Source organism: Nakamurella multipartita DSM 44233 (assembly GCF_000024365.1).
Lineage (GTDB): Bacteria > Actinomycetota > Actinomycetes > Mycobacteriales > Nakamurellaceae > Nakamurella > Nakamurella multipartita.
Window position 1 is genome coordinate 4,007,340 of record NC_013235.1, and the last position, 57,671, is coordinate 4,065,010.

Consider the following 57,671-nt stretch of genomic DNA (forward strand, 5'->3'; position numbering starts at 1 on the left):
ACCGACGACGTGGTCACGTTCCGGGTCAAGCGGATTGACGACCGGCTGGTCAAGACCTCGCTGCCGGGTCAGTACGTCACAGTCCGGATGCTCATGCCGGACGGAGTGCACCAGCCGCGGCAGTACAGCCTGACCCGCGCCGACGACGGCAAGCACCGGCAGTTCGCCGTCAAGCGGGTGCACGGCGGCGGCAAACCCGACGGGGAGGTGTCCAACCTGCTGTATCACTCGGTGGCGGTGGGCGACCGCATCACCATGTCGCCGCCGTTCGGTGACGTGGTCCTGGACGACTCCGGCCGCCCGGTCGTCTTCGTCAGCGCCGGCATCGGCATCACCCCCATGGCCGGCATGCTGTCCCATCTTGTTGCCGCCGGGTCCGGTTTGAACGTCACCGTGCTGCATGCGGACGTCGACGAGGCGTCCTGGCCGCTGCGGCAGCAGATCCTGGCCGACATCCGCGCCCTGCCCAACGGTTCGATCCACGTCTGGTTCGAACGCGGGCCCAACTGCAGCCTGCCCGTCGACGGCGTTCGTCAAGGCCTCATGGACCTGGCCGCTGTAAGCCTGGCCGAAAACGCCACCTATTACCTGTGCGGGCCGGTGCCGTTCATGCAGGCAGTGCGCAGCTCGCTGATCGACCGCGACGTCGCGGCCCACGACATCAAGTACGAGGTGTTCGGCCCGGACCTGTGGCAGGGCGACCTGGCCACCGAGCCGATACCAGGAGCCGCCACGAGATGACAAAACGTACCCGCCCCCCGGCAGGGGGTCGGCTTAGCAGCGGAACGATTCCGGGTGCTTTCGTGATCATGTGACCCGGGCACAGCCGGCTCGGCGTGGATTGGCTTCGGTGGTTGATGGTCAGCTCGCAGGCGCTCGACGGGCTCGGACCTGTTTCGGCTTGCCCTTCACCGGCGGCGACGTTTGCGCATCGGCGCGTGCGACTGCTCGGTAGATCGTGGAACGGGTGACAGGGAACAGTTCCTCGAGTTCGCCAATGGTGTGCTCGCCGCCGCGGTACAGCTCGACCAAATGGGCTTCCTGCTTCGGGCTGAGCTTGGGCTGCTTGCCGCGCAGCCGGCCCTTGGCGCGGGCGACGGCCATGCCCTCGCGTGTTCGAGCACGGGCCAGATCGGCCTCGAACTCGGCGATCATGGACAGGGTCGTGAACAGGAGCCGCCCGACCGGATCGGTGGGATCGTGCAGCGAGCCGCCGATGTTCAGCCGCACTCCGCCGGCGGTGAGCTCGTCGACGATGTCGCGGGCGTCGGGCACGGAGCGGGCTAGCCGGTCGAGCTTGGTGACGACAAGCGTGTCGCCGCGGCGGCAGGCCACGAGGGCTTGGCGCAGGCCGGGTCGATCGCGGTTGGTGCCGGTCAGGCCGTGGTCGACGTAGATGCGTTTCGGGTCGACATCCAACGCGACGAGCGCGTCGTGCTGTGCGGTGAGGTCTTGATCGACGGTGGAGACCCGGGCGTAGCCGATCTTGACTTCGGTCACGGGACCAGTGTGCCGGTTGGCCTCCCTGCACCGGGACGATTCACCGAACCAGTCTTACGGGACGCCGGCGGCGCGGCCCGCTCGGTCGGCGTCGTCGCGTCGTCGGTGTGCCGTAGAAGGTTCGGCTAACGGAACAGAATCGATGGCGTTCCACGGGGTATCCGGGGTTCTGGTGGTGATCAGGCAGCGTCTCCCCGATGTGGGGTAATCCGTTGGCGTCGAGAGCGTTTCTTGCTGATGGTGGGTGGAGGTAGGTCGTTGGTGGCCAGCACGTGGTCGGCGATGTGACGCATTTTGCGGTTGCTGTGCTGGCTGGCGGCCCGCAGGGCGCGTAACGCTTGCTCTGGGGTCCAGCGGTGGCGGTGCATGAGGATGCCTTGAGCGGCGGCGATGGTCCGGTTGCTGGCCAGGGCGGTCGCCAGGTTGGCGGCCCGCCGGGCCTGGCTGATCGCGGTGAGAGCCAACGCCAGCCCGGCGACGGCCAGGTGGATGTCGTCCTCGGCTGCTGCCGGGAAGGCTGGTTGTGTCAGGTTTGAGTGGCCCCGCCGGAGCAGGGAATCGCAGGTTTGAGTGGCCCCACCTGCGACTCTCCGGGCAGGTTCTGTCAGGTTTGGGTGGCCCCACCTGATCGTCGTCGGAGGCGACGACGTCAGGAGGAGACGTGAGGTCCAAGGTCATGCTGTTCGAACAGATCCGGCGGGATTCCCGGGTGGAGGGCTTGTCGGTGCGGGCGTTGGCCAAGCGCCACCATGTGCACCGTCGAACGGTGCGGCAAGCGTTGGCGTCGGCGGCGCCGCCGGAGCCGGCCCGGCGCAGGTGGCAGTCCCGCAAGATCGACCCGTTCGTGACCGCGATCGACGCAATGTTGCGGTCGGATCTGACGGCCCCGCGCAAGCAGCGACACACCACGGTGCGGATCCTGGACCGGTTGGTCGAGGAGCATCAGGCGACCGGGTTGTCGTATTCGACGCTGCGGGCCTATGTCGCCCAGCGGCGGCGGGAGATCTGGGCTGAGGCGGGGGGCCGGCCGTTGGCGGAGGTGTTCGTCCCGCAGACGCATCAGCCGGCCGCCGAGGGTGAGGTCGACTTCGCCGAACTGTGGGTGGATCTGCCCGCCGGTCGGACGAAGTGCTACCTGTTCACGATGTGGTTGTGCTTCTCGGGTCGGTCGGTGCATCGGGTGTTCCCGACTCAGTCGCAGGAGGCGTTCCTCGAGGGTCATATCGCCGCGTTCACCGAGCTGGGTGGTGTTCCAACGGTGCACGTGAAGTACGACAACCTCAAGTCCGCGGTCTCGGCCGTGCTGTTCGGCACCGACCGGCGGCGGACCGAGAACGAGCGGTGGGTGCTGTTCCGTTCGCACTACCAATTCGATGGGTTCTATTGCCTGCCCGGCGTCCACGGAGCCCACGAAAAGGGCGGTGTGGAGGGCGAAGGCGGCCGGTTCCGGCGCAACCATCTGGTCCCGGTGCCGAAGGTGAAATCGTTGGCCGAGCTGAATGTTCGGCTGGCCAAGGCGGACCGGGCCGATGACCACCGGCGGATCAACGGCCGGGTGCGCACCGTGGGCGAGATGTTCGCCATCGAGCAGCCCCTGCTCCGGCCGTTGCCGACCGAGGTGTTCGAACCGGGCCTGTCGTTGAACCCGCGGGTCGACCGGCACGCCCGGATCATGGTGCGTAACTGTCAGTACTCGGTGCCAGCCAAGTTCATCGGACGCCGGGTCCGGGTCCACCTCCGGGCGGGTGAGGTGATCGTGTTGGATGGCCGGACCGTCATCGCCACCCACGAGCGGTCGGGCCGTAAGGGCGCCCAGGTGTTGGACCTGGATCACTACCTGGAGGTGCTCAAGTACAAACCCGGCGCCCTGCCCGGGGCGACCGCCCTGGTCCAGGCTCGCGCCTGCGGGGCGTTCACCAGTGCGCACGAGGCGTTCTGGGCGGCGGCCCGCAAGGCTCACGGCGACGCCGCCGGCACCCGGGAACTGATCGACGTGCTGCTGCTGCATCGGCACATGCCGGCGGTCGACGTCGTCGCCGGGTTGACCGCCGCCCTGCGAGTCGGCGCGACCCAGGCCGATGTGGTGGCCGTGGAAGCCCGCAAACAGCAGCGTGGGGCCACGCAACCCGAGCATCCCGTCGGTCAGGACGACAGTGCCGGGCAGCGGGTGGTCAGTCTGACCGAGCGGCGGCTGTCCGACCCGACCGCGGTGATCGCCGGGCTGCCGCCGGATTCCCGGCCGTTGCCGTCGGTCGACCGTTACGACGAGCTGCTCACCCGCCGCAAGACCGCGCCGCCGGCGGCGGACCTGTCGAAAGGCAACGTGTCATGACCGCACCGATTCGCCGCCGCCGCGGCCTGACCGAGCAGGCCGCGTCCGCGGCGATCGACACGGCCTGCCGGCAACTACGCCTGCCGACCGTCCGCGGGCTGGTCACCGACATGGTCACCGTCGCGGAGAAGGAACAACTCACCTACCAGGGATTCCTCGCCGAGCTACTCCTGGCCGAATGCGACGACCGGGCCCGTCGCCGCTCTGTCCGCCGGGTCAAGGCGGCCGGCTTTCCACGAGAGAAGTGGCTGGCCGATTTCGACTTCGACGCGAACCCGAACATCAACTCGGCGACCATCCACACCCTGGCCGGATGCGGCTGGATCCGCGCCGGGCAACCGTTATGCCTGATCGGAGACTCCGGCACCGGCAAGTCGCATCTGCTGATCGGGTTGGGCACCGCCGCCGCGGAGAACGGGTTCCGGGTGAAATACACCCTGGCCACCAAGCTGGTGAACGAACTCGTGGAGGCCGCCGACGACAAGATCCTGGCCAAGACCATTGCCCGATACGGACGGGTTGATCTTCTCTGCATCGATGAACTCGGCTATATGGAACTCGACAAACGCGGCGCGGAGCTACTTTTCCAGGTTCTCACCGAACGGGAAGAGAAGAACTCCGTGGCCATCGCCTCCAACGATTCCTTCTCCGGCTGGACAAAAACGTTCACCGACGCCCGCCTCTGCGCCGCGATCGTCGACCGGCTCACCTTCGGCGGGAACATCATCGAGACCGGAACCGACTCCTACCGGCTGGCCCGGACCAAGGCCCAACAAGCCGCCAGCTAAGACCCATCAACGTCAAGCTCCAGGCGGGGATCCGCTAAACCAACCTCGCCCACGGGTGGAGCCAACCAAACCTGACATGGTGGGGCCAACCAACGTTGACAAACCCAGAAGGCGGTGGGGCTGGTGGAGTAGAGGTTCAGCGTGGTGTCCGGGTGTCCGGCGCGGGTGAGTGGGTAGCTCAGGACGGCCCGCACCGGGCCCGCGATCAGGGCGCGGCTGAGGTATGCCGGCCATCGGGTCTCGGTGGTGAGGTCGCTGACGATGATGGTGCTGTCGGCGATGGCGGCCAGGGCCGGTCCTTGCCCGGTCTGGTACTCGATGGCATCGAGGGCGGCGGCCGTCACGGCGGTGGCCGCGACCGTCCGCGGGCGGCGCGGGTCGGCGTCGGTGAGCTGGGTCAGCGACGCGCACACCGCCCCGGGCACCATCGTGCACGCCAGGGCCAGCGCCTCGGTCAGCGGGTCCTGGCCGTGGACCGGCTGACCGATCTGGCCGGATAGACGGATCAGCTGTGCGGCTGCGCCGGCCGGCGTGTCCACAGCCGCCGACCGGCGCCACGGCACGGATGTCGGGGCCACCAGGATCCTCCCCATCGACTCAGACCAGGCTCACCACCCGTGGGCCGGGGTCTGCCCGGCGGGAGGTGCGATGCCGCCACAGCAGCAGAGACCGGTGAGCCTCGCGGGTTTCGGTATCGGCGGTGTTCCTCCCGGGTGGGCAGACCCAGGCCCGCGGTCGGCGGTCAGCCGCCCGAGGCGGCCGCGTCCACGGTCTCCCGGGTCTTCTCGCCACCGCCGGCGGTGATGGCCTGGTCCGCGGCGCCGTCTTCATGGCTAATGCTGATCTTGCGGGGCTTGGCCCTCTCGGCGACCGGGATCACCAACCGCAGCACCCCGTCCCGGTAGGTCGCCGCGATGCGGTCCAGGTCCAGGTTGTCGCCCAGCACCAGCTGCCGGCTGAACACTCCCCGGGGTCGTTCCGCGGCCAGGAACTCGGATGCTTCGTCCACGGCCGGCCGTTGCGCGGTCACCGTCAACACGTTGCGTTCCACGTCCAGGTCGACCGAGCCCGGGTCCACCCCCGGCAGGTCGAACTCGACCAGGAACCGATCGTCGGCCCGCCAGGCGTCCATCAACATCGCCGACGGTCGGGCGTTGGTCCCCAGCAGTTGCTGGGTGATCCGGTCGAAATCCCGGAACGGATCGGTCCGCATGAGCATCACCAGCCACCTCCCATTGGTCTGTTCGTTCGTGTGCCCAACCCGCCCGATACCTCACACGAGCGGTATAGATTTGTTGTAGCACTCGCGGAGCGTTCCCGCAAGCGGGATGGTGATGACGATGAGCCAAGCGAACGAGATCGGGTGGACCGGGGCAAGCGGCTGGTCGGCCGCCGGTGCGCCCGATGACGGCAGTCCGGGCCAGGGGCGGGTCGCCCTGCGGCGGGTGTTGGCCGGGCTGCGCCATCTGGAGGCCTCGCCCGAGCCGGTCCGGGTGTTCACCGAGCTGGCTGCGGTGTGTGTGCCCGCCCTGTGCGACGAGTGTCTGATCCAGATCGCCGAGCACGGCCGCCGCCCCTACCGGATCCGGCGGAGGTGGCCGGACACGACCGGCACCGCCCCGTCGGTGACCGACGAGGCGTTCAGCGTGGTGACCCAGGGCCGGGGAACACCGCTGGACGGGGGCAGAACCGGCGGCGCCATCGTGGAGACCGTCGCCCGAGACGTGCTGGCTCGCTTCACCAATCCGCCCGGCGGTGGGCCGGACTACCACGGTGTGCTGGTGTGCCGGTGGACCGGGGGGCATGGCCCCGACGCGAGCGACGCCGCTCTGGTCGGGGTGTTCACCGACCATGCCGTCGCGCTTGTCCACCGTGAACGCACCACCGGTAGGGCCCACCCCCGCGACATGGTCCCGCACGTCGCGTCCGCGCTGACCGCCGCGCAGCGGGTGGCCGCCGCATCCGGCATCCTGACCGCCCTGCACCACCTGACCCCGGCCCAGGCCCGCCAGCTGCTGCACCGAGCCAGCGAGCACACCCATCGTCCGATCCTGGACATCGCCGACATGGTGCTGCGCACCGGCGCTCTGCCCGGCGCCCGGCAACCACCGCCCGTCCACCCACCGAACGGATCGATGACCGCACCCTCGGCCGGCGCGCCGACACCCCCCAGCTGATCAGTCACCGACCGCCCGTGACGCACCGGGCCGAACACCAACACGCACAGCGGGCACCCACACGCACAGCGGGGCGGCCACCGAACGGTGGCCGCCCCGTGTTGCACGCCCTCATGGGTGGACCGGACCGGTGGAACCGCATCGTCCGTCGACGCGCATGCGGTTGGCCCGAGTCCATACCACCGGGTTGTCCGCATCCCTACTTGAAACCGGTTCCCTTGGCCCAGCACCGCCCGCCGGGCGTGCAGACGACTCAACTCACTCAGACGCAAATCCCTTCATCCACCTGCGATCGCACCGACCTCCCCTCATCGCTTGCCACGGAACTCGACCGGACACCTGCCGGAGGAGAACGCTGCCGCCGCAGCCCGCCCGGTGGCCACCACCCGCCCAGAGCCCACCGGCGCCCCCGGCCCCGCGCATCAGCGCGGCCCCGGCGCCCGCTCGACCGGGCCCGGTCCACCACCAGTCCCAGCCACCGACACACCACCCGTACCCGGGATTCCGCCGGCTCGCTCACGATCCCGGCGAACTCCAGCTCCAGCCACTCCTCGTCCTCGCAGACCAACGCCCAGAACTGCGCGTCGACTGCCCCGGCACTGAGCGCCGTCCCCGTGTCCACCCGACCGGCCATCGCGGAATCACCACCTGCCACCTACTCGCTCAACCACACGGATCTGTGTCTGCTGGTGTAGATTTGTTATAGCATTGTCGGCAGCCAGGGGCAAGGGATGACAACGTGAATGACAGTCCGAGCCCTCCCCCGCCAGCCAGCGACGGCACCACCGGCGTCTACAGCATCGCCGTGGCCGCCGAACTGTCCGGAATGAGCGTGCAGGCCCTACGCCTGTACGAACGCAAAGGACTCCTGCAACCCCAGCGCACCGCCGGCGGCACCCGCCGCTACAGCGACACCGACATCGTCCGGCTGCGCCGCATCCACAAACTCATCGACGACGGCATCAACCTGACCGGCATCGCCCGAGTCCTCGGCCTGGAAGACGACAACACCACCATCCGCGGCCATAACCACAACCTCCGGGCCGACAACCGCACCCTGCGGGCCCAGAACAGCCAGTTGACCACCGAAAACGCCGACCTCCGCGCCGCCTCGACCAACGCCCTGCAGACCACCACCGACGCCCTCACCGCTGACCCTTCATCGGCCAAACCAGCAACCCCGAGGAGCTGACACACAGCCGCGCCTGCACCCGCCGCAACGGCACGCCGCCACCCACATTCACGACGCGGGCCCAGCGAGCCACCGCAAGGCACGGTCGGGTGCATGCTGACGCCCGTCCATCGTCGTGCCGCTGAACGATCCCCATACGGGCACCTTGCCCGTGCCGGTGGCCGCTGGCTAGCGTGCGTGCGGTGACGGCCATCCGAGCCGGCTGGAGGCGAGATGCCGGTTCGCTACCTGTCCGACCCTGAGCTTGCCCGGCTGAGCAGTTGGCCGGACGAGATCGACGTCGCCGACGTGGTCACCTACTTCACGTTGTCCAGCGATGACCTGTCCTGGGTCGCGGGCTTCAACCGGGTCGAGAACCGGTTGGGTGTGATGGTGCAGCTGTGCGCTTTGCCGTGGCTGGGCTGGGTCCCGGACGACCTGAGCGCGTGCCCGGTGGCGGCCCTGGACCGCTTGGCCGCCGCATTGGCGGTCGCCCCTGATCAGGCGGCCGGCTTGCTGGTGGCCTATGGCGGCTGGCGGGGAGAGACCCGCCGCACCCACCGGGCCCAGGTGCTGGCACGGCTCGGCTGGCGGTGGTGTGCCGCCGGCGAGCGCAAGCAGCTAGAGCGTAATCGATTTCGTGGACACCGCTTAAGCGGCGAGTTCGTGAATGTTCCTATAGCCTAGCTCGTATTCTGAAGGTGTCAAGTAGTCGAGCGTGGAATGTCTCCGGGTGCGGTTATGGTAGGCTTCGATCCAGCTAAATGTCTCCGTTTTCAATTGGTTGATTGTCGGCCATGGACGATTGTGGATGAGTTCTTTCTTGTAGGTCGCGAAGAATGATTCCGCTACGGCGTTGTCCCAGCACACCCCGGTTCGACCCAGGGAACGCCGGATGTCGTTCTTCCTGCAGAAGTCAGCGAATTCCTGACTCGTATACTGGGTTCCGCGGTCGCTGTGGAAGATCACCCCGGCCGGCGGCCGACGGCGGTCCAGGGCCATCTGGAGGGCATCGAGGACCAGACTGGTACGCATGTGGTCGGCGACCGCCCAGCCGACGACCATCCGGGAGTGCAGGTCGATCACGGTGGCGACGTACGCCCAACCGGTCCACGTCTTGACGTAGGTGATGTCGCCGCACCAGGCCTTGTCCGGCGCCGGCGCGGTGAAGTTGCGACCGATCAGGTCGGGCGCCGACACCGGTTTGGCCCCAGCGATCGTGGTTCGCCGCCACGCCTTGGGATGGCGTCCCTGCAGACCAGCGGCCTGCATCAGGCGGTGGATGCGGGCCAGGCCGCAGCGGATGCCCTCCGCGGCCAGGCCGGCCCGGACACGGCGCACGCCGGGGTTGCCCCGGCCCTGCTGGTGGATCCGGCGGATCCGGCTGGTCAGGTCGATGTCGGTCAGCTTCCGGTGACTGACCGGCCGGGTCCGCCACGCGTAGTACCCGGAACGGGACACGCCCAGCTGCTGGCACATGAACTCGACGGGGAACTCGCCGGCATCGGCCCAGTCCGCGATAGCAGCGAAGATCACTGCTGGTCTTTCGCGAACCAGGCCGCCACTTTTTTTGCGAACTCAGCCTCCATGCGCAGTCGAGGTACTTCTTTGCGGAGTCGTTCGAGTTCGGCGCGCTCGTCCTCGTCGAGCGGCCGCTGCGATTCCTCGCCGTCGTCGCGGGCCTTCTTCACCCATTTCCCTAACGTCATTTCGTGGACACCGATGCTCCGGGCGATCTCAGCGATCGAATCGCCCGAATCGAGCACCAACCTTACGGCGTGGCCCTTGTATTCATCGGTGAATCGGCGACGTGTCGAACCCACTCATTCTCCTCAGGTCCCATGACCCGGGCAAGCCATCTGCCTGTCTACGAAACCCGATACGGTCTACAGCTCGATGAGTTCCTGCTCGCCCGCGCGTTGGAGCACGACGCGCCCACGCTGCTGCTGCAGATGGCCTGCGACTGGCTACGCGGGGAACACATCGTCCGGCCGGCGGTCGACGCGCTGGCCCGGCGGGTCGCGTCCGCGCGTGATGCCGCCCGCGCGGAGACCTATCACCGTCTCCGGCCGTTGCTGTCCCCGCCTCGGCCGCGACAGCTCGACGGGCTGCTCGACGTCGACCCGGATCTGGGGATCACCCGGCTGACCTGGCTGCGCCGCGGCGCGACGGCCGCGACCCCGGAGGTGCTCAAGGCCGAGATCGACAAGCTGGAATTCCTGCGTGGGCACGGCGCCGACACCCTGGACCTTTCCCGGCTGCCGGCCGGCCGGCGCCGGCTGCTGGCCGAGATCGGCCGGCGTTCCACCAACCAAGCCCTGCAGCGTGCCGATGTCGACCGCCGGCATCCGGTGCTGCTGGCCACGCTCGCCGAGACCTACGTCGAGGTGCTCGACGAGCTGGTCCAACTGCTCGACCAGGCCCTGGCCGGCGCGGAGTCCCGCGCCCGGCACGAGCTGTCGCAGCGGCTGGTCGACCGCGCGAAGGCCGAAGCCGACCGCGCCCGGCTGCTCGATGAGATCCTCGACGTGCTGGCCGATCCGAGCGTCGCCGACGCCGCCGCCGGCCGCCTGGTGCGCCAACGGGTCGGTATGCCGCGTCTGGTCGCTGCGCGCCGGCCCGCCGGGGAACGCGAGCAGCGCGACCACGGCCACTTCGATCTGCTCGCCGCCCGCTACAAATACCTGCGCACCTTCACCCCAGCCGTGATTGCGTCGCTGCCGCTGACCGGCAACACCGCCAGCCCGGCCGTCAGGTCCCTGCTCGACGCAGTCGCCGTGCTGCGGGAGCTGAACACGGCCGGACGAAGCATGGTGCCCGACGACGCGGCCACGGCGGAGGCGACGTCATTCGTCCCGGCCCGCTGGCGCGACTACCTGGACGCGACCCGCGGACAGGGCCGCGGCGCGGCCTACCGGCACTACTGGGAACTCGCCGTGCTGTACGGGGTGCAGGCCGGGCTGCGTTCGGGTGACCTGTGGGTGCCCGGCTCACGCCGGTACACCGACCCCGCCGCCCTGCTGTTGCCGGTCGAGCGGTGGGCCGTCCAACGCGACGACTTCTGCACCCTCACCGGAGCCGACGCGAACCCGCACCGGCAACTCGACCGACTCGACGGCGAACTGCACTCGGCGATCGCCTCTCTGGAGGCCGTGCTGGCCGACCCCTCGGCCGAAGGCCTGGCCCGCCTCGGCGACGACGGTGATCTGATCGTGTCGCCGCTCGCCGCTGAGCAGGTCCCGGCCGCAGCGGACGAACTCGCCGCGGCGTGTGCCACCCGGCTACCGCGCGTGCAGCTGCCGGCACTGCTGATCGAGGTCGACCAGATGACCGGGTTCAGCCAGGAGTTCACCCATGCCGGCGGCGCCCAGCCCCGCAACCCTGATCTGCGCCGCAACCTGTACGCGGCGTTGATCACCTACGCCTGCAACCTCGGCTACGCCGGGATGGCCGACGCCTCCGGCATCTCCGAAGACCAACTGGCCTGGACCTCCCAGTGGTACCTGCGGCAAGACACGCTGCGCGCAGCAAACACCCGGCTGGTCAACGCCCACCACGCGAATCCACTCGCTGCCCTGTGGGGCGGCGGCACCCTGTCCTCGTCCGACGGGCAACGGTTCCCGCAGCGCGGCCGCAGCCTCACCGCCCGCGCCCTGTCCCGGTACTTCCTCGACGAGGGCACCACCACTTACACCCACGTCTCCGATCAACACTCCACGTACGGCACCAAGGTCATCCCGACGACCTGGCGCGAAGCCGTCGCCGTGCTGGACGAGATCTTCGGCAACCCCACCGATCTGCCGCTCGGCGAGCACACCGTCGACACCGCCGGCCAAACGCTGGCGACGTTCGCGATCTTCCACCTCGCCGGGTTGCAGTTCTCCCCACGCATCCGCGACATCGGCCGCCTACAGCTCTACCGCCTCGGCGCAGCATCGACCTGGCGCGCCCGCTACCCGCACGCCGGACCGCTGCTCGGCCAACCGATCCAGACCCAGCTGATCGCCGAGCACTGGAACGACATGCTCCGCCTGGTGGGCTCGATGAAGTTCGGGCACACCACCGCCAGCCTGCTCATCGCCAAGCTGCACGCCAGCAGTCGGCAATCCAGCCTGGCCAGGGCGCTGCACGAGTACGGCCGGCTGATCCGCACGATCTACGTCTGCCGTTACGTCGCCGACGAAGAACTCCGTCGCCGGGTGCGGCGTCAGCTGAACAAGGGCGAGAGCCTGCACGCGCTGCGCCGCGACCTGTTCTTCGCCCACCAAGGCCACGTCCGCCGACGGCACCTCGACGACCAGATCGACCAGGCCCTGTGCCTGACCCTGGTGACCAACGCCTGCGTGCTGTGGACCACCACCTACCTCGCCGACGCGCTCGATGCCCTCCGCATGGAAGGACATGACGTCGACGACGAGATCGCCGCCCACCTCACCCCGCGCAGCACGACCACATCAACTTCTACGGCACGTATTCCTTCGATCTCGACGCCGAACTACGCCGCGAAGGACACCGGCCAGGGACTGTCCAACAAACGGTGTTTCTGGCCTGACACGCTGGGCGTTGCTCGGCGGGGAAGGTGCCGTGATGACCGCGACACTCAATGGTGTGCCTAGGAAGAAGCCGGTCGAGGAGTCGGCCGAACAGCGGGCGGCTGCGGAGCTGGTGCGGCTGGCCAAGGAACAGGGCTTGTCGTTGACGGGCCCGGACGGGTTGCTCAAGCAGCTGACCAAGGCGGTCCTGCAGACCGCTCTGAACGAGGAGATGACCGAGCACCTCGGGTATGAAAAGCACGACCCGGCCGGTGCCGGGTCGGGCAACATCCGCAACGGCACCCGGGCCAAGACGGTCCTGACCGAGGCTGCCGGCACGGTTGAGATCGACGTGCCGCGCGATCGGGCCGGCACGTTCGAGCCGCAGATCGTGCGCAAGCGGCAGCGCCGGTTGTCCGGTGTCGATGAGGTGGTGTTGTCGTTGTACGCCAAGGGTTTGACCACCGGGGAGATCAGCGCCCACTTCGCCGAGATCTACGGGGCGTCGGTGTCCAAAGAGACCATCAGCCGGATCACCGACAAGGTCATCGAGGAGATGAACGAATGGGCGGTGCGGCCCCTGGACGAGATCTACGCCGCGGTGTTCATCGACGCCATCGTGGTCAAGGTTCGGGACGGGCAGGTCGGGAACCGCCCGTTCTACGCCGCGATCGGGGTCAGCCTGGACGGGGAACGGGACATCCTGGGGTTGTGGGCCGGGACCGGCGGTGAGGGCGCCAAGTTCTGGATGAGCGTGCTCACCGACCTGCGGAACCGGGGTGTGAAAGACACCTTCTTCGTAGTCTGCGACGGGCTCAAGGGACTGCCCGAGGTGGTGACCAACGTCTGGCCCCAGGCCATCGTGCAGACGTGCATCATCCATCTGATCCGCAACACGTTCCGGCTGACTTCCCGCAGGTACTGGGATGAGCTCAAACGCGACGTCAAACCGATCTACACCGCGGTGAATGCCACGGCGGCGCGGGCTGCGTTCGATGACCTGACCGAAAAATGGGGTGCCCGGTACCCGGCGGTGATCCGGCTGTGGGACAACGCCTGGGCCGAGTTCATCCCGTTCTTGGACTACGACGTCGAGATCCGCAAGGTGCTGTGCAGCACCAACGCGATCGAGAGCTTGAACGCCCGCTACCGGCGAGCGATCAAGGCCCGCGGACACTTCCCGTCCGAACAAGCAGCGATGAAGTGCCTGTACCTGGTCACCAGATCACTGGACCCCACCGGCGCCGGCCGGGCACGATGGACGATGCGATGGAAACCGGCCCTGAACGCCTTCGCGATCACCTTCAGCGACCGATTCCCAGCAGCAGAGACCTACTAATGGAAACCGCCGGAAACACCGTTCATGCGATAGACCCACCGGCCACTCCACGTGACCGCCTGACCAACCCAGCAAGATCACCTGAGTGTGTGAGGTTTGGGTGGCCCCACTTGTCCGGGGAATGTCGTTGTTGAGTGGCCCCACCTGCGACTCGCCGGGCAGCTTGTGTCAGGTTTGAGTGGCCCCACCTGATCGTGATCGGCATCTGCGGATGCCGACCGGTCAGGAGGACTGGGATGAGGTCCAGAGTGGTGCTGTTCGAGCAGATCCGACGTGATTCCCGGATCGAGGGCCTGTCGGTGCGGGCGCTGGCCAAACGTCACCATGTTCATCGGCGCACGGTGCGCCAAGCGTTGGCGTCCGCGACTCCACCGCCGCCGGCCCGCCGGGTGTGGAAGCGAACGAAGATCACCCCGTTCGCGGCGGCGATCGATGACATGTTGCGGGCGGATCTGACGGCCCCACGGAAGCAGCGCCACACGGTGGTACGGATCCTGGACCGGTTGGTCGACGAACACGGCGCGACGGATCTGACCTATGGGACGGTCCGGGCGTATGTGGCGCAGCGGCGCCCGGAGATCAACGCCGAGGCCGGGCGGCCGGTCGCTGAGGTCTTCATCGCACAAACGCATCAGCCCGGGGCGGAGGCCGAGGTCGACTTCGCCGAGTTGTGGGTGGACCTGCCGGCCGGGCGGACCAAGTGCTACTTGTTCACGCTGCGGCTGTGTTTCTCCGGTCGGGCGGTCCACCGGGTGTTCGCGACCCAGTCGCAGGAGGCGTTCCTGGAAGGTCACATCGACGCGTTCACCGAGCTGGGCGGGATCCCGGTCAAGCACATCAAGTACGACAACTTGAAGTCCGCAGTCACGACGGTGCTGTTTGGGAACAACCGACGGCGGACCGAGAACGACCGATGGGTGCTGTTCCGGTCCCATTACCAGTTCGACTCGTTCTACTGCATGCCCGGCGTGGACGGCGCCCACGAGAAGGGTGGAGTCGAGGGTGAGGGTGGCCGATTCCGCCGCAACCACCTCGTCCCGGTCCCGAAAGTGGCCTCGTTGGCCGAGCTGAACGTCCGGCTCGCGAAGGCGGACCGGGCCGATGATCACCGCCGAATCAGCGGACAGGTCCGCACCGTCGGTGACATGTTCGCCATCGAGCAACAGATGCTGCACCCGTTGCCCGTGGAGGTGTTCGAACCGGGCCTGACGATGAACCCGCGGGTCGATCGGCACGCCCGGATCATGGTCCGCAACGTGCAGTACTCGGTCCCGGCCCGGTTCATCAACCGGCGGGTCCGGGTCATCTTGCGGTCCAACGAGGTGATCGTGTTCGACGGTCGCACCCAGCTCGTCCGGCACGAACGGTCCAGCCGGAAAGGCTCCCAGGTGCTGGTCCTGGATCACTACCTGGAGGTGCTGCGGTTCAAGCCCGGCGCCCTGCCCGGGGCGACGGCATTGGTCCCGGCCCGGGCGAACGGGTCGTTCACCACCGTGCACGAGGCGTTCTGGGCGGCCGCCCGGAAAGCTCACGGCGACGCGGCGGGCACCCGGGAACTGATCGAGGTGTTGTTGTTGCACCGGCACATGACCCATGCCGATGTCGTCGCCGGTCTGCAGGCCGCCCTCACGGTCGGCGCGAGCAACGCCGACGTCGTCGCTGTCGAGGCCCGCAAACACCAGACCGCAGCGGGTGGGGCCGGCCAACGGCACCATCCCGTCGATCAGAACGCGGGCGTTGAGCAACGTGTTGTCAGCCTGACCGAACGCCGGCTCGCCGATCCGGCTGCGGTCATCGCCGGGCTACCGACAGACTCCAGGCCGTTGCCGTCCGTCGCTGAGTACGACGAGCTGCTGATCCGGCGCCGCATCACACCGACCGAGACCACCACCACCATTGATGTCGCCGCGCAGAAGGGGAACGTGTCATGAATCAGCCACTACGTCGACGTCGGGGACTGACCGAGCAGGCCGCCGCCGCGGCGATCGATCAGGCTTGCCGGCAACTCCGGCTACCGACGGTCCGCGGCCTGGTCCCGGACCTGGCCGTCGTCGCGGAGAAGGAACAACTCACCTACCAAGGTTTCCTGGCCGAGCTGTTGTTGTCCGAGTGCGACGACCGGAACCGGCGCCGCTCGATCCGCCGGGTCAAAGCCGCCGGGTTTCCCCGTGAGAAGTGGCTGGCCGATTTTGATTTCGAGGCGAACCCGAACATCAACCCGGCCACGATCCACACCCTGGCGAACTGCAACTGGATCCACACCGGGCAACCGCTGTGCCTGATCGGTGACTCCGGCACCGGCAAGAGCCACCTGTTGATCGCATTGGGCACCATCGCCGCGGAGAACGAGTACCGGGTGAAATACACGCTCGCGACCAAGCTGGTCAACGAGCTCGTCGAGGCCGCCGACGACAGGGTCCTGGCCAAGACGATCGCCCGCTACGGCCGTGTCGACCTGCTTTGCATCGACGAACTCGGCTATATGGAACTCGACAAGCGAGGCGCCGAACTCCTGTTCCAAGTGCTGACCGAACGCGAGGAGAAGAACTCCGTCGCCATCGCCTCCAACGAGTCCTTCTCCGGTTGGACGAAGACGTTCACCGACCCGCGGCTCTGCGCCGCGATCGTGGACCGGCTCACCTTCGGTGGCAACATCATTGAGACCGGCACCCAATCCTTCCGGCTCGCCCACACCAAAGCCGCCCAACTCGCCAGCTGACCCACTGCTGCCGGGTCACCGGCAGCAATCGCACCCGCCGCCACAGCCGGCCACCTCACCGGCGGCCGCGATCGGAGCGGAAACGGCTCGATCAGCCGGTGTCGGGGCGCAGCAGGCGTCGCCCTTCCACGCATCCCGGCCTTCTTTGACGGCCACCGCGGCGATGACCAGCGCGGCGATCGGGTCCGCCCAGGACCAGCCCAGCAGCGAGTTCAACGCCAAACCGACCAGCAGCACCCCCGACAGGTAGGTGCACAACAGTGTCTGCTTGGAGTCCGCCACCGCGGACCGTGAGTTGAGCTGCCGGCCGGCGCGGCGCTGCCCCCAGGACAGCCAGGGCATCACCAATAGGCTCACCGCGGCAAGTATCAGCCCGACCGTGGAATGGCGAGCCTGCGTGTCACCGAACAGCGAGGTGACCGCGTCAAAGGCGACATAGGCGGCGAGCGCGAAGAACGACCAGGCGATGATCCGCAGCGCGGTCCGTTCCCGGGCCTGCGGGTCTTTCGCGGCGAACTGCCACGCCACCGCGGCCGCCGATGTCACTTCGATGACCGAGTCCAGACCGAACCCGATCAGCGCCGACGACGACGCGACCGTGCCGGCGCTGATCGCAACGACCGCCTCGATCACGTTGTAGGCGATCGTGGCCGTCACGAACCACCGGATCCGCCGCGACAACACCGCTCGACGAGCCGCATCCGGACCCGCCGACGGCAACGACAACGGCACCGTGGCCATCAGCAGCACCCATCAGAGTCGACCGCGCAATGCGCCGGGTCGACCGCGAGGACCACCCCAAGCAGGTCCGTCAACGCGTGCCCAAGCCTGCCGTCAGCCAGCTCATACCGGGTGCGCCGGCCCTCCGGCACCGCGACCACCAACCCGCAACCACGCAGACACCCAAGATGGTTCGACAGACTTTGACGCGAAACCCCGAGAAGCTCAGCCAGTTCCGCCGGATAACCCGGCGTTTCCCGCAACGCCAACAACACCCGCACCCGCGTCGGATCCGACAGCGCGTGCCCGAACCGGGCCAACACCGGGGCATGCGAGAGAAGTTCCACGCATCAGACAGTACATCACGCGATGGATTCATCCAACGATTGACAGCCCCCGGCCGGCATCCGCCTGGGGCCATCCCAACCTGACGAGCTGGGGCCACCCAGCCTTGACAAACTCAATCACCAAAACACCCAGATCCGTTCCGTTGCTACGGCGACCCGGGCAGTGGCTGCGGCCCTGGACCGGCAGGAAGGTACCCGTCGACCGTTGGTCCGATGCGGCTCAGTCCTGCATCAGGGTAGGGCTGTGAATGCTTTCCCACTGGTCATCGGACAAGTAGGCCAACGCGGACGGGAAGAGACCATTTTCTTCTCGATCGATATGACTCTTGAGAAGCAACACAAGATGGGGCACGTGCGACAAATCACCGGCCACGATCGCATCGATGTGCCGGTCGAGTTCGTCATGCTCGGCGCACAGTTCCTCGATGTGCTCAGTGAATAGGTCGTCCTTTTTCATTTCGGCGAACACACCGTTTTCCTCCCGCCGGGCGTGCGGGTGCAGCTTGCCGGCGAGCTCGTGGGCGGCGGCCCGGCCGGCCTCGACGTCACCGTCTCGGTGGGCAGCGGTCAGCCGGTAAGCACAGGCGGCGATGTCCTCATGTTCCTTGCTGAGCTTGGCGATCATCGGGATGTTGCGGCAGCCGCAGTAACTGCACATTGGGTGTCACCATCCTCGACGTTTGGGCCGGGAGCCGACCGGGTTGCCGGGGCGGCCGGCGTCCCGGGACCGGTAGACGATGTAGGGGCGGAACAGGTACGCGACCGGCGCGCTGAACGCGTGGACCAGCCGGGTGAACGGCCAGAGAGCGAACAGCGCCAGGCCGATGATCGCGTGCAGCTGGTAGCTCAGCGGGGCACCGGCCATCGCCGCGCCGTCCGGCCGCAGGAGGAAGATCGACCGGAACCAGACCGACACCGTCTCGCGGTAGTTGTACGGCTCCCCGACGATGCCCGAGCCGACCATGGTGGTGGCCAGGCCGGCGACGATCGCCAGAACCAGCACCAGGTACATCAGCTTGTCGTTGCGGGTGGTGGCCATGAACACCGGACCCTTCGTGCGCCGCCGGTACACCAGGATGATCACCCCGGCCAGCGTGCAGACGCCGGCGATCGTGCCGAGCAGTACCGCCTGCACGTGGTAGGCCGTCTCACTCAGACCGACCGCGTGGGTCCAGCTCTCGGGAATCACCAGGCCGATGACGTGGCCGACGATGACCACCAGGATGCCGAAGTGGAACAGCGGGCTGCCGATCCGCAACAGCTTGCTCTCGTACAGCTGGGAGGAGCGGGTGGTCCAGCCGAACTTGTCGTAGCGGTAGCGCCACCAGAGCCCGACCGCCAGGATCGCGATCGTCACGTACGGCACGATCGACCAGAACAGCGCCCCGGCGCTCATCACAGTGCCTTCCCAGCGGCAAATCTCGGGTTCGGGCCGAGCAGCAGGTCGACCGGGCCGGACCGGGGACCGGCCGGGGCGGCCGGCCCGGCCAGCGGGTACGGGTCGAGGCCGACCGCCTCCGCCGGCGGACCCTGCATGATCAACCGGCGGGCCAGCAGCAGGTCCTGCTCGCCGGGCGGCGGTAGCGTCGCGGCCACCGCCTGCACGACGTCCGCGTACGCGGAGTCCATGGCCTGCAACCCCTCGTGCAGCAGGTCGATCGACGTCCGGTGGTCGGCGAGCAGCCGGTACCCGGCGTCCTCGTCGACGGTGGCGGCGAACTCGAGCACCACCGCCAGATGGTCGGGCAGCTCACCGGCCGGCGGGACCGCCCCGACCGCCCGGTAGGCCGACGCGAACTCCAGCAGGGCCACGCCGCGGCCGCGGGTGTCACCGGCCGTGTAGTACGTCAGGAACAGCGTGCGCCGGCGGCGCCAGTCGAACGTGTCGACGTACCGGATGGCGGCGTCGACCGTCGGCTGCTCGGCGAGCCGGTCCACGCTGCGACGCAACGGCTCTCCGGCGGCCGGCGGCAGCGCCCGGATCGCCGCGCGAACCAGGGCCAACCGGTCGACCCAGGCCTCGTCGGGGTAGGCCAGCAGCAGGGACGCGGACTGCCAGATCACCCGGCGGTCGGCGGTTCGGTCGGTCTCTCGGCGGCGCAGTCTCATGCCTGCTCCTCGCGTCCGGTCGCCCGGGGCGAGCCGGGCCGCGGGGTGAACATCGACTCCGGGGTCCCCTTGCCGTCCCAGTTGAGCAGGTTGACCCGGGACCGGTGGCCCCCGCGCACGCCGAGCTCCTCGGTGGTCTGCCGTTCCCGCAACGCCTGGAACGTCTCCACCGCGACCGGTACCGGTGACCCGCTGGCCTCGCCGAACGGGCCGGAGTCGTACATGCCCGGCCCCCCGTCGAAGTCCAGCGCGCAATCGGTCACCGACTCCTCCAGCCGATGGCCCTGGGCCGCGTAGGCGGTCGGGATGACGTACCGCTGCTCGTACTTGGCGATCGCCAGCAGCCGGTACATCTCGTACATCGATTCCTCGCTCATCCCCACCGAGGCCGGGATCGAGGGGTCCGGCTCGCGTTCCAGGTTGTGGTCACGCATGTAGGCGCGCATGGCCGCCAGCGTGCGCAGCACCCGGTCGACCGGCGCGGTGTCGCCGGCGGTGAACAACCCGGCCAGGTACTCGATCGGGATGCGCAACGCCGAGATCGCACCGAACAGGTTGTCCACGTCCTCGCCGTCGTGCGCCTCCCGGCTGATCGCGTCGACGACCGGCGACAGCGGCGGCACGTACCAGACCATCGGCATGGTGCGGTATTCCGGATGCAGCGGCAGCGCCACCTGGTACTGCTTGATCAACGCGTACACCGGCGATCGGCGCGCGGCCTCCAACCACTCGTCGGTGACGCCGTTCTCCCGGGCGGCGGCGGCCACGGCCGGGTCGGACGGGTCCAGCAGCAGGTCCAACTGGGCCTGGTACAGGTCCTGCTCGCGTTCGGTCGAGGCGGCGGCCAGCACCTTGTCGGCGTCGTACAGCAGCAGCCCGAGGTAGCGCAGCCGGCCCACACAGGTCTCGGAACACACGGTGGGTAAACCCACCTCGATCCGCGGGTAGCAGAACGTGCACTTCTCGGCCTTGCCGGTCCGGTGGTTGAAGTACACCTTCTTGTAGGGGCAGCCGGACACGCACATCCGCCAGCCGCGGCACTTGTCCTGGTCGACCAGCACGATGCCGTCCTCGGCCCGCTTGTACATCGCCCCGGACGGGCACGACGCCACGCACGACGGGTTCAGGCAGTGCTCGCAGATTCGGGGCAGGTAGAACATGAACGCCTGCTCGAGTTCCAGCTTGATCTTGTCGCTGACCTGGGCGAGCACCGGGTCACCGGCCAGGATCTCCGGAGAACCGCCGAGGTTGTCGTCCCAGTTCGCCGACCAGGTCACCTTCATCGGCTCGCCGGAGAGCAGGCTGCGGGGCGGGGCCGTCGGCATGTGCTCGCCCAGCGGCGCGGTCGTCAGGTTCTCGTAGTCGTAGGTCCAGGGCTCGTAGTAGTCCTCGATCGAGGGCATCTTCGGGTTCGAGAAGATGTTCAGCAGCTTCTTGAACCGCCCGCCGGCCCGCAGCCGGAGCCGGCCGCGCGAGTCGCGGACCCAGCCACCCTCCCAGCGGTCCTGATTCTCGTAGGTGCGCGGATAGCCCTGCCCGGGGCGGGTTTCCACGTTGTTGAACCACACGTACTCGACCCCGGACCGGTTGGTCCAGGCCTGCTTGCAGGTCACCGAGCAGGTGTGGCAGCCGATGCACTTGTCCAGGTTCATCACCATGGCCAGTTGCGCCATCACACGCATCAGTACTGCACCTCCTGCGAGCGCCGGCGAACCATGGTGACCTCGTCACGCTGGTTCCCGGTCGGCCCGAGATAGTTGAACGCGAAGGACATCTGGGCGTAGCCGCCGGCCAGATGGGTGGGCTTGACCAGCAACCGGGTCAGCGAGTTGTGAATGCCGCCCCGGGTGCCGGTGGTCTCGGTCAGCGGCATGTCGATGGTCCGTTCCTGGGCGTGGTGCACGTAGACCACCCCCTCGGGCATCCGGTGGGACACGATGGCCCGCAACACCATCACCCCGTTGCGGTTGACCGCCTCGACCCAGTCGTTGTCGGCCACCCCGATCTTGGCGGCGTCGGCGCCGCTGATCCACATGGTCGGCCCGCCCCGGGACAGCGAGAGCATGAACAGGTTGTCCTGGTACTCGGAATGGATGGACCATTTGGAGTGCGGGGTCAGGTACCGCACGCACAGGCCCAGACCCTCGGTAGTGTCGCCGATCCGGGGCTCGCCGAACAGGCCCTGGATGTCCAGCGGCGGCCGGAACACCGGCAACTGCTCGCCCAGCTCCTCCATCCAGTCGTGATCGACGTAGAAGTGCATGCGGCCGGTGAGGGTGTGCCAGGGCTTGAGCTCCTCCACGTTCACGGTGAACGGCGCGTAGCGCCGGCCGCCGGTCTCGCTGCCCGACCACTCGGGGCTGGTGATCACCGGGACCGGGCGGGCGGCGGTGTCGGCGTAGCTGATCCGCTTCTCCTCGCTGCCCTCGGCCAGGTGCACCAGCGGGCGTCCGGTCCGCCGCTCCAGCTGCCGGAAACCCTCGACCGCCAGCCGGCCGTTGGTCGTGCCGGCCAGGGCCAGGATGGTGTCGGCCATCTTCACCGCGGTGTCGATGGCCGGGCGTCCCGCTCCGGCCCCGTGATCCATCACTCCGTGCCGCGCGGCCAGCTCGCCGACCTCCCGATCTGGGATGACGGTGACCGCCTTGGTCGTCACCCCGAGGGTGTCCACCAGCGGACCCAACGTCTCCCACTGCTGGGCCAGCGCCGGGTAGTCGCGGGTGACGACGGCGATCTGCCCCATCGTCCGGCCCGGCACCGGCACCTCCCCGGTGGCCCGCCAGTCCCGTTGCGTGCCGTGCGGGTAGGCGGTCTCCCCCGGGGTGTCGTGCTGCAGCGGCGTCATCACCACGTCCTGCCGCACGCCCAGATGAGTGGCCGCCAGCCGGGAGAAGACCCGGGCGATGGTGTGGAACGCGTCGAAGTCCGACCGGGTCTCCCACGGCGGGTCGATGGCCGGGCTGAACGCGTGCACGTACGGGTGCATGTCGGTGGAGGACAGGTCGGCCTTCTCGTACCAGGTGGCCGCGGGCAGCACGACATCCGAGAGCAGGGTGGTCGAGGTCATCCGGAAGTCCAGCGACAGCATCAGATCGAGCTTGCCCGCCGGTGTCCGGTCGACCCAGGTGACGTCCCGCGGCCGCAACGGCTCCGGTGTCGGGTCGGCCCGCAGGTTCGAGGTCGTCCCGAGCAGGTGCCGCAGGAAGTACTCGTTGCCCTTGCTGGACGAGCCGAGCAGGTTGGCCCGCCAGGCGGTGAGCACCCGCGGCCAGTTGCCCGGGTCGTCCGGGTCGGTGACGGCCAGCTTGAGCTGTCCGGACGCCAGCTGCGCGGCGACGTACTGCGGCGCCGGCACTCCGGCGGCTGCCGCCTCGTCGGCCAGATCCAGGCTGCTGCGGTCGAATTGGGGGAAGAACGGCATCCACCCCATGGCCACGGATGCGGCCAGCACGTCCATGGTGTGCATCCCGGCGAACCGGCCCCGGCCCAGCGGCGAGGCCAGGGCGTCGGCCCGGTACCCGTCGTAGCGCCACTGGTCGGTGTGCGCGTACCAGTAACCGGTGCCAATCATCTGCCGCGGCGGGCGCACCCAGTCGCTAGCCATCGCCATGGTCGCCCAACCGGTGATCGGCCGGCACTTCTCCTGGCCGACGTAGTGGGCCCAGCCGCCACCGTTGCGACCCATCGACCCGGTCAGGATCAACATCGCCAGGATGGCCCGGTAGGTGGCATCGCCGTGGAACCACTGGCAGATCCCGGCGCCCATGATGATCATCGAGCGGCCGCCGGATTCCTCGGCGTTGCGGGCGAACTCGCGGGCCACCCGGATCGCCTGGGCCGCGGACACCCCGGTGATCGGCTCCTGCCAGGCCGGCGTGTAGGGCTCGGCGGCGTCGTCGTATCCGGCCGGCCAGCTGCCCGGCAGCCCGGACCGGTGGACCCCGTACTGGGCCAGCATCAGATCGAACACCGTGCAGCACAGCCGGTCCCCCACCCGGCGCACCGGGACCCCGCGGGTGAGCACCGCCGCCCGGCCGTCCGGGGTGTCGAACCGGGTGAGCAGCACCGGCACCGACTCGCCGGGATCGGCCAGCACGGTCAGCTGCGGCACGACCCCGGCCAGGTCCAGGTTCCATTTGCCCACCCCCGAGTCCGTATAACGGAACCCGAGAGATCCGTGGGGCGCGACCACCTCGCCGGTGCGGCCGTCCACCAGGACCGGCTTGAAGGCCGCGCCTTCGGATTCGTCCCCGAGGTCGGCGGCGGTCAGGTTCTTGCCGGGCACGTAGGCCCCGTCCCGCTCCTCCAACGCGATCAGGAACGGCAGATCGGTGTACTGCCGGACGTAGTCGACAAAGAACGGGGTGCGCTTCTCCACCAGGAATTCCCGCAGGATGACGTGCCCCATGGCCATGCCCAGCGCGCCGTCGGTGCCGGCCGCGCAGGGCATCCACTCGTCGGCGAACTTCGTGTTGTCGGCGTAGTCGGGACTGACCGTGACGACCTTGGTGCCGCGGTAGCGGACCTCGGCCATCCAGTGCGCGTCCGGGGTCCGGGTGACCGGGACGTTGGAGCCCCACAGCATGAGATAGGAGGCGTCCCACCAGTCCCCGGACTCGGGCACGTCGGTCTGATCGCCGAACACCTGCGGTGAGGCCACCGGCAGGTCGGCGTACCAGTCGTAGAACGAGGTCATCGCCCCGCCCATCAGCTCGACGAACCGGGAGCCGGCCGCGTGCGAGACCATGGACATGGCCGGGATCGGCGAGAAGCCGGCGATCCGGTCCGGCCCGTAGCGCTTGATGGTGTGCACGTGGGCGGCGGCGATCATCTCGCACGCCTCGTCCCAGCTCACCCGGACCAGGCCGCCCTTGCCGCGGGCCTGCTGGTAGCGGCGGCGACGCTCCGGATCGTCCTGGATCTCGGCCCAGGCCAGCACCGGGTCGCCCAACCGGGTCCGGGCCTCCCGGAACATCTGCACCAGCACGCCCCGGGCGTACGGGTAGCGGACGCGCGTGGGCGAGTAGGTGTACCAGGAGAAGGCCGCGCCGCGCGGGCAGCCACGCGGCTCGTACTCCGGCCGGTCGGGACCGACACTGGGATAATCGGTCTCCTGCGTCTCCCAAGTGATGATGCCGTCCTTGACGTACACCTTCCACGAGCAGGAACCGGTGCAGTTCACCCCGTGCGTGGAGCGCACCACCTTGTCGTGGCTCCAGCGGTCCCGGTAGAAGACGTCGCCCTCGCGTCCGCCGGACTTGGTGATGGTGCGCCGGTCGGCGGACACCTCACCCGTGGTGAAGAAGCGACCGCTGCGCAGCAGCAGATCGGCGACGGGACCGTCGGTTCCGGCGTTCAATTCTTCCCTCCGGGGCTCGCGCCGGCCGGCCGCACATGCAGCCGCCAGGCGGTGACGATCGCCGCCACCAGGCAGGTGGCCACGAGCAGCGCAAGACCGACGGTGTAGTCGTTGCCGGTCGAGTCGTAGGTCGCCCCCATCACCAACGGCGGGAAGTACCCGCCCAGACCCCCGGCCGCGCCGACGATCCCGGTGACCGTACCCACCTTCTCCGGCGGCGCGGACCGCGCCACCCAGGCGAAGACCCCGCCGGTGCCGATGCCCAGGAAAAAGGCCAGCGCGACGAACGACGCCCCCGCCGCCAGTTCCGCCGGCGGCTGCGTGATCTCGACGGCGGCCAGCGCCCCGGACCCGATCAGCGAGGTCAACACGATCGCCTTGGGACCGACCCGGTCGGACAGGATCCCGCCGATCGGCCGGGCGACGACCGCCGCCAGCGCGAACCCCGCGGTACGGGTCCCGGCGTCGGTGGCGGAGAAGTCGTAGATGGTCTTGAGATAGGTCGGCAGGTAGGTGCTGAAGGCGACGAAGCCGCCGAAGCACACCGCGTACAGGAACGCCATCTGCCAGGTGATGGCCAGCTTGCCGGCCGCCCTGAGTTTGGGGATCACCGGGGCCGTGTTCGGCTTCCAGCTGGGCGAATCCTTCATTGCTACCATCACCAGCACCGCCGTGCCGGCCAGCGCCGCGGCGATGATCAGGTGCGCGGTGACGTAGCCGAACCAATTCACGAAACGCGGGGTGAAGAAGGCGGACAATGCCGTCCCACCCATTCCCGCGCCGAAAACTCCGGTGGCAAAACCGCGGCGGGCCGGCGGGTACCACGCGTTGACGAACGGGATACCCACGGCGAAGGTGGTCCCGGCAATACCCAGGAAGAAGCCGAAAATCAGCAACAGAACATAGGAGTCGATGGACCCGGCGAAGGCGACCAGCAGGACCGGGACAATGGACGCGACCGAGACGATGATGAACATCATTCGGCCGCCATAACGATCGGTGAGGGCGCCGACCGGTATTCGCCCGACCGACCCCACCAGGATCGGCGTGGCCACCAGCAACGCGGTCTGCGTGCTGGACAGCGACATCGCGGCGGCGTACGGCGTGGACAGCGGCCCGATCAGGTTCCAGGCCCAGAAGTTGATCGCGAACGTCCAGGTCGCCAACGCGAGGTTGCGTCCCTGCCCGGTCATTTGCGTGACCGCCGGGGAGGACGGGCCGGTCGGCCGAACGGTGCTCACCGCGACACCCACAGCAAGGTCGCACGAGGGTCGGTCAGGCGCATCAACTACTCCTCGGTCACAGCGGGCCCCACCAAAGCACGCCCCCGACTCCATCACCGCGGCGCTCAGGCGTTCCAGGGCCGAAGGTCCCCCACGGGGGAAGCTACCCCTGATCAAGAGGCTCTGCCAGTCAGGATCTGTCGGGACCGCCACCGGTCCGATCCCACATCCCCATCCCCTGTTAGGTGGTGAACTCGTGCCAGGCGGTCGGGTAGTCGAGCCGCTGCTTTCTGCCGATCCGACGATCTGGCCAGGTCGCTGCTCCACGGCAGATTGACCGTCGCTCGACCCGCTGAACCCAACCGCCGCTGACTGACGCAGCTTGACAACATTGAGATTCCCACTGCCCAGTTCCGAATGGTCCTCGACCTCGGCTGGCCGGTCGACGATCATCATCATCCCGGTCAGATGGCCTCGTCGTTCCAGGCCCCGTACCTGCCGGCGACGTCGCGCTGGTCGGGCGACCCGACCCTGGGATCGTAGAGCGGTACAGACATCTGTCTACCCCTTCCACTTCACTGGCGATCTCGACGGTATCTGAAGTTCTTCCCATTTACTATGGTGAAAACCGTGGAAAGTAGGTCATCCACTCACGGCCCTCAGACTGCTGCGGAAGCCGCCGCAAACCCGCCAGGCTTGATAGCAGGCTGGTGCTCGGGATCGGTCGCAGGACCGGTTATCGGTGGCGGGCGGAGCCGATTTGGTGTCCCGCCGGCGCGGGCCGTTGATCGAGCGGGAGCGGATCGCGGGCCTGAAACGGGCCGGGGTGGGTGTCCGAGAGATGGCCCGCCGCCTCGGCCGGGATGCATCTACCGTTCCAGGGAGCTGCGTCGCAATCCGCGCCATCCATGATCCGGGCACGAGCTCGTTTGGCCCATGCCCGGGAGCGAGCTCGACGTCAGCGCACCAACCGGATGGTCCGTGACGCGGCGCTGGGAGCTGGTGCAGGGCGAAACTGGGCCTAATTGAGCCCGGAGCAGATCCTGCACCCGCGTCGACTACCCGATCGCACCGCAGGCACTGCGACCCCGCGCCAGAGGAAGCTCGACAATCACGACTTCCCTGCGCAACCCCGGCGATGATGTCATCATCACAGACGCCAGACTCGGAATCAGCATCGACAACAGCACGGTCAGAAACCGTCTCAGGGCCTCACGAAGGTCCCCGGCGGTCATCACGAAAAGTGCGAGAGAAGCAACTATCGCGAACAACGACACTTCCGGTGGATCCCGTGCATCGCCGGGTTGCGCTGCTGAGCGTTTGGGATCATACGAGTCATGGACACCGGACGGACCGCATCGACCAGCGAACCAACGGGCCCCCGGCCGCGATGCCGCGGGACGCGCCCACCGTCGCCACCCGCCGGGCCGTCGCTTTCCAACACGTGAGGACGGGCGGAATGGCTGCACATCATTTCGTCGTGCGCTGGCTTGGTTCCTGGCGGCCGCAATCCCTGCCCTACCGCCGATCGGAGATGATCCGCGGGACGCTGGGCTCGTTGCTCGGGCTGCTCACAGGCGGCCTGGCCGGGTGGCTGTTGGACGTGGGTCCCACGGGCCTGCCCGCCCTCGTTGCCCCGATGGGGGCCTCCGCGGTGCTGCTGTTCGCCGCACCAGCAAGCCCACTTGCACAGCCGTGGCCGATGCTCGGGGGAAACATCATCTCCACCGTCATCGGGGTGGCGACCGCGCGGCTGATCGGCAACGGTACACCCGTCGGAAGCATCACCGCAGCGGCCGTCGCCGTCGCCGCGGCTATCGCGGTGATGATGATGCTGCGCTGCCTGCATCCACCCGGTGGCGCCTGCGCGTTGTTCGCCGCTGTGGGCACCGGCGCCGTACAGGAGCAGGGCTTTCTGTTCGCCGTGTTCCCGATCGCGGTGAACAGTCTGACCTTGCTGATCATCGCGGCCGCCGTCAACAACCTGACCGGGCGGACGTACCCGCATGTGCCCGCGCCGGTGCCGGATCCGGCTGGCACGGGCCAACGTCTTTCGATCCAGCCCAGCGAGATCACCGCGGCGATTCGCCGGATGGACCAGGGTCTGGACGTGCTTCCGCAGGACATCGTGGCACTCGTCCGCGACGTCGAGGACCATGCAATGGACCGGCGGCTGGGCCGGTTGCGGGTGGAGTCGGTGATGACCCGCGAGGTCAAGACCGTCCAGCCGACCGAGAACATGTACCGGGTACGAATGATCATGTCGAACGACCTGGTCAAGGCGGTCCCCGTCGTCGACGAGGACCGTCACGTGGTCGGCATCACCACCATCTACGACCTCTTCCGCCTCGATCTGGTCAACCTCGACCCCGTGAGCAAGTACATGACGTCCCCGGTCCGGACAATCCGGGGTTCAGCGCCGGTCGCCGAGCTCGTCGCGCTGATGAGCGGGGAAGGACTGCGCCACATTCCCGTGGTGGATGAGGTCGGACGGCTGCAGGGAATCGTGAGCCGCACCGAGCTGATCGCCGTTCTGCACCGCGCCTTGGTCGACGCCACCACCGGGCCGGTCGAACCGGAGGAGAACACGTGATCCGGTCGGGATCACCTGGGCAGTCATCCAACTGTCACCGTGCCGTCAACCACCGCCAACCGGACCCCGCGAGCGCCATCGGCACGTCAGCGCCGGCCACCGCGACAATCAGCCTGGTGGCCAGCCGGCCCGCGTCGAGTTCGGCGCCACGTCATGGCGGATCAGCGGTCGACGCCGTCGGAGCCAGCAGCGCGAACGAGGCGAACCGCAGGGCGAGCGCGAACGACCACGACTCGCTATGCCGGGTACACCCGGCATAGCGATATGGCCAAGCCCACTCTGTCGCCCTGCCCGGAAAGTGCTTGAGAACAAAGTTGTTTGGCCCACGATGTGGGCCCTGCCAGTCGGTGCCGGTGACGAGCATTGGAAGACGGTATTGATGACGTCGGGGTCGAGCGCGTCGCGGTGGTTGAGCGCCATGCCGTGGTTGACATCGGACGTGCGGCATGCGATGAGTCGGAGGTTCCCCCCGTGGTCCGGACGATGGCGTTGACGGTCTCGAAGTCGTTGGTGTCCTCGGAATCGAGTGCAACCGAGTTGGTGCCGGTAGTCGGGGAGGACAAGCGGGAGGTGGTCGACGTCCAGCGGCAGTTGAGTCCACCAGAGTGGTGTACGACCACTGATCGACCTTGACCCCCTGACCAGGCAGGTCGGGGCGTGTCGGTCCCGGGACGAGGACGGCCACCGCGTGAGGCTTCGAAGGACCTCTCACAGTCTGTCGAAGGAGACATCACGCGATGACCACTGCGCAGCCTAACGACCCCACGACCATGGTCGGCGACATGCTCGCGTCGGCGAGCCCGGACCTGCTCCGCTCGATGCTGTCCACGTTCATTCAGACGCTGATGGGCGCCGAGGCCGACGCCCTGTGCGGCGCCGGCTACGGCGAACGCAGCCCGGACCGGGTGAACTCCCGCAACGGGTACCGGCACCGGGACTTCGACACCCGGGTCGGCACCCTGGACGTCGCGGTGCCGAAACTGCGGTCCGGGTCGTACTTCCCGGACTGGCTGCTGGAACGGCGGACCCGCGCCGAACGCGCCCTGGTCTCCGTCGTCGCGACCTCGTACCTGCTCGGGGTCTCGACCCGGCGGGTGGAGAAGCTGGTCCAGGCGCTGGGCGTGACGTCGCTGTCCAAGTCGCAGGTGTCGGTGATGGCCCGCGACCTGGACGAGCAGGTCGAGGCGTTCCGCACCCGGCCGCTGGACCAGGGCCCGTACACGTTCCTCGCGGCCGACGCGCTGGTCCTGGAAGGTCCGCGAGGGCGGCCGGGTCGTGCAGGTCCACGCCCTGCTCGCGACCGGGGTCAACGGTGACGGGCATCGCGAGATCCTGGGCCTGGACGTGACCAGCCGCGAGGACGGCGCCGGCTGGTTGGCGTTCCTGCGTGGCCTGGTCGCCCGGCGCTTGTCCGGGGTCCGGCTGGTCACCAGCGACGCGCACAGCGGCCTGGTCGCCGCGATCGGCGCGACCCTGCCGGGTGCCTCGTGGCAGCGATGCCGCACGCATTACGCGGTGAACCTGATGTCGATCACCCCGAAGAGCAGCTGGCCGTGGGTGCGGACCATGCTGCACTCGATCTACGACCAGGTCGACGCGAAAGCTGTGGCTGCCCAGTTCGACCGGGTGATCGACACGCTCGCCGAGAAGCTGCCCGCGGTCGCCGATCACCTCGACCAGGCCCGGGCCGACCTGCTCGCGTTCACCGCGTTCCCGAAGGAGATCTGGCGGCAGATCTGGTCCAACAATCCTCAGGAACGGCTCAACAAAGAGATCCGCCGCCGGACCGACGTCGTCGGGATCTTCCCCGACCGGGGCGCTCTGATCCGCCTCGTCGGCGCCGTCCTGGCCGAACAGCACGACGAATGGACCGAGGGCCGCCGCTACCTTGGCATCGACGTCCTGGCCCGCTCCCAGACCGCCAACGGACCCGACGCGAAGGAGGACACCAGCACCACGCCCGCGATCACCACCGCCGCCTGACCAACGAAGATCACCGGCGGCTGGACCTCGTCACGTACACCACTCAGCTGGGCTTGACCCCAGCGGCTCGTACCGCTGGCGAAGTCGATGCGGCTGTCCAGCGGCGGGTAACGGGTCCAGTTGCCGGTCGAAGCCGTGCATGCCGATCAAGGTCAGCGTCGGTCGCGGCGGTCGACGAGTCGCGGATTGTTCCGGCCCGTCGGTCTCCTTGACGGTGACGAGTTCGCACCGTAGTCGGGTCCAGGGCCTGGTCGATGTCTCCGCCGAGAGCCCGATGCTTGAAGGCCGATCTCCATGTGCATCCGCCAGCAGTAACGTGCACCTCCTGGGTGTCGACCGCCCAGAGAGACGCCGCGTGGCCGACTCTCGATACGCTGGCCCCGCACGAGCGGTTTCGAACGCGATCGGCCGATCCACCGCGGCAGACTCTGATCCATCGTCACACAGTCGTCGCCCCGGCCGCTTGGGCGGAGAGCAGACGCCTGACGTCACCGACGCTGATGCCGGCATCCTCGCTGTACACCGACTCGGCGTGAAGCAGTCCAAGGGACAATGAGCAGACCACCTCGTCGGCGGCTTTGCTGAGCATCCGACGCACTTGCGGGGTGCCGGTTGGAAGGGCGATGACCAGCCGGGCGGGGTGATGCCGGCGCACGGCGGAGGCGGCGGCCCGCATGGTCGCGAGGCTGGTGAGCCCGTCGCCCACCACGATGACCAGCCGGCCGGTGACCTGTTCGGACGGCCGGCCGGCTCGGTAGGTGTTCTCGAGTTGACGCAGCTGGCTCAGGTCGCACTGACGCACGGTGTCCGTCAATTCGACCGATCGCGACCGTTCCCGGTCGCTGCGGTGCTCGGCGACGATCTGCACACAGTCACCGAGTACTGCGACGGCTCCCCAAACCTGATCCGGTTGGCCGGGCACGGTCAGCTGCCGGACCGCCACGACATCTAGATCGGCGCCCAACGCCTCGGCAACGGGTGCCGCGACTAGGACACCACTCGCGCCGACGCCGAATACGGCGACATTTTGACCGGCATACTTCATCAATTTCTCGGCGAGTACTAGCCCGGCGGCCGCACGATCGCGGTACAGCGGAATCGTTTGTCGCATTGAATGTCATCTCTTTCCTGGTGCGTTGACCAGAGTGCATGGTGTGTCGGTTGGAGACCGGTCCCTTTGGCGGCGCGCGGCGTTCATTTGCCGGGCCGCCCATGATCACCCCGACGCGGCTGGTCAGGGCGACGAGTCAGGTGTCCGTTAGGCAGCCACGGCGCGAAGAACGCTGTCGCAGTTGGTGCAGACGAGTGAGCGGGTGCGGTGGTGGCTGGGGTTGCCCGGGGTGGCGGCCTGGTTCTGGTCGTGGGTTTCCAGGCGGGTGTGGTCGCCGCACAGCGCGGCGCCGCAACTGGTGCAGATGGCTACCGCCGGGGTGGTGTGGCCGTTCCCGGCGCAGTCGTAGCAGTTCATGGTGATCCTCCAATCGGTGGTTCGGCTGGGCTGTCGAAGTCGGCGTGTTCGGGTGCTGCCAGCCGATGGTCAACTGCCCGGGCCGCGATGGTCATGCCATGCCCCGAGGCGCGCCCATCGGGGTGGAGTGTGCCGTGTCGCACGGTGGGGGTGCCGTCGACAAGGAGGGGTTCGAGGCGGGCGTGGTCGATGAACAATTCGACGTGCCGTAGGTTGGGCGCGGCGGCGGCGACCGGCGCGTGCAGCGCGGGGGCGCAGTGCGCGGAGACGTGCAGGTTGTGGGCTTGGGCGATCGCGGCGCCGCGGAGCCAGCCGGTGTAGCCGCCGCACCGCGTGGCGTCGAGTTGCAGGCAGTCAACCACCGGGCACAGCCGATCGATGTCATACAGGTCGGCAGCGTATTCGCCGGCCGTCACGTCGCACCGCACCGCCGCGCGTACAACGCCCAGGCCGGTGATGTCGTCACTGGAGACGGGTTCCTCGAACCACACCACGCCGAGCCGCTCCAGGGTGGCACCGACGCGGCGGGCCTGCCCGGTTGTGTAGCCGCCGTTGGCGTCGACCATGAGGTCTACCGCCGGGCCGGCTATTTCGCGGAAGCTGTTGACACGCATAATATCCCGATCGACATCGGTGCCCCAGGACTGGCCGATCTTGATCTTCATGGCCGGGCAGCCGGCCGCGGCCCACTCGTCGACCTGTTTGGCGAGCTCCGAGTCGGACAGGGTGGTGAACCCGCCTGACCCGTAGACCGGAACCGTCTCCCGGGCCCGCCCGAACAGGTCGGTGAGGGGAATGCCGAGCACGCGTGCTTTGAGGTCCCAGAGCGCGATATCGACGGCGCTGATGGCCTGCATGACCAGTCCGCGGGTGCCCAGGTTGCGGCAGGCTCGGTGCATCGCCGACCAGGCCCCGGGGGTGTCCATGACGTCCCGCCCGGTGATCGCCTGGGCAAGGTGGTCGGTCACCACCTGCGCGGCCGCGGCGGTGCTGTAGGTCCAGCCCAGGCCCTGCCGGTTCCCGGCGTGCACGGTGGCGGTGACCGCGGTGGTGGCGTTCCAGGTGAGGGTGCCGTCGGCCTCCGGGCGGTCGGTGGGGAACCGGTACACCGCGACGGTGACCGCGTCGATCGATGCTCCGGTGATGCTCACGACGCGCCTGCCGGCGCCGCAGCGGCCGCGTGGACCCGCCGGGTGGTCAGCCGGTGTGCGGCGCGGGCGGCCAGCGCCATGATGGTCAGGGCGGGGTTGGCAGCGCCCTGGGTGGGCAGAACACTGCCGTCGACGATGAACAGGTTGGGGACGCCGAACACCCGGTGGTCGGCGTCGACGACCCCGTCCTGGGGTCGGTCGGCCATCCGCGCGCCGCCGACGAGGTGGGCGTACCGGTCGATGGTGATGACCTCGCCTGCTCCGGCCGCATGCAGAATCGTCTCCATCGAGTCCTGCGCGGCGCGCATCAGCAGCCGGTCGTTGCTGGTCTGGGTGTAGGCGAAGTGCGCGACGGGCAGCCCGTGCCGATCCTTTTCCTCGGCCAGGGTGACGCGGTTGTCGGGATCGGGGAGGAATTCGCAGAGCGCGCCGAGGGTGGCCCAATGCACGTAGTCGCGCATGTATTCCCGCAACGGTTCACCCCAGTGTCCCTGCGCAGTAACGTGTTCGGCCCAGGTGATCGGCAGTGGGCTGACGGTTTGGATGGACCATCCGCGTCGGTAGGGCTTGCCGGGGTCGGTTTCGTAGAATTGTTCGCTGCTCACTTCCGGCGGCGGTGCCTTGTACATCCGGATCTCGTCGTCGAACCGGCCGGCGGTTTGCGGGGCGCCCTGGACCATCAGGTAGCGGCCGACCTGGTCGTGGTCGTTGCCGAGCCCGTCGGGGAACCGGGGGGAGGCGGAGAGCAGCAGCAGCCGCGGGGTCTCGATGCTGTAGCCGGCCACGGCGACGGCCCTGGCCCATTGCCGGTGCTCCACTCCGGCCCGGAGATAGGTGACTCCGGTGACCCGGCCGGTGCGGTCGTCGACCAGGACCCGGCTGACGTGGCTGTCGGGTCGGATTTCCGCGCCGTGCGCCAGGGCGTCGGGGATGTGGGTGATCAGCGGGCTGGCCTTGGCGTTGACCTTGCAGCCCTGCAGGCAGAAACCTCGGTAGATGCAGTGCGGGCGGTTCCCGAAGCGGCCGTTGGTGATCGCGACGGGTCCGACCCGGGCGGTGATGCCGGCAGCGGCGGCGCCGCGGAGGAAGATCTCCCCGTTGCCGGACACTCGGTGCGGGTGGTGGGGGTAGCCGTGCGGGTCACCCCAGGGCCAGTCCTGGCCGGCGACGGGCAGTTCGGCTTCAAGTTGTTCGTAGTGCGGCCGGAGGTCGCTGTAGGCGATGGGCCAGTCGGCTCCGACTCCTTCGGTGGTGCGGGTTCGAAAATCGGATGGGTGGAAGCGGGGTGTGTATCCGGCGTAGTGGATCATGGAGCCGCCGACGCCGCGGCCGGAGTTGTTGGAGCCCAACGGGACGGGGTCGGCGCCGCCGATCTGCCGCGGGTCGGTCCAGTACAGGGTGTGCGAGGCGCGTTCGTCGCTGACCCAGTCGGCGTCGGGGTCCCAGAACGGCCCGGCGTCCAGGCAGATCACGCTCCATCCCGCGCGGGCCAGTCGCTGCGTCAGGACACTGCCGCCGGCGCCGGCTCCGACCACCACCAGGTCGACCTCGTCGTGGTCGGCGTAGCGGCGCATGTCGGCGCGTAGCCGGTGATCGGTCCGGGACCCGTCGGTCGGCAGCAGCCAGGCCGATTCGTTGCGGCTCCGGATGTTCCCGTAGAAGGTCATGGCAGTGGCCCCCGTCCCTTCGGGTCGCGGCCGGGTCGGTGGGTGAGGTCGGTGTGCGACTGGCGGGCCAGGTCGATGCGGGCGGCGAAGGGCACGGGGTCGACGTCGATCCGGTCAGCGGTTTCCCAGCGGTCCCGGGCGTTGATGCCGGGATTGAGGTACCCGCGGGGGTAGGCGGGGCCGGGGAAGCCGATCTCGTTCCACGCCCAGGGGTGGGAGTAGAACGCGGTGCAGGCGTACCGGGTCCACAGGCTCCAGACCTGGGACGCCGGGTAGTCGTGCCATGTCTTGCCACGCTGCGCCAGATCCTGCACGGCCTGGATCAGCCCCGCCTGCTGGGCCGGTCGCAGCCGCGAGAAGGGACCGCCGTGCCGATCGCCGGCGTCCCGGTTCAGGAACTTGAGCGTGGCGCGCCAGGCCTGCCCGTCCTCGGGCAGGTCGTCGTAGTGCCACCCGTCGGTCTCGCCGATGGCGAGCCGGGTGCCGATCAGGGCGAGCACCGGCACCCGAGGCTCGGCGTCCTGGGCCAGCAGCAGGTCTAGCAGCGGTTCGGCGATCGCCCGTTCCGGCTCGGTGAAGAACCCCAGGTCATTCGGGGGGGCGAGCCGGGCCAGCACCACCCCCGCGGTGATGTCGTCCCATACGTCGGACTGGTCCAACACGTCGAAGCCGGGGAACCGAACCCGGCCCTGCGGGGTGACGGCCCGCTGTCCGGGAGCGCGGGAGGTCATGACCGGAAGTACTTTTCCCGCCGGAGCACGGCGGCGACCAGGCCCATCCCGCCGACCAGGGATGCCAGCAGGGGCGCGAACATCGGCGGGCCGGCCTCCATGTTGTAACGGGTCCACCCGCCGGGGCGTTGGGCGATGCCCCGCCAGTGCAGGTAGGTGCCCTGCAGCCCGTTGACCACGATGGCCGCGCTGGTCAGCGGCAGGACGGTGCGGGCGGCGCGGGCTGAGAACACCGCGGCAATTCCGGCCGGGATCGCGGTCGGGACGACCATCACCGGCCACCACATCATCTTGTTCCCGAAGCTGGCCCCGTCATGGGACAGGTAGATCTCGGCCGCGGTGATGGCGGCGCCGGCGGCGGTCACCGCCGACAGGCTGCGTTCGAAGCGGCCGGTCCGTACGTCGGTCAGGGCCCGCCGTGCCAGACCGCGGTGGCGCGCAACGGTCATGACGTTCCCCCCTTGGTTCCGGGCAGATACTGCTGCACCTTCTGTTTCACACCCTGTTTGACGAAACCCCAGGCGTCCTCGTCACCGTGCAGCACCGCCCCGGCGACGGACTTGACCTGATCGAAGGTGGCGTGCGGCGGGATCGGCGGCACATCCGGGTCGCAGATCACGTCCAGCACGGTGGGCCGGGTCGCCGCCAACGCGGTCGCCCAGGCCGGGCCCAGCGCATCGGGGTCGTCGATCCGGACGCCGGACAGACCCAAACCGGTCGCGAATCCGGCGTAGTCGACGTCCGGGAGAGTCTGCGATTCGGCGAACTTGGGGGCACCCGACATGGCCCGCATCTCCCAGGTGACCTGGTTGAGGTCGTTGTTGTGCAGCACCGCGACGATGAGCCGCGGGTCGGCCCATTGCGACCAGTAGTGCGAGATGGTGATGAGCTCGGCCAGTCCGTTCATCTGCATCGCTCCGTCTCCCACCAGGGCGATCACCGGTCGGTCCGGGTGCGCCCATTTCGCGCCGATCGCGTACGGCACCCCCGGACCCATCGTGGCCAGCGTCCCGGACAGTGACCCGCGGATGTCGCCGTGAAAGCGCAGGTGCCGGGCGTACCAGTTCGCTGCGCTGCCCGAATCGCTGACCACGATGGCGTCGACGGGCAACCGCTGCGACAGTTCATGGAAGATCCGCATCGGGTTGACCGGATCGGCGGCGGTCAACGCGCGGCGCTCGGCGGTCTGCCACCAGTCCGCGACATCGGCCTGCACCCGGTCCCGCCAGCTCCGGTCGGCCTTCCGGTTCAACAGCGGGATCAGCGCCTTGAGAGTGGCCTTCGCGTCCCCGACGAGGTTGATCTCGTAGGGGTACCGCATGCCGATCCACTTGCCGGACCGGTCGATCTGCACGGCCCGGGCCTGCCCGAGGTCCGGCATGAACTGGGTGTACGGGAAGTTCGACCCGATGGTCAGGAGCGTGTCGCAGCCCATCATCAGCCGGTAGCTGGCGGTGGTGCCCAGCAGGCCAATCGAACCGGTGACCCAGGGCAGGGTGTCGGGCAGCACGTCCTTGCCCAGCAACGCCTTCGCGGCGCCGGCGCCCAGCAGGTCCGCGACTTCGGTCAGCTCGGCTTCGCAGCCTCTGGCCCCCTGACCGACCAGCAACGCGACCTTCTCCCCGGCGTTGAGCAGGTCCGCCGCGGCGCGGACCGCGTCCGGGTCCGGGGCGGCGGTCGCCCAGGCGGTGCCGACGCTGGACGGGACCTGCTTGAACTCGTGCCCCGGCGGTTCGTAGTCCAGGTCGAACACGTCGGACGGCACGATCACGCAGGTCGGGGCGTGCTCGGTCTGAGCGATCCGGATCGCCCGGTCGATCAGGTTCGGCAGCTGCTGTGGGACGGTACACATCTGCACGTAGTCGCTGCAGACGTCCTTGAACAGCGAGAGCAGGTCGACCTCCTGCTGGTACGAGCCGCCCATGGCCGAGCGGGCCGTCTGCCCGACGATCGCGACGACCGGGACGTGATCGAGTTTCGCGTCGTACAGCCCGTTCAGCAGGTGGATCGCGCCGGGTCCGCTGGTCGCCACGCACACCCCGACCCGACCGCTGAACTTGGCGAAGCCGACGGCGGCGAACGCGGCCATCTCCTCGTGCCGGGCCTGCACGAACTGCGGGTCGTCCTTCGCCCTCCCCCACGCCGCCAACAGGCCGTTGATCCCGTCCCCCGGGTACCCGAAGACCTGCCGCACCCCCCATTCTCGCAACCGGGACAACACCACATCCGCCACCAATTCGGCCATCGTGCGTGCTCCTTCGCTCCGGCGGGACAGTCACGCCCACTACCAGAACTACTCCGACCATTGCGATACCGCAAGGATTGCGTAAGACTGACATCATGCGTCGCAGTGACTCCGGTGCCGACTGGACAACGGCCGATCAGGAGGGCCTGGCGTTCCTCGGCGAAGTCGAAGCGGTCCTGGCCGCATCTCGGGTCCTGATCGGGGTGGCCGTCCGGTCACTGGCCCCGGTCGAGGACACGGTCACCCTCACTCAGTTCCGGGCGTTGGTGATCATCGCCAGCCGGGGTCCGATGCACCTGGCCGCCTTGGCCGAGGCGATGCAGGTACATCCGTCCAATGCCACCAGGGCCTGCGACCGACTGGTCGCCAGCGGGCTGGCGGACCGTCGGGACAATCCGGCGGACCGCCGGCACCTGCTGCTGACCCTGACCGACCAGGGCCGTGCCCTGGTGGACAGCGTGATGGATCGGCGACGGGCGGCGATCCGGCAGATCCTGCATCGAATGCCACTCGGGGACCGCACGCAGGTGGCCGCAGGCTTCACCCGATTCGCCGCCGCCGGCGGCGAATCCGAGCAGACGGATCTGTGGTCCATCGGCTGGACCACCGAATCCCCCGCGATGCACGAGGTCTCCGGGTCTACGCAGGCTGACCCGCCGACGTGACGGATGACATCGACCGATCCGATGACCGGTCGTCAGGTTCCACTCTCTCCTCAGGGAGGCAAAGATGACTCCACAGGTCGTAGTGGTCACCGGGGCCAGCGGCGGTATCGGCCGCGCGGTCGCCTCGGCGTTCGGCGCCCGCGGGGCCCGCGTCGCGATGCTGGCGCGCGGCGAGAGCGGGCTGACGGGCGCCGCCCAAGATGTGCGTGCCGGCGGCGGCACCGCGCTGCCCATCCCGACGGACGTGGCCGACCAGGCGCAGGTTTTTTCGGCCGCCGACCGCGTCGAAAGCGAGCTCGGCCCCATCGATGTCTGGGTGAATGTCGCTTTCACCTCGGTGTTCGCGCCCTTCGCGAAGATCCAACCCGACGAATACCGGCGGGTGACCGAGGTGAGCTATCTGGGATACGTCTACGGCACCATGGCCGCGCTACAGAACATGAAACCCCGCGACCGGGGCACCATCGTGCAGGTCGGGTCCGCGCTGGCCTACCGCGGCATTCCCTTACAGACGGCGTACTGCGGCGCTAAACACGCGATCCAGGGCTTTCACGAGGCGCTGCGCTGCGAACTACTGCATGACAAGTCGAACGTGCACGTGACGATGGTGCAGATGCCCGCGGTGAACACCCCGCAGTTCTCCTGGGTGCTGTCCCGGCTACCCCACCACGCCCAACCCGTCCCGCCGATCTACCAGCCCGAGGTCGCCGCCCGCGGCGTCCTGTACGCGGCCGACCACCCGAAGCGGCGGGAATACTGGGTCGGCGCCAGCACCGTCGGCACCCTGGCCGCCAACGCCATCGCCCCGGGACTGCTGGACCGCTACCTGGGCAAAACCGGGTTCTCCTCCCAACAGACCAAGCAGAGGCAACCCCCCGACGCGCCGGCGAACCTGTGGAAACCGGCCGACGGACCCGACGGCAGGGACTTCGGCACACACGGCATCTTCGACGACCGAGCCAAGAACTCCGCACCGCAACTGTGGGCGTCGCACCACCACGGCCTGCTCGCCGCCACGGCGAGCGGTGCGCTGGCCGGCGCCGCGGCCCTGATGCTGGTCCGCCGCAGATGACGACCCCCGGACGGGCCACCCCGCGGAGGGCGGCGCGGACATGGGCCACGGTGACGGCCGCGGCCGGTGCGGTGACCGTGTTCCGGCCACAGGCCGTGGCCCGGCTAGTCAGCGGGACCGGCCCCACCCCCGACACTCCCGTGGTCAGGATTCTCGGTGGCCGGCAACTGCTGCAGGGCACGGCGGTGATGATCCGACCCACCCAAGCGCTGGTCACCGGGGCCGCCGTGGTCGACGTCCTGCACGCGACCAGCATGATCGCGGCGGCCCTGATCTGGCCGCGTTACCGCCGTGCGGCGCTGGGTAGCGCCGCTGTCGCCGGGGCGTCCGCCGCCGCCGGCGCCCTGGTCCTGCGAGGAGCCCGCCGGTGAGCGGGTGCCCCGAACCGGATGCCGGTACGGACCAGTTCGTACCGCAGGTGCTGCGCGAATACGCCCTGCTGGCCGACGGAGAACGCGGCGCCATGCTCGGCCCCCGCGGCGACATCGTATGGATGTGCGCCCCGCGGTGGGACAGTGACGCCGTCTTCTCCGCGCTGCTCGACGGCCCTGGCGGTTACTCGATCACCCCGGTGGACCGGTTCGTCTGGGGCGGCTTCTACGAAGAGGGCAGCATGATCTGGCGCAGCCGCTGGGTCACAAATCAGGGCATCATCGAGTGCCGAGAGGCGCTCGCGTTTCCCGGTGACCCTCATCGAGTGGTGCTGCTGCGTCGCGTCCTGGCCGTCGACGGGGGCGGCCAGGTCCAAATCACGCTCGCCCCGCGGGCAGGATTCGGTCGGCACGGGCTCACCCGGCTGCACGGCGCGGACGGCACCTGGACCGGCCGGAGCGGCCCGTTGCACGTGCGATGGACCGGCGCCCCCGCCGACACCCGACCGGTGGACCGGCGCCACGCGCTGACCGGGCAGCTGACGGTGCCCACCGGCGCACACCACGACCTCATCCTGGAGATCAGCGACCAGGCCCTCCCGGACCGGCCCCCCGCCCCCGAGGCTATGTGGGAGGCCACCGAAACCGCCTGGCACACAGCAGTTCCCGACCTCGTCAGCTGCCTCGAACCGAAGGATGCCCGCCGCTCCTACGTCGTGCTCCGCGGGTTGACCTCGGCCAGCGGCGGCATGGTGGCCGCCGCCACCACCAGCCTGCCCGAACGCGCCGAGGCCGGCCGGAACTACGACTACCGGTACGTTTGGATCCGCGACCAGTGCTACGCCGGGCAGGCCGCCGCCACGGCCGGGACGCCGCCCCTGCTCGACGACGCCGTCCGTTTCGTCAGCGCCCGGATCCTGGACCACGGGCCCGACCTGAGACCCGCCTACACCACCGGCGGCGCACCGGTGCCGGACCAGCGGACCCTGAACCTGCCCGGATACCCCGGCGGCAAGAACCTGATCGGGAACTGGGCCAACCAACAATTCCAACTCGACGCGTTCGGCGAATCGCTGCTGCTGCTCGCCGCGGCCGGCCGGGCCGACCGGCTGGACACCGACCACTGGAAAGCCGCCATCGTCGCCGCCGACGCCATCAGCGCACGGTGGACCGAACCCGACGCCGGGATCTGGGAGATCGACAACCAACCCTGGACGCACAGCCGGCTCACCTGCGCCGCCGGGCTGCGGGCCATCGCTCGGATCCCGCACGCCGGGCCCGCCGCGGTCGACTGGCTCGCCCTGGCCGACCGGATCACCGCCGACACCGCCACCAACGCGGTGCATCCCAGCGGGCGGTGGCAACGCTCCCCCCGGGACCCGGCGCTCGACGCCGCGCTGCTGCTGCCGCCGCTCCGCGGTGGCATCGACCCGGCTGATCCCCGCACCATCCGCACCCTCGACGGGTACCTGACCGACCTCACCCGCGACGGGTACGCCTATCGATTCCGGCACGACGACCGGCCCCTGGCCGACGCCGAAGGTTCCTTCACTCTGTGCGGATTCCTCGTCGCCCTGGCGCTGCACCAACAGCACCGGCCCGTCGAGGCGGCCCGCTGGTACGAACGGACCCGCGCGTGCGCCGGACCGGCCGAGCTGTACTCCGAGGAGTTCGACGTCCACCAACACCAACTGCGGGGCAACCTCCCGCAGGCCTTCGTACACGCCCTGCACCTGGAAGCCGCCGCCCGCCTGGCCGACCCGCCGGACCACCCCTGACCCACCACACCACACCCGCCAGCAGACCCAGGATGACCGCTGATGTTCTCCGCGGTGGCCGGCCGAGCGGCATGACACCGATCGCCGAAGGGACCCCTGGGCCATGCGCTCCTACGACGCAGTGATCATCGGGGCCGGGCCCAACGGCCTGGTCGCCGGGAATGTCCTGGCCGACGCCGGTTGGCGCGTCCTGGTCCTGGAGGCGCAGCACCGCATCGGGGGCGCCGTGGCCAGCGACAGCGACGTGCAGGACGGGTACATCCACGACACCTTCAGCTCGTTCTATCCGCTGGCGGCCGCCTCACCGGTGCTCACCGCGATGAACCTGGACCGGTTCGGGTTGACCTGGTCCCATGCCCCGGCCGTCGTGGGCAGCCCCGACCGCAACGGCGGGTGGGCCCTGATCCACCACGACCCACGGGACACCGCCGAAGGCCTGGAACGACTGCACGCCGGCGACGGCGACGCGTGGGAGCGGATGTACACCGACTGGACCCACATCGGGGGCGCCCTCGTCGACGCGCTGCTCTCCCCGTTCCCTCCGCTTCGGGCCGGCCTTCGTGCCGCCTTCAAACTCCGCAAAGTTGGTTCACTGTCGTTCATCCGGATGCTGCTCGAACCCTCTCGCACCCTCGCCGGTACCCGGCTACGCGGAACGGCGGCCCAACTACTGATCGCCGGGAACGCCGCCCACGCCGACATCCCCCCGGACGCCGCCGGCTCCGGCCTGTTCGGGTGGCTCCTGGCGATGCTCGCCCAGGACGTCGGGTTCCCCGTCGCTCAGGGCGGCGCCGCCCACCTCGCCGCCGCCCTGGGCGCCCGCTTCACCGGTCTGGGTGGGGACATCCGCTGCAATGCAGAAGTTACCCGGATCGAGGTGGACCACGGCCGCGCCGTCGGAGTGCGGCTCACCGACGGCGAAATCATCCCCGTGCGCCGAGCGGTGATCGCCGATGTATCCGCTCCCGCGTTATACGGCCAACTGGTCGGTTGGGAGCAGCTGCCCGCCCGGGTTCATCGGCAGATGCGGTCCTTCCAATGGGACCCCGGCACCGTCAAGGTCGACTGGGCCCTCAACGGCCCCGTCCCCTGGCACGACTCACCACCAACCGCCCCGGGCACCGTGCACCTCACCGGATCCATCGACGACCTGAGCCAATGGATGACCCATATCAACTCCGGCCTCGTCCCCGCCGACCCGTTCCTGCTGATCGGGCAGATGACCACCGCCGACCCGACCCGCTCACCACCCGGCACCGAGGCACTCTGGGCATACACCCACGTCCCCCAGCACGTCCGCGGTGACGCCGGCGGGCAGCACATCACCGGCCACTGGAGCCACACCGACGCCCAACGAATAGCCGACCGCATGCAAGGGAAGATCGAGCGCGCCGCACCCGGATTCACCGACCGCATCCTGGCCCGCCGGATCCTCACCCCACCCGACCTGTACAACCGCGACGCCAACCTCGTCGGCGGCGCCCTCAACGCAGGCACCGCCGCACTCCACCAACAACTCATCTTCCGGCCCATCCCCGGCCTCGGCCGGGCCGGAACCCCCATCCGCGGGCTCTATCTCGGCTCCGCCGCCGCACACCCCGGCGGCGGAGTGCACGGCGCCTGCGGCGCCAACGCCGCCCGAGCCGCGCTCGCCCACGACCGGCTCCACCCACTCACCAGGTGACGATTCAGCGCCTCCCGCATCACCCGGGCCGAGGGACTTGCGTCCTCAGCAGCTCCCGCATCCCGGAAAGCGGCTCGACCACTCAAAACCATCAGATCGCCCACCCAGACTGGATCAGTCCAATCCCGCGGGTTACGGGCACGGAGTTGATCGGCAATCCCGGCCGTTCAGTGAACAACGGCCGATCCCCGGTCAAACCCCGGGCCGGTGGATCGCCCTACTCGACCGCAACCGCCGAGAGCCTCGGCCAAGCCGGCCTTGCCGCCCACCACTTCCCCACGCGCACCGCAAGCATTAACATCGGTTAAAGGTCTGGATCCTGGGAACAAGTTAGTGAGCTTCGGCGACCCGCCAGTCCCCTACGGCGCAGCGGCTTCGCCGGATTCCGGACGGTTCCTCGAAGGAGCAACGCGTGCACGTCCTAGAGCGAATCGAAAGCGTCGCACGGTCCGATCACGTCTACCGGGGCAGGTGGGCGCCTCATCCCGGCGCGGCGCCCAGGGCGGTGACTATTACTTTGGACGGACGACCGTGGGTGATCTATCACGATCAATCCGGCGGCGGATGGGTTGCGGCGCTGACTGATTCGAGTGGCGCGCCCGATCCGGACAGCGCGCTGTGGCTGCCGTTCGTCGAGGGCGAGGCCGAGATCCCGCTGACCTGGTGGCGACATCTGCACCAGGGCACCCGAGCGCTGCCGGCCATGTGGAACCGGCAACCGCCTCCGGCGGCTGCGCCACCACCGACCTTGGCATCAGCGATTCCGCCACCGCGCCAGACCGCCGGCGGCGGTGAGCAGCCCGGGCGGACGCCGGGTGACTTGGTCATCGTGGCGAACCGGCTGCCGGTGCACTGCGCAGATCCCGGGTCCGGACCGGTTCGCTGGCATCCCAGCCCGGGAGGTCTGGCCAGCGCGCTGCGATCGGTCGTGCAGGATCCCCGCATGGTCTGGGTCGGGTGGACAGGGCGGGCCGGACCCGTTCGATCCCCGCTGCCCGTCGATGGCGTGACGCTGGCCGCGGTGCCGTTGGACAGCGTGGACGTGCAGGACTACTATAACGGGTTCAGCAATGGCACCCTCTGGCCCCTCTACCACGACATCGCCGCCCGACCCGACTACGATGACCGCTGGTGGAGCCGCTATGCCGCCGTGAATGAGCGGTTCGCCTCGGCTACCTCCGAGTGCGCCGCCCCGCACGCCACCGTCTGGATCCACGACTATCACCTGCAACTCGTGCCCGCTCTGCTCCGGGCACGGCGCCCGGACCTGACGATCGGCTTCTTCAGCCACATTCCCTTCCCACCGCGTGACCTGTTCGCCCAACTGCCGTGGCGGGAAGAGATTCTTCAGGGCATCCTGGGCGCCGATCTGGTCGGCTTCCAACGGCACTGTGACGTGGAGAAATTCATACGGAGCTGTTGGGACTTCTCCTGCCGGACTATTAGCGTGCTGCCCACGGTCAGCGGCCAGACCCGGACGCTGCGCTTCATCGATGCCGACGCCGGATCGGGTGAGAGCGTCTCGACCGAGGTACGAGTCGGTGCCTTCCCCATCTCCATCGACTTTGCGCTGTTCGGCCGGCGCAGCCAGCAGCGTGAGACACGGACCCGAGCCCAGCGGACTCGGGACTTGTTGGGGTCTCCGACGACCGTCCTGCTGGGCGTGGACCGCCTGGACTACACGAAGGGAATCCTGCACCGGTTAAAGGCATTCGAGGAGCTACTGGCCTGCGGCGACCTCGATCCGGACCGCACGGTGCTGGTGCAGGTCGCCGTTCCGAGCCGCGACCGTATCCCCGACTACCGAACGCACGCCGAGCAGGTCGCCGCCATGGTGGGCCGCATCAACGGCACCCACGCGACGGCCGGACACCCGGTCGTCCACTACACCCAGCGGCAGCATTCCCCCGCCGAGCTGACCGCCCTGTACCTGGCCGCCGACGTCCTCCTGGTCACCTCACTGCGAGACGGAATGAACCTGGTGGCCAAGGAATATGTCGCCAGTCGCCACGACGAGCAAGGGGCCCTGGTGCTCTCCGAATTCGCCGGTGCTGCCGACGAACTCACCGCCGCCTACCTGGTCAATCCGCACGACCTGCAGGATCTGCGCCGGACCATCCATCAGGCCGCGACCAGTTCGGTCGCGGAACGGCGTCGCCGCATGCGGATCCTGCGGCAGCAGGTCCGCAGCCACACCGCCCACGACTGGGCGACTGAATTCTTGGACACACTGCGCAGTGTCCGTGGCTCGACCTGCAGCTCCAGCGGGCGCGGCCAACCCCCATCGAACGCCGTTCCCTCGAGCGGCTCTTTGCCGACGGGCAGCTGCCCCGCCGCATCGGTCACAATCTGAGTCGCGCCCGAATCTCACGCCGGCACCGTCGATCAGCCCATCTCCGGGCGACAGATACCGATGCTACCCGCACGTGAATCGACAATCCGCCTCACCGCCGTTGGCCGCGATGGTCGCACCGTCAGTCCCGTCGCATCCAGCCGGTAGGAAATCTGCACGTCCAACCCGAGCCCAAACCCCGGCGCGGGGTACAACCGCCCCTGACGATGTCCTCAGGCGTGGTCCACCGGCCGCCGGAATCGCCACCGCAGCAACCCCGTGGATGGCGTTGTGCTTGTCCGGCTCGGTCAGCGGCAGTTGATGACCACGCCGTCGAACCGGTACCGCCCGTCGGTCAGCCGGCCCAGCCGGTCAAGCCCAGCTGAGTGGTGTACGTGACGAGGTCCGGCCGCCGGTGATCTTCGTTGGTCAGGCGGCGGTGGTGATCGCGGGCGTGGTGCTGGTGTCCTCCTTCGCGTCGGGTCCGTTGGCGGTCTGGGAGCGGGCCAGGACGTCGATGCCAAGGTAGCGGCGGCCCTCGGTCCATTCGTCGTGCTGTTCGGCCAGGACGGCGCCGACGAGGCGGATCAGAGCGCCCCGGTCGGGGAAGATCCCGACGACGTCGGTCCGGCGGCGGATCTCTTTGTTGAGCCGTTCCTGAGGATTGTTGGACCAGATCTGCCGCCAGATCTCCTTCGGGAACGGGGTGAACGCGAGCAGGTCGGCCCGGGCCTGGTCGAGGTGATCGGCGACCGCGGGCAGCTTCTCGGCGAGCGTGTCGATCACCCGGTCGAACTGGGCAGCCACGGCTTTCGCGTCGACCTGGTCGTAGATCGAGTGCAGCATGGTCCGCACCCACGGCCAGCTGCTCTTCGGGGTGATCGACATCAGGTTCACCGCGTAATGCGTGCGGCATCGCTGCCACGAGGCACCCGGCAGGGTCGCGCCGATCGCGGCGACCAGGCCGCTGTGCGCGTCGCTGGTGACCAGCCGGACCCCGGACAAGCGCCGGGCGACCAGGCCACGCAGGAACGCCAACCAGCCGGCGCCGTCCTCGCGGCTGGTCACGTCCAGGCCCAGGATCTCGCGATGCCCGTCACCGTTGACCCCGGTCGCGAGCAGGGCGTGGACCTGCACGACCCGGCCGCCCTCGCGGACCTTCCAGGACCAGCGCGTCGGCCGCGAGGAACGTGTACGGGCCCTGGTCCAGCGGCCGGGTGCGGAACGCCTCGACCTGCTCGTCCAGGTCGCGGGCCATCACCGACACCTGCGACTTGGACAGCGACGTCACGCCCAGCGCCTGGACCAGCTTCTCCACCCGCCGGGTCGAGACCCCGAGCAGGTACGAGGTCGCGACGACGGAGACCAGGGCGCGTTCGGCGCGGGTCCGCCGTTCCAGCAGCCAGTCCGGGAAGTACGACCCGGACCGCAGTTTCGGCACCGCGACGTCCAGGGTGCCGACCCGGGTGTCGAAGTCCCGGTGCCGGTACCCGTTGCGGGAGTTCACCCGGTCCGGGCTGCGTTCTCCGTAGCCGGCGCCGCACAGGGCGTCGGCCTCGGCGCCCATCAGCGTCTGAATGAACGTGGACAGCATCGAGCGGAGCAGGTCCGGGCTCGCCGACGCGAGCATGTCGCCGACCATGGTCGTGGGGTCGTTAGGCTGCGCAGTGGTCATCGCGTGATGTCTCCTTCGACAGACTGTGAGAGGTCCTTCGAAGCCTCACGCGGTGGCCGTCCTCGTCCCGGGACCGACACGCCCCGACCTGCCTGGTCAGGGGGTCAAGGTCGATCAGTGGTCGTACACCACTCTGGTGGACTCAACTGCCCAGCCACGGTATCAACGGACACTCCCGGGCGTCCGCACATCACCGACGGCGGGTCCTTCAGCACGTCTCTGCGTCCCATCCCGGGGGGGATTCCTTGACCATCGCCAGACACCGGCCCCGCGTTGGTGGGCCACCAGTGAGTGCTGGACAACGCCAGTCATACGGGAATTGTCACGCCCCCCTTCCGGTCAAGCAAGGTCTGCACTTCTCCTACAAAGACCGGTTGCCCGCTAGGGTCGCGGGGATTCATCGGCGGTATCGCACCGATCATCGTTGCGCTGGTCGCTTGGTTCGCGACGGTGCCGCAGAGGCCGGTCGCCGCCGTCATGATCGTTCGGGGCGGAGTCCTGATCTGCGATGGCGTTTCGAACTGGCTGAGCCGGTCGCAGCCCAGAACGGTCTCGTTCCGGTCATCGTCGGCTTGGCTGCATGTGCGGTCGAGTATGTCGCTGCGAACACTGTGCCGGCCCCGCACGGTGCCCGCCATCGCAATCGTTCTCCGGCCAGCAGCCCCTCGGAGCAGCACGCCATCGGCAACGGGCCGAGATCGCGATCGGCGCCCTGCTCGACGGGATCCCGGTCCTTGCTGTTGGTGGGTCAATCCCTGCTGGGCGGAGGTAGTGTCGCAATCCCGTGCTCGCCGAGGTCTTCATTTCCAACGTCCTCAAAGGACAGTCGGGGTGTGGACGGGACGCAGTAAGCCTGCCACCGTTTGGGCTATATCTTCTTGGTCTGCGCAGCATCGCCTTGCTCAGCGGATTTGCCGACCCACGGGGGCCCTGACGCTCAGCAGCGCCCGACCGGCCACGATCATGGGCATTGCCGCAGTGATTGTCGGAGCAATCCTGGCCATGCTCCACGGACACCCTGATGCCCGAAGCGGTCGAAGGCATCCACGCCTCGACGGGGCTGATCACCCAGGCTGGCCTTTTGGTCGCCTTCAGCATTGAACGGGACTCGGCGGGTAGCCGCCGATCCCGGCCACCCAGAGGGACCGGCCCGTGAACTCGGCGGGTCGGTCTCTACCGGGCGCGGGGTCTGGGTCGCCGCGGAAACGTCAGCTGGTCCAGCCGAGCGCCCACAGCTCACTCGGACTCGGTTCACCGCCGGCGGCCGCGAAGTGGGCCAACGCCCTGCCCAGCGCCCGCCGATGAGTCGTCGGCATCCGGAGCAGGATCTGCTCGATCGCGGCGCGCCGACGGCCGATGATGCGATCGATCAACTCCCGCCCCTCCGGCGTCAGGTCCAGCAGCAGGTGCCGGCGGTCGTCCGGGTTGTCCCGGCGGTCCAGCAGTCCGGAGGCGACGAGCCGGTCGCAGGCGCGGGTCGCATTGGACGGATGCACCCCCATGTCCTCGGCCAGTGCGGTCAGATGCATCGGACCGCGAGTGGCCAGGATCATCAACGCGCGCAGCTGCGTCACTGAGACGACGTCCTCGAGGTCGGCCAGTGACCGGGCGGCCACTCCCACCAGGGTTCTGGATCCGGCGAGCACGGCATCGACGTCCGCATCGAAGGTGGGGTCGGTGGAACGCCGGACTGCCATAACCCAATCGTATCGGCGATACTTGCGTATTCGCAAGCCTTGCGGTACACCGGTGCTACAGCCCTCATGACGTTGTCTCGTCAGGTACTTCGGAGGTGGCTGCCAATGGCCGACACGGTGGCCGATGTCCTGCCGGCCCCTCTGCCGGAGTGGGTCGTGACCCCCCGTGCGCGCCGGTGCCTTGATCCTCGAGGCCACCCGGGCACGGCACGACGCTTCGCGCCGCCGACCAGCAGCACCGTCGCTGGCCACCGGGGCGGCCCCGATGAGTCGAACCTTCCTGGCGGGGAGATCAGCATGACGCTGATTCGATCCGCACCGCCCCGCGCCACCCGCCCCTACCCGCCCCCACGGGCGCCGCGCGGCGCGGTCCTCCGCAACGTCTTGCACACCACCGATCCCAAAACGATCGGCCTGTTGTACGTCTTCACGACGTTCGCGTTCTTCCTGGCCGGCGGGTTGCTGGCGATGCTGATGCGCGCCGAGCTGGCGCATCCCGGGCTTCAGTTCCTCTCGCCCGAGCAGTACAACCAGCTATTCACCATGCACGGCACGATCATGCTGCTCTTCTACGCCACCCCCGTGGTCTTCGGCTTCGCGAACCTGGTGCTGCCCTTCCAGATCGGTGCTCCCGACGTCGCCTTCCCCCGCCTCAACGCCCTGTCCTACTGGCTGTACCTGTTCGGCGCGCTCATCGCGGTCGCCGGGTTCGCCACACCCGGCGGGGCCGCCGCGTTCGGCTGGACTGCCTATACCCCGTTGTCCGACGTCGAGAACTCCCCCGCCGTCGGCGATGACCTGTGGGCGATCGGCCTGATCGTCTCCGGAGTGGGCACCATCCTGGGGGCGGTCAACCTGGTCACCACCCTGATCTGCCTGCGCTGCCCCGGGATGACGATGTGGCGGCTGCCCATCTTCTGCTGGAACATCCTGGCCACCATGATCCTGGTGCTCATCGCGTTCCCGGTGCTCACCGCGGGTCTGTTCGGTCTGGAGATCGACCGGCACTTCGGAGCGCACGTCTTTGACCCGGCCAACGGGGGAGCCATCCTGTGGCAGCACTTGTTCTGGTTCTTCGGGCACCCCGAGGTTTACATCGTGGCGCTGCCGTTCTTCGGCATCATCACCGAGATCATGCCCGTGTTCTCCCGCAAACCCCTGTTCGGCTACCGCGGAATGGTGTTCGCCACGATGGGCATCACCGGGCTGTCGGCCGCGGTCTGGGCGCACCACATGTTTGCCACCGGAGCGGTTGTCCTCCCGTTCTTCTGCTTCATGACCTTCCTGATCGCGATCCCCACCGGGCTCAAATTCTTCAACTGGATCGGAACCATGTGGCGGGGCCAGGTCTCGTTCCAGAGTCCTATGCTGTTCACCGCCGGGTTCCTGGTCACGTTCCTGTTCGGCGGGCTGACCGGGGGTGATTCTGGCCGCCCCCGCCCTCGACTTCCATGTCACCGACAGCTACTTCGTCGTCGCCCACTTCCACTACGTCCTCTTCGGCACCATCGTCTTCGCCACCTACGCCGGGATCCACTTCTGGTTCCCCAAGGCCACCGGCCGCTTCCTCGACGAGCACCTCGGCCGGTTGCACTTCTGGACCACCTTCGTCGGGTTCCACGTCACCTTCCTGGTCCAGCACTGGCTCGGCGCTATGGGCATGCCCCGCCGCTACGCCGACTACCTACCCACCGACGGCTTCACCACACTCAACGACATCTCCACCATCGGAGCATTCGTTCTTGGCGCATCGATCCTGCCGTTCATCTGGAACGTCGTGTCCTCCTGGCGGCACGGTGAACCCACCACCGCCGATGACCACTGGGGTTACGGCAACTCTCTGGAGTGGGTCACCAGTTCACCACCGCCCCGGCACAACTTCCACCTGCTTCCCCGCATCCGCTCCGAACGCCCCGCTTTCGAACTGCACCACCCACAAATGCGTGAACGAATGCACACCGAAGCCCACCCGCACCGCAACTGGAAGCCCCTGCAAACGGCTGAGGACTTGGCCGCTGGGCCATCAACCAAACCTGAACGGGACCTACAAGAAAGGCGGAATGACCATGCACCGAGAAACTGACCGACCCGACCAAGCAGCCACTGAAGCCGCGTCCGCAGCCAGACCAGCGACCCGGCCCGACTTTTCCCGCACCGATCTCCAACGGCCCGAGCGCATGGCCCGCATCGGCGAAGCCCCCGAACCGAACTTCGCGACAAAGGACGTCGACCTTGCCCGCCCCCCGGCCGGGAACTCCAGGTCCGAACCGATCGGTCGGGGCCCGCAACGCGGTGACGACATCGGTTCAGTAAGCGGGCGACAGGATGAACTGGAACGACGACTGGATGCCTTGACGCTTCGATTCGAAGCATTGGAGTCCTCGTTCCACCAGAACTCGCCTTACAGCCAGATCGCGGATGCGCCCGGCGTCCGGACGCCCCACGCGAGGTCCTGAGCCACTGCCGACGCGGCAGTCCAAATGACACCGGCCCCTCGGGATTCGGGCCCTGCGTCCACGGACGGGAGTTGTCGGCAACGCTCCAAAGTGAGGCCGATCCGACGATCGAAAACGAGGCCACCGGTTCGTGGCTTCAGTCTGCGGTGTCGTGGGTTCTGATGCTGGGCAGGGTGTCGATTCCGCGGTTGCGTAGCCGGTAGCTGGCGCCCTTCAGGGTGAGAACGTCGGCGTGGTGGACGACTCGGTCGATCATCGCGGCGGCCACGGCCTGGTCGCCGAAGACGCCGCCCCAGCCGCTGAACGGCAGGTTCGATGTGAGGATCAGCGAGGCGTGCTCGTATCGCGATGAGACGAGTTGGAAGAATAGGTTCGCCGCGTCTTGCTCGAAGGGCAGGTAGCCGACCTCGTCGACGATGATCAGCCCGTAGCGCCGCAGCCTGGCCAGCTCTTGCGGTAGTCGTCCGGCGCGGTGGGCGTCGGTGAGCCGGGTGACCCATTCGGTCGCGGTCGCGAACAAGACGCGGTGGCCGTGGTTCGCTGCGGCGATGCCGAGCCCGGTGGCCAGGTGGGTCTTGCCGGTGCCGGGCGTTATCCCCGGTTCCTGACGCGCCCTCATCACTGTCATCACCGAGCCCTGTCCTGACGTCCTGCCATCGTCGTTTCCTCGCAATCAGCGGGTCTTCTTCGACGAGATGGAACGGCAACGATGGCGCAGAGCGTGATGGCCCGACCCGACGGCGGGCCTCGCACGTGGACGGTGATCGATCAGGGATACCGGACGGTCGGACCGGTCGAGGAGTGGCTGGAGGCCCACCGGCATCTTTGGTCGCCGAACACGGTCCGCGGGTACGCGACCGCGCTGAGCCAGTGGTGGACGTTCCTTGAACAGCGGGCCGAGTCCGGGCGGTGGAACGAGATCGGCGTGCCGACGGTGTCGGCGTTCGTGTCCTGGATGCGCAACGGGCGCCGGGTCGAGCGTTCCCTGGTGCCGGAGGACGGGCCGTCGCCGGAGACGATGCAGGCGCGGCTGGCCGCGGTCATCTCCTTCTACACGTGGCACGAAGCCGTGTCCGGCGTTCCGGTGGCCGGCCGGTTGATGCGTGGAGCGCCGCGGCGGGCAGTGGCCCGGGGGCTGCTGTCCCATCTGGATGCCCGCTCGGGGCCCGCTCCGACGTCGCTGGTCCGGGTGCGCCGCAGCCGGCGGCATCGTCCGCCGTTGCTGATGCCCCAGCAGATCCAGGCGATCCTGGATGGCTGCGCCACCTACGATCCAGACACCGGTGAATGGGTCGGAAACCTGCGTGACCGGCTGCTTTTCGCCGTTCTTGCGGAGAGCGGCATGCGGATCGGCGAGGCGTTGGGTTTGCGGATCAGCGACTTCGTGATGGGTCGCGGCGGCACCCCGTTCATCGAGATCGTGCCTCGCGCGGACAACACCAATGGGGCGCGGGTGAAGATGATGCGTCCCCGCCGGGTCTACGTCGGCGCCGATCTCGAGCGGCTGTTCGCCGACTACCTGACCCTCCTGGCCTGCACAGCAGCCGATATGGGCATCGCGGTGGCGGCGGACTCGCCGCTGCTGGTCAACCTGCAACGGCCGCCGCTGCTGGCTGCGCTGCACGAGGGCACCGTCCGCGACAAGACGGCCGCGCTGCGGAAGAAGGGGATCGGCCCGCCCGGGTGGACCCCGCACTGGTTCAGGCATAGCCACGCGACCGCGTTGCTGCTGGCCGGCACGGCGGAGTGGGTGGTGTCCCGTCGGCTGGGGCACGCCCACGTCCAGACCACGCTGGACCTCTACGGCTGGGTCCGCGAGGACGAGGCGCTGCGGGCGGCGGCGAACTGGACGTCGTACGCGTCCAATTGGCGGGTGACCGATGCGCCGTGAACCGGGCGGGGGCCTTCGGCCCGCCGAGGACCTGGATCCCGTTCATCGGCTCTGGCTGGAGCTGCCCGAGCAGTGGCGGGGTCCGGTGATCGGACCCGGCATCGCGAACTGGGACCGGATCACCGAAAACGGCGACAGGCGAATCGATCTGACTGGGCTGCCTGACCCGTTCCCGGCCGAACTCGCGTGGATGGCGCACTGGCAGTCCGTCGACGGGACCCGATCGACGGTGCTGGCGATGAACCAGCTGGCCAACATCCTGCGCCGCGCCATCCGCGAGGGGCACCCGTTCCCCACCTCGATGCTGGCCTTGGACTGGGAGACGGCCTCGGCGTTGCAGGGGTGGTTCTACGCGCACCGCTGGGGGCGGCTCCCACCCAAGGACAGCCGTAGCCGGCTGCGGGTGCTGTTCCGGTTCGCCCGGCAGGCGTTGATCGCCCGCTGCCACGATGGCCCGTGGTGGACGCTCGACGAGTGGCATCCACGTTGTGATCCGCGGATACCGCTGTCGACCCGGGAACCACAGGCCAACTACGGGTGCTCGCCCGGGCAGATCACCCAGCCCTGGCTCCGGGAAGCCGTCAAGTGGTACCTGGGGACCCAACTGGAGTCCGGGGCGCTGCGCTGGACGACCGTGAGCCAGGACCGGATGAATTGCCTGCGCCGGTTCGACGTCTGGCTGACCAGTTGCCTGGACGATCCCATCGAGGTGCTCGGCGATCCAGCGGCGGCCGCCGGGCAGGCGGACAGATATCGACGTTGGGCCATGGAACCGGGCCACCGGAAGACCGGCACGTTCGACCGTCGGACGCCCCCGAAGCCGGCCCACCCGCGCCTGATCAACGACGACATCCGGGCAGTGGCAGATCTGTTCACCTTCATGGTGGCCAACCGAGACCGGGCCCACATCGTCACCGGATACGCCGTCTGGGATCGGGTCACCGACACCCACGTGGCCGGATGGTTCCGCCAGGTCTCCCGCATCCCGCGGACACCCACCCTGAACGACCGGCACTACGTCGACGACCACGCGCTCGCCCAGATTCCGGGTGCGCTGCCGTTGCTGGGCTTGCCCCGGGACCAACAGATGACGATCACCCGGGGCGACGGCACCCAGGTTCTCGCCGCCGGCTTCGACGATCCGCAGGCGATGCGGATGATCCTGCTGCAGATCCTGACCGGGCGTCGGTCCAGCGAGATCCGCACGTGCGAGTTCGATTGCCTGTCACCGGCTCCCGATATCTCGGTGCAGTCCGGGCAGGACCAGGAAGTCGTCCGGTTCCGCTACGCCCAAAGCAAGATCGACACCGCGCCGGACACCATCCTGGTCGACCGCGAGGTCTCCGCGGTCATCGAGGAGCAGCAGCGTTGGGTCCGCGAACACCTGCCGGAGTTCGAACCGCGGCATCTGTTCGTGCAGCGGACCGGGAACCGCAACGGCGACAAGCCCTACCCGCCGGGAACCTACAACTGGATGCTCCGGGAGCTCAGCAACGTCGCGCGGATCACCGACGGCCAGGGCCGGCAACTGCAACTGAGCAACACGCACCGGTTCCGACACACCAAGCTCACTCGGCTCGCCGAACTCGGCCTGCCCATCCACGTCCTGCAGCGGTACGCCGGGCACGCCACACCGACCATGTCGATGCACTACGTGGCGCAGCGCGAGGAACACGCCGAGCAGGCGTTCCTGGCCACCGTCAAGCTGCGGGCCGACGGCAGCCGGGTCCAGTTCTCCCGTGAGGACCACGACGGCCTGCACCTGCTCGACCGGGCCGACCGGTTCCTGCCCAACGGCTGGTGCCTGCTGCCCCCGCTCCAATCCTGCGACAAGGGCAACGCATGTTTGAGCTGCTCGGTCTTCGTCACCGACGCGACCCACGAGCCGACACTACGACGCCAACAGGCCGAGACCGAAGCGTTGATCACACGCACAACCAACGCGTTTCGGGAGAAGCACGGTCGCGCCATGCCCGAGGACAATGTTTGGCTCGCGCAGCGTCGAGCCGAGCAAGCGGCGCTCACCCGGCTGTTGGACACGATGGCCGACCACCCCGAACGGGCGGTGCAAGGAGGCGGATGCGGCGCACCTCCGACAGGCCCGGTGCCCCTGGCACTCACCGGACCCAGGCGCAGGACCCGGCCATGACCGACGCGAACGCGAAACGCGCCGCGACGCTGACCGCCGCAGCCAAAGCGAAATCAGCCGCGAAGACCCAGGCCGCCGAGCAAGGCATCCGCGCGCTGGTCAAACGGGGCGAGTCCGTCACCTTCCAGGCCGTTCAACGGGAAGCCGGCGTCTCGCACGCCTTCCTCTACGGCAGCCCGGACCTCCGCGCGCGGATCGAGCACCTACGTTCCCGCGGCCGCCCGGGACCGACGCCAGCCAACCCACCGGACTCGGAAAGCACGCTCGTCCTGAGCCTGACCGCCCAGATCACCCAGCTCAAGAAGCGGCACCGGCAAGAGATCCAGACCCTCAAAGACGCGCTCGCGCAAGCCCACGGGGAGAACCTTGAACTTCGCCGCGAACTCGCCCGCAAGGGCAGCTGCGCCCGGCACCACACCGCTCACGTTGCATCGATCGCAGAAACGTCATGACCAGCGCAAATGTCGCTCGCAGGAGCCCAAACCGTCGATAACGCCCGGGCCGAGTAGGACGACGTTGCGGGCTTCGGTGAGGAAGCCACCCGATGCCAGGGCGGCGATCTGTTGGCGCGTGGCGGGTTGGGCGTCCCAATCGAACTCCTCGATCGTCTTGCGTGCGGCGAACCCGGCCGCGCGGATCCGTAGCTGGGCGCCGGATGCGTTGCGGGCGGCGACCTCCCGGTCCAGGACCGCGGCGAGGTACTCCTCGTGGGTCCAGCCGGCGTCGCGGGCGTGGTCGGCCAACCGGGCTGCTGCTTCGGTGATCCGTGGCGCCTTCAACGCCGACGCCAGGTAGGTCAGCTGCTTGAGCGCCTCGGTCGTGCCGCTGTTCGTCTTCGCCGAAGCCATTACGCCACCTCCTCGCCGTCGGTCAGGCCGCCGGTGATGAGCCCGAAGGCGCGGTCGTAGTCGGCCAGGTCCCGGGCAAGTTCGTCGTGGTGGCCGGGTGCTGGTCGGGGCAGTTGGAGCTGCTCGCGCAGCGCCTTCGCGGCCGCGACGTGGGCGGGGTCGGTGACGACCTGTCCGCGGGCCCACACTCGTTCATGGGCTGCGACGAGGCGTCCTTCGTGGCGGACCTGGACTCGTGCCAGGTCGGCGGTGACGTCGACGAACCGGCCGATCACTGCCGGGTCGACGGAGTAGTCGTTGCTGTCGACGCGGACGTAGTAGTCGCGTCCCAGCCGGACTCGGTTGATCCAACCCACCGCTGGCGGCACTGGTGGCAGGGGCAGCATCGCCGCCCGGTCTGCATCGAGCCGGTCGATGGGTCGGGCCTTGATGGTGCGCACCACTCGGGCGTTGGCGATCGTGAGCCAGTCGGTGAACTGGGCGTCGAAGTCGGCCGGCGACGTGAAGTCGCGGCCGGGCATGAAGGAGGTCTCGAAGTAACCGTTCCTGCGTTCCACGACGCCTTTCGATTCGGGGTCGTAGGGCTTGAGCCGGATCAGGGTGGTGGCCAGGGCGCCGGTGAACGCGCCCACACCTTCAGCGTGGCGCTTGCCGCGGCCGATGCCGGACTCGTTGTCCCAGATCAGCCTGCGCGGGACCCTGCCCAGGAGTTGCAGCAACAGCCACATCGCCAGCAGGAGGTCGGCGGTGTGGCGGGTGGGGATCATCTTGGCGACCATGAACCGCGAGTGGGCTGCGGTGATCACCATGACCGGGAGCAGCGTCTTGCTGCCGTCCTCGAGCCGAATCTTCTTCGGCGGGAACCACAGGTCGCACTGGGCCGCATCGCCGGGCAGCCA

At 68.6% G+C, this 57,671-nt stretch carries 43 protein-coding genes and 7 pseudogenes (2 of these 50 cut by a window edge); 24 read left to right on the forward strand and 26 right to left on the reverse strand.

Annotation, left to right across the window (positions count from 1 at the left end; translation table 11 throughout):
- On the forward strand, positions 1–741 hold the 3' portion of the coding sequence (locus tag NAMU_RS18065) for a globin domain-containing protein (protein WP_015748807.1). 498 nt of this gene lie to the left of the window's left edge; the window shows 741 of its 1,239 coding nt (coding positions 499–1,239); its start codon lies off the left edge, out of view; it ends in the stop codon at positions 739–741.
- A gap of 120 nt (positions 742–861) precedes the next feature.
- Here the strand turns inward: NAMU_RS18065 and NAMU_RS18070 are convergent, their stop codons facing one another.
- Together NAMU_RS18070 and NAMU_RS31880 are read right to left on the reverse strand one after the other, a co-directional pair.
- Complete coding sequence (locus tag NAMU_RS18070; protein ID WP_015748808.1) at positions 862–1,500, reverse strand: recombinase family protein; 639 nt, start codon at positions 1,498–1,500, stop codon at positions 862–864.
- A gap of 179 nt (positions 1,501–1,679) precedes the next feature.
- Positions 1,680–1,964 carry an ANTAR domain-containing protein gene (locus tag NAMU_RS31880; RefSeq protein ID WP_169312516.1) on the reverse strand — a complete coding sequence of 95 codons (285 nt, stop codon included), beginning with the start codon at positions 1,962–1,964 and terminating at the stop codon, positions 1,680–1,682.
- A 197-nt stretch (positions 1,965–2,161) separates the two neighbouring features.
- Between NAMU_RS31880 and istA (NAMU_RS18075) the strand changes: the two genes are divergently transcribed.
- Positions 2,162–3,832, forward strand: a complete 1,671-nt coding sequence (gene istA, locus NAMU_RS18075) for an IS21 family transposase (protein WP_015748809.1) — start codon at positions 2,162–2,164, stop codon at positions 3,830–3,832.
- Positions 3,829–4,620: an IS21-like element helper ATPase IstB gene (istB, locus tag NAMU_RS18080; protein ID WP_015745763.1), complete on the forward strand. Its 792-nt coding sequence runs from the start codon at positions 3,829–3,831 to the stop codon at positions 4,618–4,620. The genes istA (NAMU_RS18075) and istB (NAMU_RS18080) overlap by 4 nt, the downstream gene beginning before the upstream one ends.
- Here the strand turns inward: istB (NAMU_RS18080) and NAMU_RS27590 are convergent.
- Together NAMU_RS27590 and NAMU_RS18090 are read right to left on the reverse strand one after the other, a co-directional pair.
- Complete coding sequence (locus tag NAMU_RS27590) at positions 4,617–5,198, reverse strand: hypothetical protein (RefSeq protein ID WP_015748810.1); 582 nt, start codon at positions 5,196–5,198, stop codon at positions 4,617–4,619. The two genes, istB (NAMU_RS18080) and NAMU_RS27590, sit on opposite strands and share 4 nt — an antisense overlap.
- Before the next feature lie 164 nt (positions 5,199–5,362).
- Positions 5,363–5,839 (reverse strand): Hsp20/alpha crystallin family protein, encoded by a 477-nt coding sequence (locus tag NAMU_RS18090; RefSeq protein WP_015748811.1) that lies wholly within the window; start codon positions 5,837–5,839, stop codon positions 5,363–5,365.
- A gap of 121 nt (positions 5,840–5,960) precedes the next feature.
- Here NAMU_RS18090 and NAMU_RS18095 point away from each other — a divergent pair, with 121 nt between their 5' ends.
- From NAMU_RS18095 to NAMU_RS18110, 3 genes are all read left to right on the forward strand, one after another.
- Positions 5,961–6,797, forward strand: coding sequence for an ANTAR domain-containing protein (locus NAMU_RS18095; RefSeq protein ID WP_169312517.1), 837 nt, complete (start codon positions 5,961–5,963; stop codon positions 6,795–6,797).
- 739 nt (positions 6,798–7,536) lie between these two features.
- Positions 7,537–7,989: a MerR family transcriptional regulator gene (locus NAMU_RS18105; RefSeq protein WP_015748814.1), complete on the forward strand. Its 453-nt coding sequence runs from the start codon at positions 7,537–7,539 to the stop codon at positions 7,987–7,989.
- A 213-nt stretch (positions 7,990–8,202) separates the two neighbouring features.
- Positions 8,203–8,655: a DUF4158 domain-containing protein gene (locus NAMU_RS18110; protein ID WP_015748815.1), complete on the forward strand. Its 453-nt coding sequence runs from the start codon at positions 8,203–8,205 to the stop codon at positions 8,653–8,655.
- Here NAMU_RS18110 and NAMU_RS18115 read toward each other — a convergent pair.
- Both NAMU_RS18115 and NAMU_RS30585 read right to left on the reverse strand, forming a co-directional pair.
- A complete protein-coding gene (locus NAMU_RS18115) occupies positions 8,620–9,504 on the reverse strand; it encodes an IS3 family transposase (protein WP_015748816.1) in 885 nt (294 codons plus the stop codon). The two genes, NAMU_RS18110 and NAMU_RS18115, sit on opposite strands and share 36 nt — an antisense overlap.
- Complete coding sequence (locus NAMU_RS30585; protein ID WP_015748817.1) at positions 9,501–9,791, reverse strand: transposase; 291 nt, start codon at positions 9,789–9,791, stop codon at positions 9,501–9,503. Before NAMU_RS30585 ends, NAMU_RS18115 begins: the two co-directional genes overlap by 4 nt.
- 18 nt (positions 9,792–9,809) lie before the next feature.
- Here NAMU_RS30585 and NAMU_RS27595 point away from each other — a divergent pair, with 18 nt between their 5' ends.
- From NAMU_RS27595 to istB (NAMU_RS18140), 4 genes are all read left to right on the forward strand, one after another.
- Positions 9,810–12,584 (forward strand): Tn3 family transposase, encoded by a 2,775-nt coding sequence (locus tag NAMU_RS27595; protein WP_015748818.1) that lies wholly within the window; start codon positions 9,810–9,812, stop codon positions 12,582–12,584.
- Positions 12,556–13,839, forward strand: coding sequence for an IS256 family transposase (locus NAMU_RS18130; RefSeq protein ID WP_015748819.1), 1,284 nt, complete (start codon positions 12,556–12,558; stop codon positions 13,837–13,839). The genes NAMU_RS27595 and NAMU_RS18130 overlap by 29 nt, the downstream gene beginning before the upstream one ends.
- 236 nt (positions 13,840–14,075) lie before the next feature.
- Positions 14,076–15,770: an IS21 family transposase gene (gene istA, locus NAMU_RS18135; protein ID WP_015748820.1), complete on the forward strand. Its 1,695-nt coding sequence runs from the start codon at positions 14,076–14,078 to the stop codon at positions 15,768–15,770.
- The gene (gene istB / locus NAMU_RS18140) at positions 15,767–16,558 is read left to right on the forward strand and encodes an IS21-like element helper ATPase IstB (protein ID WP_015748821.1); all 792 of its coding nucleotides are present in this window, start codon (positions 15,767–15,769) and stop codon (positions 16,556–16,558) included. Before istA (NAMU_RS18135) ends, istB (NAMU_RS18140) begins: the two co-directional genes overlap by 4 nt.
- A gap of 15 nt (positions 16,559–16,573) precedes the next feature.
- Here the strand turns inward: istB (NAMU_RS18140) and NAMU_RS18145 are convergent, their stop codons facing one another.
- From NAMU_RS18145 to NAMU_RS18180, 8 genes and pseudogenes are all read right to left on the reverse strand, one after another.
- The gene (locus NAMU_RS18145) at positions 16,574–17,299 is read right to left on the reverse strand and encodes a cation transporter (RefSeq protein ID WP_015748822.1); all 726 of its coding nucleotides are present in this window, start codon (positions 17,297–17,299) and stop codon (positions 16,574–16,576) included.
- Positions 17,299–17,625, reverse strand: coding sequence for an ArsR/SmtB family transcription factor (locus NAMU_RS18150; protein WP_041369130.1), 327 nt, complete (start codon positions 17,623–17,625; stop codon positions 17,299–17,301). Before NAMU_RS18150 ends, NAMU_RS18145 begins: the two co-directional genes overlap by 1 nt.
- Before the next feature lie 220 nt (positions 17,626–17,845).
- Entirely contained in the window at positions 17,846–18,250 is a 405-nt protein-coding gene (locus NAMU_RS18155) for a hemerythrin domain-containing protein (protein WP_169312518.1), read from the reverse strand.
- A gap of 39 nt (positions 18,251–18,289) precedes the next feature.
- Positions 18,290–19,012: pseudogene (gene narI / locus NAMU_RS18160) on the reverse strand (respiratory nitrate reductase subunit gamma); the annotation flags it as partial.
- Positions 19,013–19,020: 8 nt separating this feature from the next.
- The gene (gene narJ, locus NAMU_RS18165) at positions 19,021–19,734 is read right to left on the reverse strand and encodes a nitrate reductase molybdenum cofactor assembly chaperone (RefSeq protein WP_015748825.1); all 714 of its coding nucleotides are present in this window, start codon (positions 19,732–19,734) and stop codon (positions 19,021–19,023) included.
- Positions 19,731–21,416: a nitrate reductase subunit beta gene (gene narH / locus NAMU_RS18170; RefSeq protein ID WP_015748826.1), complete on the reverse strand. Its 1,686-nt coding sequence runs from the start codon at positions 21,414–21,416 to the stop codon at positions 19,731–19,733. The genes narJ and narH overlap by 4 nt, the downstream gene beginning before the upstream one ends.
- Positions 21,416–25,093: a nitrate reductase subunit alpha gene (locus NAMU_RS18175; RefSeq protein WP_015748827.1), complete on the reverse strand. Its 3,678-nt coding sequence runs from the start codon at positions 25,091–25,093 to the stop codon at positions 21,416–21,418. Before NAMU_RS18175 ends, narH begins: the two co-directional genes overlap by 1 nt.
- On the reverse strand, positions 25,090–26,286 hold the full coding sequence (locus NAMU_RS18180) for a nitrate/nitrite transporter (RefSeq protein WP_015748828.1): 1,197 nt from the start codon (positions 26,284–26,286) through the stop codon (positions 25,090–25,092). The genes NAMU_RS18175 and NAMU_RS18180 overlap by 4 nt, the downstream gene beginning before the upstream one ends.
- Before the next feature lie 447 nt (positions 26,287–26,733).
- Here NAMU_RS18180 and NAMU_RS31490 point away from each other — a divergent pair, with 447 nt between their 5' ends.
- The 4 genes and pseudogenes from NAMU_RS31490 (at position 26,734) to NAMU_RS18200 (ending at position 30,892) form a co-directional block, all read left to right on the forward strand.
- Positions 26,734–26,859, forward strand: a complete 126-nt coding sequence (locus tag NAMU_RS31490) for a hypothetical protein (protein WP_281023774.1) — start codon at positions 26,734–26,736, stop codon at positions 26,857–26,859.
- A gap of 247 nt (positions 26,860–27,106) precedes the next feature.
- Positions 27,107–27,213 (forward strand): annotated as a pseudogene (locus NAMU_RS32050) (helix-turn-helix domain-containing protein); the annotation flags it as partial.
- Positions 27,214–27,598: 385 nt separating this feature from the next.
- Positions 27,599–28,909 (forward strand): HPP family protein, encoded by a 1,311-nt coding sequence (locus NAMU_RS18190; protein ID WP_169312519.1) that lies wholly within the window; start codon positions 27,599–27,601, stop codon positions 28,907–28,909.
- A gap of 737 nt (positions 28,910–29,646) precedes the next feature.
- Positions 29,647–30,892 (forward strand): annotated as a pseudogene (locus NAMU_RS18200) (IS256 family transposase).
- A 439-nt stretch (positions 30,893–31,331) separates the two neighbouring features.
- On the opposite strand, the gene NAMU_RS18205 reads toward NAMU_RS18200, so the two are convergent.
- The 7 genes from NAMU_RS18205 to NAMU_RS18235 all read right to left on the reverse strand — a co-directional run bounded on the left by NAMU_RS18205 (position 31,332) and on the right by NAMU_RS18235 (position 38,154).
- The gene (locus tag NAMU_RS18205; protein WP_015748831.1) at positions 31,332–32,003 is read right to left on the reverse strand and encodes a phosphoribosyltransferase; all 672 of its coding nucleotides are present in this window, start codon (positions 32,001–32,003) and stop codon (positions 31,332–31,334) included.
- Between the two features lie 147 nt (positions 32,004–32,150).
- Entirely contained in the window at positions 32,151–32,360 is a 210-nt protein-coding gene (locus NAMU_RS18210) for a DUF2180 family protein (protein ID WP_015748832.1), read from the reverse strand.
- Positions 32,357–33,511 (reverse strand): enolase C-terminal domain-like protein, encoded by a 1,155-nt coding sequence (locus NAMU_RS18215; protein ID WP_015748833.1) that lies wholly within the window; start codon positions 33,509–33,511, stop codon positions 32,357–32,359. Before NAMU_RS18215 ends, NAMU_RS18210 begins: the two co-directional genes overlap by 4 nt.
- Positions 33,508–35,178: a GMC family oxidoreductase gene (locus tag NAMU_RS18220; RefSeq protein WP_015748834.1), complete on the reverse strand. Its 1,671-nt coding sequence runs from the start codon at positions 35,176–35,178 to the stop codon at positions 33,508–33,510. Before NAMU_RS18220 ends, NAMU_RS18215 begins: the two co-directional genes overlap by 4 nt.
- Positions 35,175–35,909, reverse strand: a complete 735-nt coding sequence (locus tag NAMU_RS18225) for a gluconate 2-dehydrogenase subunit 3 family protein (RefSeq protein WP_015748835.1) — start codon at positions 35,907–35,909, stop codon at positions 35,175–35,177. The genes NAMU_RS18220 and NAMU_RS18225 overlap by 4 nt, the downstream gene beginning before the upstream one ends.
- Complete coding sequence (locus NAMU_RS18230; protein ID WP_015748836.1) at positions 35,906–36,358, reverse strand: hypothetical protein; 453 nt, start codon at positions 36,356–36,358, stop codon at positions 35,906–35,908. The genes NAMU_RS18225 and NAMU_RS18230 overlap by 4 nt, the downstream gene beginning before the upstream one ends.
- Positions 36,355–38,154: a thiamine pyrophosphate-requiring protein gene (locus NAMU_RS18235; protein WP_015748837.1), complete on the reverse strand. Its 1,800-nt coding sequence runs from the start codon at positions 38,152–38,154 to the stop codon at positions 36,355–36,357. The genes NAMU_RS18230 and NAMU_RS18235 overlap by 4 nt, the downstream gene beginning before the upstream one ends.
- Before the next feature lie 95 nt (positions 38,155–38,249).
- Here NAMU_RS18235 and NAMU_RS18240 point away from each other — a divergent pair, with 95 nt between their 5' ends.
- The 6 genes from NAMU_RS18240 to NAMU_RS18265 all read left to right on the forward strand — a co-directional run bounded on the left by NAMU_RS18240 (position 38,250) and on the right by NAMU_RS18265 (position 46,077).
- Positions 38,250–38,819: a MarR family transcriptional regulator gene (locus tag NAMU_RS18240; RefSeq protein ID WP_015748838.1), complete on the forward strand. Its 570-nt coding sequence runs from the start codon at positions 38,250–38,252 to the stop codon at positions 38,817–38,819.
- Between the two features lie 64 nt (positions 38,820–38,883).
- Positions 38,884–39,891 carry an SDR family oxidoreductase gene (locus NAMU_RS18245; RefSeq protein WP_015748839.1) on the forward strand — a complete coding sequence of 336 codons (1,008 nt, stop codon included), beginning with the start codon at positions 38,884–38,886 and terminating at the stop codon, positions 39,889–39,891.
- Positions 39,888–40,262 carry a hypothetical protein gene (locus tag NAMU_RS18250; RefSeq protein ID WP_015748840.1) on the forward strand — a complete coding sequence of 125 codons (375 nt, stop codon included), beginning with the start codon at positions 39,888–39,890 and terminating at the stop codon, positions 40,260–40,262. Before NAMU_RS18245 ends, NAMU_RS18250 begins: the two co-directional genes overlap by 4 nt.
- Positions 40,259–42,040, forward strand: coding sequence for a glycoside hydrolase family 15 protein (locus NAMU_RS18255; RefSeq protein ID WP_015748841.1), 1,782 nt, complete (start codon positions 40,259–40,261; stop codon positions 42,038–42,040). The genes NAMU_RS18250 and NAMU_RS18255 overlap by 4 nt, the downstream gene beginning before the upstream one ends.
- 103 nt (positions 42,041–42,143) lie before the next feature.
- A complete protein-coding gene (locus tag NAMU_RS18260) occupies positions 42,144–43,724 on the forward strand; it encodes a phytoene desaturase family protein (RefSeq protein ID WP_015748842.1) in 1,581 nt (526 codons plus the stop codon).
- 820 nt (positions 43,725–44,544) lie between these two features.
- A complete protein-coding gene (locus tag NAMU_RS18265) occupies positions 44,545–46,077 on the forward strand; it encodes an alpha,alpha-trehalose-phosphate synthase (UDP-forming) (RefSeq protein ID WP_015748843.1) in 1,533 nt (510 codons plus the stop codon).
- A 408-nt stretch (positions 46,078–46,485) separates the two neighbouring features.
- Here NAMU_RS18265 and NAMU_RS18270 read toward each other — a convergent pair.
- Together NAMU_RS18270 and NAMU_RS18280 are read right to left on the reverse strand one after the other, a co-directional pair.
- A pseudogene (locus tag NAMU_RS18270) lies at positions 46,486–47,731 on the reverse strand (IS256 family transposase).
- Between the two features lie 1,208 nt (positions 47,732–48,939).
- A complete protein-coding gene (locus NAMU_RS18280) occupies positions 48,940–49,428 on the reverse strand; it encodes a MarR family winged helix-turn-helix transcriptional regulator (RefSeq protein ID WP_015748845.1) in 489 nt (162 codons plus the stop codon).
- 297 nt (positions 49,429–49,725) lie between these two features.
- Between NAMU_RS18280 and ctaD the strand changes: the two are divergent.
- Positions 49,726–51,511 (forward strand): annotated as a pseudogene (ctaD, locus tag NAMU_RS31890) (aa3-type cytochrome oxidase subunit I).
- A gap of 509 nt (positions 51,512–52,020) precedes the next feature.
- Here ctaD and NAMU_RS18290 read toward each other — a convergent pair.
- Positions 52,021–52,473, reverse strand: a pseudogene (locus tag NAMU_RS18290) (ATP-binding protein); the annotation flags it as partial.
- Between the two features lie 120 nt (positions 52,474–52,593).
- Between NAMU_RS18290 and NAMU_RS18295 the strand changes: the two are divergent.
- Genes NAMU_RS18295 through NAMU_RS18305 form a run of 3 tightly spaced genes read left to right on the forward strand, consistent with a single transcriptional unit; the run spans position 52,594 to position 56,376 of the window.
- The gene (locus NAMU_RS18295) at positions 52,594–53,775 is read left to right on the forward strand and encodes a tyrosine-type recombinase/integrase (RefSeq protein WP_015746535.1); all 1,182 of its coding nucleotides are present in this window, start codon (positions 52,594–52,596) and stop codon (positions 53,773–53,775) included.
- Positions 53,765–55,924: a tyrosine-type recombinase/integrase gene (locus NAMU_RS18300; RefSeq protein WP_015746536.1), complete on the forward strand. Its 2,160-nt coding sequence runs from the start codon at positions 53,765–53,767 to the stop codon at positions 55,922–55,924. Before NAMU_RS18295 ends, NAMU_RS18300 begins: the two co-directional genes overlap by 11 nt.
- Positions 55,921–56,376 (forward strand): DUF6262 family protein, encoded by a 456-nt coding sequence (locus tag NAMU_RS18305; RefSeq protein ID WP_015746537.1) that lies wholly within the window; start codon positions 55,921–55,923, stop codon positions 56,374–56,376. Before NAMU_RS18300 ends, NAMU_RS18305 begins: the two co-directional genes overlap by 4 nt.
- Positions 56,377–56,421: 45 nt before the next feature.
- Here the strand turns inward: NAMU_RS18305 and NAMU_RS18310 are convergent.
- Positions 56,422–56,772: pseudogene (locus NAMU_RS18310) on the reverse strand (ATP-binding protein); the annotation flags it as partial.
- Positions 56,772–57,671, reverse strand: partial view of an IS21 family transposase gene (gene istA / locus NAMU_RS18315; RefSeq protein ID WP_041369125.1) — the 3' portion only. 333 nt of this gene lie beyond the right edge of the window; only the last 900 of its 1,233 coding nucleotides appear in the window; its start codon lies off the right edge, out of view; its stop codon occupies positions 56,772–56,774. The gene istA (NAMU_RS18315) and the pseudogene NAMU_RS18310, both read right to left, overlap by 1 nt.

Excerpts from the sequence above, each read along its gene's own strand:
- istB (WP_015745763.1), top strand. The coding sequence starts at position 3,829 with ATGACCGCACCGATTCGCCGCCGCCGCGGCCTGACCGAGCAGGCCGCG.
- NAMU_RS18090 (WP_015748811.1), bottom strand. The coding sequence starts at position 5,839 with ATGCTCATGCGGACCGATCCGTTCCGGGATTTCGACCGGATCACCCAG.
- NAMU_RS18095 (WP_169312517.1), top strand. The coding sequence starts at position 5,961 with ATGAGCCAAGCGAACGAGATCGGGTGGACCGGGGCAAGCGGCTGGTCG.
- NAMU_RS18110 (WP_015748815.1), top strand. The coding sequence starts at position 8,203 with ATGCCGGTTCGCTACCTGTCCGACCCTGAGCTTGCCCGGCTGAGCAGT.
- NAMU_RS27595 (WP_015748818.1), top strand. The coding sequence starts at position 9,810 with ATGACCCGGGCAAGCCATCTGCCTGTCTACGAAACCCGATACGGTCTA.
- NAMU_RS18130 (WP_015748819.1), top strand. The coding sequence starts at position 12,556 with ATGACCGCGACACTCAATGGTGTGCCTAGGAAGAAGCCGGTCGAGGAG.
- istA (WP_015748820.1), top strand. The coding sequence starts at position 14,076 with ATGAGGTCCAGAGTGGTGCTGTTCGAGCAGATCCGACGTGATTCCCGG.
- istB (WP_015748821.1), top strand. The coding sequence starts at position 15,767 with ATGAATCAGCCACTACGTCGACGTCGGGGACTGACCGAGCAGGCCGCC.
- NAMU_RS18145 (WP_015748822.1), bottom strand. The coding sequence starts at position 17,299 with ATGGCCACGGTGCCGTTGTCGTTGCCGTCGGCGGGTCCGGATGCGGCT.
- NAMU_RS18155 (WP_169312518.1), bottom strand. The coding sequence starts at position 18,250 with ATGATCGCCAAGCTCAGCAAGGAACATGAGGACATCGCCGCCTGTGCT.
- narJ (WP_015748825.1), bottom strand. The coding sequence starts at position 19,734 with ATGAGACTGCGCCGCCGAGAGACCGACCGAACCGCCGACCGCCGGGTG.
- narH (WP_015748826.1), bottom strand. The coding sequence starts at position 21,416 with ATGCGTGTGATGGCGCAACTGGCCATGGTGATGAACCTGGACAAGTGC.
- NAMU_RS18180 (WP_015748828.1), bottom strand. The coding sequence starts at position 26,286 with ATGACCGGGCAGGGACGCAACCTCGCGTTGGCGACCTGGACGTTCGCG.
- NAMU_RS31490 (WP_281023774.1), top strand. The coding sequence starts at position 26,734 with ATGGTCCTCGACCTCGGCTGGCCGGTCGACGATCATCATCATCCCGGT.
- NAMU_RS18205 (WP_015748831.1), bottom strand. The coding sequence starts at position 32,003 with ATGCGACAAACGATTCCGCTGTACCGCGATCGTGCGGCCGCCGGGCTA.
- NAMU_RS18210 (WP_015748832.1), bottom strand. The coding sequence starts at position 32,360 with ATGAACTGCTACGACTGCGCCGGGAACGGCCACACCACCCCGGCGGTA.
- NAMU_RS18220 (WP_015748834.1), bottom strand. The coding sequence starts at position 35,178 with ATGACCTTCTACGGGAACATCCGGAGCCGCAACGAATCGGCCTGGCTG.
- NAMU_RS18225 (WP_015748835.1), bottom strand. The coding sequence starts at position 35,909 with ATGACCTCCCGCGCTCCCGGACAGCGGGCCGTCACCCCGCAGGGCCGG.
- NAMU_RS18230 (WP_015748836.1), bottom strand. The coding sequence starts at position 36,358 with ATGACCGTTGCGCGCCACCGCGGTCTGGCACGGCGGGCCCTGACCGAC.
- NAMU_RS18235 (WP_015748837.1), bottom strand. The coding sequence starts at position 38,154 with ATGGCCGAATTGGTGGCGGATGTGGTGTTGTCCCGGTTGCGAGAATGG.
- NAMU_RS18240 (WP_015748838.1), top strand. The coding sequence starts at position 38,250 with ATGCGTCGCAGTGACTCCGGTGCCGACTGGACAACGGCCGATCAGGAG.
- NAMU_RS18245 (WP_015748839.1), top strand. The coding sequence starts at position 38,884 with ATGACTCCACAGGTCGTAGTGGTCACCGGGGCCAGCGGCGGTATCGGC.
- NAMU_RS18250 (WP_015748840.1), top strand. The coding sequence starts at position 39,888 with ATGACGACCCCCGGACGGGCCACCCCGCGGAGGGCGGCGCGGACATGG.
- NAMU_RS18260 (WP_015748842.1), top strand. The coding sequence starts at position 42,144 with ATGCGCTCCTACGACGCAGTGATCATCGGGGCCGGGCCCAACGGCCTG.
- NAMU_RS18280 (WP_015748845.1), bottom strand. The coding sequence starts at position 49,428 with ATGGCAGTCCGGCGTTCCACCGACCCCACCTTCGATGCGGACGTCGAT.
- NAMU_RS18295 (WP_015746535.1), top strand. The coding sequence starts at position 52,594 with ATGGCGCAGAGCGTGATGGCCCGACCCGACGGCGGGCCTCGCACGTGG.
- NAMU_RS18300 (WP_015746536.1), top strand. The coding sequence starts at position 53,765 with ATGCGCCGTGAACCGGGCGGGGGCCTTCGGCCCGCCGAGGACCTGGAT.
- NAMU_RS18305 (WP_015746537.1), top strand. The coding sequence starts at position 55,921 with ATGACCGACGCGAACGCGAAACGCGCCGCGACGCTGACCGCCGCAGCC.